Source organism: Dictyobacter kobayashii, assembly GCF_003967555.1.
Taxonomy (GTDB): Bacteria; Chloroflexota; Ktedonobacteria; order Ktedonobacterales; family Ktedonobacteraceae; genus Dictyobacter; species Dictyobacter kobayashii.
The window spans coordinates 980,412-1,038,082 of sequence record NZ_BIFS01000002.1 but is presented as its reverse complement, the minus strand read 5'-3'; the positions used below and the strand labels follow the sequence as shown (position 1 = coordinate 1,038,082).

Annotated in this window: 50 protein-coding genes, 1 pseudogene and 1 other annotated feature (2 of these 52 cut by a window edge); of the genes and pseudogenes, 21 read left to right on the top strand and 30 right to left on the bottom strand. The window is 49.2% G+C overall.

The genetic code is table 11. The features are described 5' to 3' along the window. On the bottom strand, nt 1-331 hold the 5' portion of the coding sequence (locus tag EL645_RS31225) for a sensor histidine kinase (RefSeq protein WP_161977843.1). 518 nt of this gene lie to the left of the window's left edge; 331 of the gene's 849 nt are visible here — the first part of the coding sequence; the start codon lies at nt 329-331; its stop codon lies off the left edge, out of view. Nucleotides 332-583: 252 nt separating this feature from the next. Here EL645_RS31225 and EL645_RS31220 point away from each other — a divergent pair, with 252 nt between their 5' ends. The 5 genes from EL645_RS31220 to EL645_RS31205 all read left to right on the top strand — a co-directional run bounded on the left by EL645_RS31220 (nt 584) and on the right by EL645_RS31205 (nt 5,934). Then, a complete protein-coding gene (locus EL645_RS31220; protein WP_161977842.1) occupies nt 584-2,467 on the top strand; it encodes a GAF domain-containing sensor histidine kinase in 1,884 nt (627 codons plus the stop codon). Between the two features lie 58 nt (nt 2,468-2,525). Further along, the gene (locus EL645_RS31215; protein WP_126556282.1) at nt 2,526-3,971 is read left to right on the top strand and encodes a carotenoid oxygenase family protein; all 1,446 of its coding nucleotides are present in this window, start codon (nt 2,526-2,528) and stop codon (nt 3,969-3,971) included. A 121-nt stretch (nt 3,972-4,092) separates the two neighbouring features. Then, complete coding sequence (locus tag EL645_RS41645; RefSeq protein WP_218032151.1) at nt 4,093-4,365, top strand: SRPBCC family protein; 273 nt, start codon at nt 4,093-4,095, stop codon at nt 4,363-4,365. A 41-nt stretch (nt 4,366-4,406) separates the two neighbouring features. Further along, nucleotides 4,407-4,559, top strand: a complete 153-nt coding sequence (locus EL645_RS41640) for an SRPBCC family protein (protein WP_218032150.1) — start codon at nt 4,407-4,409, stop codon at nt 4,557-4,559. Between the two features lie 160 nt (nt 4,560-4,719). Further along, on the top strand, nt 4,720-5,934 hold the full coding sequence (locus tag EL645_RS31205; RefSeq protein WP_126556279.1) for an MFS transporter: 1,215 nt from the start codon (nt 4,720-4,722) through the stop codon (nt 5,932-5,934). A gap of 403 nt (nt 5,935-6,337) precedes the next feature. Here the strand turns inward: EL645_RS31205 and EL645_RS31200 are convergent, their stop codons facing one another. From EL645_RS31200 to EL645_RS31185, 4 genes are all read right to left on the bottom strand, one after another. After that, nucleotides 6,338-6,778 (bottom strand): transglycosylase SLT domain-containing protein, encoded by a 441-nt coding sequence (locus EL645_RS31200; RefSeq protein WP_126556275.1) that lies wholly within the window; start codon nt 6,776-6,778, stop codon nt 6,338-6,340. Between the two features lie 114 nt (nt 6,779-6,892). Next, nucleotides 6,893-7,324, bottom strand: coding sequence for a transglycosylase SLT domain-containing protein (locus EL645_RS31195; protein WP_126556272.1), 432 nt, complete (start codon nt 7,322-7,324; stop codon nt 6,893-6,895). A gap of 1,210 nt (nt 7,325-8,534) precedes the next feature. Further along, nucleotides 8,535-8,723: a helix-turn-helix domain-containing protein gene (locus tag EL645_RS31190; RefSeq protein ID WP_126556269.1), complete on the bottom strand. Its 189-nt coding sequence runs from the start codon at nt 8,721-8,723 to the stop codon at nt 8,535-8,537. 445 nt (nt 8,724-9,168) lie between these two features. Then, nucleotides 9,169-10,926 carry a peptide ABC transporter substrate-binding protein gene (locus EL645_RS31185; protein ID WP_126556266.1) on the bottom strand — a complete coding sequence of 586 codons (1,758 nt, stop codon included), beginning with the start codon at nt 10,924-10,926 and terminating at the stop codon, nt 9,169-9,171. Between the two features lie 533 nt (nt 10,927-11,459). Between EL645_RS31185 and EL645_RS45945 the strand changes: the two are divergent. Then, nucleotides 11,460-12,391 (top strand): annotated as a pseudogene (locus EL645_RS45945) (threonine/serine dehydratase). A gap of 121 nt (nt 12,392-12,512) precedes the next feature. Here the strand turns inward: EL645_RS45945 and EL645_RS31175 are convergent. After that, on the bottom strand, nt 12,513-12,875 hold the full coding sequence (locus EL645_RS31175) for a winged helix-turn-helix transcriptional regulator (RefSeq protein ID WP_126556263.1): 363 nt from the start codon (nt 12,873-12,875) through the stop codon (nt 12,513-12,515). 168 nt (nt 12,876-13,043) lie between these two features. On the opposite strand from EL645_RS31175, the gene EL645_RS31170 reads away from it, so the two are divergent. Next, nucleotides 13,044-13,565 carry a DoxX family protein gene (locus EL645_RS31170; RefSeq protein ID WP_126556260.1) on the top strand — a complete coding sequence of 174 codons (522 nt, stop codon included), beginning with the start codon at nt 13,044-13,046 and terminating at the stop codon, nt 13,563-13,565. Between the two features lie 140 nt (nt 13,566-13,705). Here the strand turns inward: EL645_RS31170 and EL645_RS31165 are convergent, their stop codons facing one another. The 8 genes from EL645_RS31165 to EL645_RS31130 all read right to left on the bottom strand — a co-directional run bounded on the left by EL645_RS31165 (nt 13,706) and on the right by EL645_RS31130 (nt 24,603). Beyond that, nucleotides 13,706-15,508, bottom strand: coding sequence for a sensor histidine kinase (locus tag EL645_RS31165; protein ID WP_126556257.1), 1,803 nt, complete (start codon nt 15,506-15,508; stop codon nt 13,706-13,708). 286 nt (nt 15,509-15,794) lie between these two features. Beyond that, nucleotides 15,795-17,858 (bottom strand): serine/threonine-protein kinase, encoded by a 2,064-nt coding sequence (locus EL645_RS31160; protein WP_126556254.1) that lies wholly within the window; start codon nt 17,856-17,858, stop codon nt 15,795-15,797. Between the two features lie 25 nt (nt 17,859-17,883). Continuing rightward, nucleotides 17,884-18,327 (bottom strand): WD40 repeat domain-containing protein, encoded by a 444-nt coding sequence (locus tag EL645_RS31155; protein WP_126556251.1) that lies wholly within the window; start codon nt 18,325-18,327, stop codon nt 17,884-17,886. Next, nucleotides 18,315-19,877 (bottom strand): serine/threonine-protein kinase, encoded by a 1,563-nt coding sequence (locus EL645_RS31150; RefSeq protein WP_126556248.1) that lies wholly within the window; start codon nt 19,875-19,877, stop codon nt 18,315-18,317. Before EL645_RS31150 ends, EL645_RS31155 begins: the two co-directional genes overlap by 13 nt. 22 nt (nt 19,878-19,899) lie before the next feature. After that, on the bottom strand, nt 19,900-22,071 hold the full coding sequence (locus EL645_RS31145; protein ID WP_126556245.1) for a serine/threonine-protein kinase: 2,172 nt from the start codon (nt 22,069-22,071) through the stop codon (nt 19,900-19,902). Between the two features lie 150 nt (nt 22,072-22,221). After that, nucleotides 22,222-22,407: a hypothetical protein gene (locus EL645_RS31140; protein ID WP_126556242.1), complete on the bottom strand. Its 186-nt coding sequence runs from the start codon at nt 22,405-22,407 to the stop codon at nt 22,222-22,224. Nucleotides 22,408-22,449: 42 nt separating this feature from the next. Beyond that, complete coding sequence (locus EL645_RS31135) at nt 22,450-22,635, bottom strand: hypothetical protein (protein ID WP_126556239.1); 186 nt, start codon at nt 22,633-22,635, stop codon at nt 22,450-22,452. Nucleotides 22,636-23,601: 966 nt separating this feature from the next. Beyond that, nucleotides 23,602-24,603, bottom strand: coding sequence for a glycoside hydrolase family 76 protein (locus EL645_RS31130; protein ID WP_126556237.1), 1,002 nt, complete (start codon nt 24,601-24,603; stop codon nt 23,602-23,604). A gap of 756 nt (nt 24,604-25,359) precedes the next feature. Here EL645_RS31130 and EL645_RS31125 point away from each other — a divergent pair. Further along, complete coding sequence (locus tag EL645_RS31125) at nt 25,360-26,349, top strand: RIO1 family regulatory kinase/ATPase domain-containing protein (RefSeq protein ID WP_126556234.1); 990 nt, start codon at nt 25,360-25,362, stop codon at nt 26,347-26,349. Between the two features lie 86 nt (nt 26,350-26,435). On the opposite strand, the gene EL645_RS31120 is transcribed toward EL645_RS31125, so the two are convergent. The 5 genes from EL645_RS31120 to EL645_RS31100 form a co-directional block, all read right to left on the bottom strand. Continuing rightward, nucleotides 26,436-27,113 carry an HAD-IA family hydrolase gene (locus EL645_RS31120; RefSeq protein WP_126556231.1) on the bottom strand — a complete coding sequence of 226 codons (678 nt, stop codon included), beginning with the start codon at nt 27,111-27,113 and terminating at the stop codon, nt 26,436-26,438. A gap of 54 nt (nt 27,114-27,167) precedes the next feature. Beyond that, complete coding sequence (locus tag EL645_RS31115) at nt 27,168-28,232, bottom strand: alpha-hydroxy acid oxidase (RefSeq protein WP_126556228.1); 1,065 nt, start codon at nt 28,230-28,232, stop codon at nt 27,168-27,170. A gap of 236 nt (nt 28,233-28,468) precedes the next feature. Continuing rightward, the gene (locus EL645_RS31110; RefSeq protein ID WP_126556225.1) at nt 28,469-29,296 is read right to left on the bottom strand and encodes a GNAT family N-acetyltransferase; all 828 of its coding nucleotides are present in this window, start codon (nt 29,294-29,296) and stop codon (nt 28,469-28,471) included. A gap of 153 nt (nt 29,297-29,449) precedes the next feature. Beyond that, nucleotides 29,450-30,253, bottom strand: a complete 804-nt coding sequence (locus tag EL645_RS31105; protein WP_126556222.1) for an SDR family NAD(P)-dependent oxidoreductase — start codon at nt 30,251-30,253, stop codon at nt 29,450-29,452. Between the two features lie 24 nt (nt 30,254-30,277). Continuing rightward, nucleotides 30,278-30,721: an SgcJ/EcaC family oxidoreductase gene (locus EL645_RS31100; RefSeq protein WP_126556219.1), complete on the bottom strand. Its 444-nt coding sequence runs from the start codon at nt 30,719-30,721 to the stop codon at nt 30,278-30,280. 482 nt (nt 30,722-31,203) lie between these two features. On the opposite strand from EL645_RS31100, the gene EL645_RS31095 reads away from it, so the two are divergent. Beyond that, a complete protein-coding gene (locus EL645_RS31095; protein WP_126556216.1) occupies nt 31,204-32,889 on the top strand; it encodes a serine/threonine protein kinase in 1,686 nt (561 codons plus the stop codon). Nucleotides 32,890-33,029: 140 nt separating this feature from the next. On the opposite strand, the gene EL645_RS31090 is transcribed toward EL645_RS31095, so the two are convergent. Next, a complete protein-coding gene (locus EL645_RS31090; RefSeq protein WP_126556213.1) occupies nt 33,030-33,224 on the bottom strand; it encodes a helix-turn-helix domain-containing protein in 195 nt (64 codons plus the stop codon). 762 nt (nt 33,225-33,986) lie between these two features. On the opposite strand from EL645_RS31090, the gene EL645_RS31085 reads away from it, so the two are divergent. Next, nucleotides 33,987-35,672, top strand: coding sequence for an NRAMP family divalent metal transporter (locus EL645_RS31085; protein WP_161977841.1), 1,686 nt, complete (start codon nt 33,987-33,989; stop codon nt 35,670-35,672). Nucleotides 35,673-35,763: 91 nt separating this feature from the next. On the opposite strand, the gene EL645_RS31080 is transcribed toward EL645_RS31085, so the two are convergent. Further along, nucleotides 35,764-36,444, bottom strand: coding sequence for a DUF1345 domain-containing protein (locus EL645_RS31080; protein WP_126556207.1), 681 nt, complete (start codon nt 36,442-36,444; stop codon nt 35,764-35,766). Nucleotides 36,445-36,632: 188 nt separating this feature from the next. On the opposite strand from EL645_RS31080, the gene EL645_RS31075 reads away from it, so the two are divergent. Both EL645_RS31075 and EL645_RS31070 read left to right on the top strand, forming a co-directional pair. After that, the gene (locus tag EL645_RS31075; protein ID WP_126556204.1) at nt 36,633-37,184 is read left to right on the top strand and encodes a hypothetical protein; all 552 of its coding nucleotides are present in this window, start codon (nt 36,633-36,635) and stop codon (nt 37,182-37,184) included. 412 nt (nt 37,185-37,596) lie between these two features. Continuing rightward, nucleotides 37,597-38,172: a hypothetical protein gene (locus EL645_RS31070; RefSeq protein ID WP_126556201.1), complete on the top strand. Its 576-nt coding sequence runs from the start codon at nt 37,597-37,599 to the stop codon at nt 38,170-38,172. Between the two features lie 239 nt (nt 38,173-38,411). Here EL645_RS31070 and EL645_RS31065 read toward each other — a convergent pair whose 3' ends face one another. Further along, nucleotides 38,412-39,317: a LysR family transcriptional regulator gene (locus EL645_RS31065; protein ID WP_161977840.1), complete on the bottom strand. Its 906-nt coding sequence runs from the start codon at nt 39,315-39,317 to the stop codon at nt 38,412-38,414. A 196-nt stretch (nt 39,318-39,513) separates the two neighbouring features. On the opposite strand from EL645_RS31065, the gene leuC reads away from it, so the two are divergent. Together leuC and leuD are read left to right on the top strand one after the other, a co-directional pair. Further along, nucleotides 39,514-40,956 carry a 3-isopropylmalate dehydratase large subunit gene (gene leuC / locus EL645_RS31060; RefSeq protein ID WP_126556196.1) on the top strand — a complete coding sequence of 481 codons (1,443 nt, stop codon included), beginning with the start codon at nt 39,514-39,516 and terminating at the stop codon, nt 40,954-40,956. 22 nt (nt 40,957-40,978) lie between these two features. Continuing rightward, nucleotides 40,979-41,611 carry a 3-isopropylmalate dehydratase small subunit gene (gene leuD / locus EL645_RS31055; RefSeq protein ID WP_126556193.1) on the top strand — a complete coding sequence of 211 codons (633 nt, stop codon included), beginning with the start codon at nt 40,979-40,981 and terminating at the stop codon, nt 41,609-41,611. Nucleotides 41,612-41,672: 61 nt separating this feature from the next. Here the strand turns inward: leuD and EL645_RS31050 are convergent, their stop codons facing one another. Then, nucleotides 41,673-42,758 (bottom strand): SIS domain-containing protein, encoded by a 1,086-nt coding sequence (locus EL645_RS31050; RefSeq protein ID WP_246035639.1) that lies wholly within the window; start codon nt 42,756-42,758, stop codon nt 41,673-41,675. Between the two features lie 491 nt (nt 42,759-43,249). Further along, nucleotides 43,250-43,508: a binding site (T-box leader), on the top strand. A gap of 96 nt (nt 43,509-43,604) precedes the next feature. On the opposite strand from EL645_RS31050, the gene EL645_RS41630 reads away from it, so the two are divergent. The 4 genes from EL645_RS41630 to EL645_RS31035 all read left to right on the top strand — a co-directional run bounded on the left by EL645_RS41630 (nt 43,605) and on the right by EL645_RS31035 (nt 48,092). Further along, nucleotides 43,605-44,894 (top strand): class I tRNA ligase family protein, encoded by a 1,290-nt coding sequence (locus EL645_RS41630; RefSeq protein WP_218032148.1) that lies wholly within the window; start codon nt 43,605-43,607, stop codon nt 44,892-44,894. A 19-nt stretch (nt 44,895-44,913) separates the two neighbouring features. Continuing rightward, nucleotides 44,914-46,113 carry a class I tRNA ligase family protein gene (locus tag EL645_RS41625; protein WP_218032147.1) on the top strand — a complete coding sequence of 400 codons (1,200 nt, stop codon included), beginning with the start codon at nt 44,914-44,916 and terminating at the stop codon, nt 46,111-46,113. A 399-nt stretch (nt 46,114-46,512) separates the two neighbouring features. Beyond that, nucleotides 46,513-47,655 (top strand): serine/threonine-protein kinase, encoded by a 1,143-nt coding sequence (locus EL645_RS31040; RefSeq protein ID WP_126556190.1) that lies wholly within the window; start codon nt 46,513-46,515, stop codon nt 47,653-47,655. Nucleotides 47,656-47,663: 8 nt separating this feature from the next. After that, on the top strand, nt 47,664-48,092 hold the full coding sequence (locus tag EL645_RS31035) for a hypothetical protein (RefSeq protein WP_126556187.1): 429 nt from the start codon (nt 47,664-47,666) through the stop codon (nt 48,090-48,092). A gap of 214 nt (nt 48,093-48,306) precedes the next feature. On the opposite strand, the gene EL645_RS31030 is transcribed toward EL645_RS31035, so the two are convergent. Beyond that, nucleotides 48,307-50,160, bottom strand: coding sequence for an MraY family glycosyltransferase (locus EL645_RS31030; RefSeq protein WP_161977839.1), 1,854 nt, complete (start codon nt 50,158-50,160; stop codon nt 48,307-48,309). A 291-nt stretch (nt 50,161-50,451) separates the two neighbouring features. Between EL645_RS31030 and EL645_RS39700 the strand changes: the two genes are divergently transcribed. Beyond that, nucleotides 50,452-50,775: a hypothetical protein gene (locus EL645_RS39700; protein WP_161977838.1), complete on the top strand. Its 324-nt coding sequence runs from the start codon at nt 50,452-50,454 to the stop codon at nt 50,773-50,775. 47 nt (nt 50,776-50,822) lie between these two features. Here the strand turns inward: EL645_RS39700 and EL645_RS31020 are convergent, their stop codons facing one another. The 6 genes from EL645_RS31020 to EL645_RS30995 form a co-directional block, all read right to left on the bottom strand. After that, nucleotides 50,823-51,941, bottom strand: a complete 1,119-nt coding sequence (locus EL645_RS31020) for a glycosyltransferase family 9 protein (RefSeq protein ID WP_126556179.1) — start codon at nt 51,939-51,941, stop codon at nt 50,823-50,825. 306 nt (nt 51,942-52,247) lie between these two features. Beyond that, entirely contained in the window at nt 52,248-52,685 is a 438-nt protein-coding gene (locus EL645_RS31015; protein WP_126556176.1) for a Fur family transcriptional regulator, read from the bottom strand. Nucleotides 52,686-52,888: 203 nt separating this feature from the next. Beyond that, nucleotides 52,889-53,785, bottom strand: a complete 897-nt coding sequence (locus EL645_RS31010) for a metal ABC transporter permease (protein ID WP_126556173.1) — start codon at nt 53,783-53,785, stop codon at nt 52,889-52,891. A gap of 30 nt (nt 53,786-53,815) precedes the next feature. Beyond that, a complete protein-coding gene (locus EL645_RS31005) occupies nt 53,816-54,718 on the bottom strand; it encodes a metal ABC transporter permease (RefSeq protein WP_126556169.1) in 903 nt (300 codons plus the stop codon). Nucleotides 54,719-54,729: 11 nt separating this feature from the next. Beyond that, nucleotides 54,730-55,545 (bottom strand): metal ABC transporter ATP-binding protein, encoded by an 816-nt coding sequence (locus EL645_RS31000; protein ID WP_246035638.1) that lies wholly within the window; start codon nt 55,543-55,545, stop codon nt 54,730-54,732. Nucleotides 55,546-55,548: 3 nt separating this feature from the next. Continuing rightward, nucleotides 55,549-56,469, bottom strand: a complete 921-nt coding sequence (locus EL645_RS30995; protein WP_126556166.1) for a metal ABC transporter solute-binding protein, Zn/Mn family — start codon at nt 56,467-56,469, stop codon at nt 55,549-55,551. A 492-nt stretch (nt 56,470-56,961) separates the two neighbouring features. Between EL645_RS30995 and EL645_RS30990 the strand changes: the two genes are divergently transcribed. Next, nucleotides 56,962-57,351 (top strand): SCO5389 family protein, encoded by a 390-nt coding sequence (locus tag EL645_RS30990; protein WP_126556163.1) that lies wholly within the window; start codon nt 56,962-56,964, stop codon nt 57,349-57,351. Nucleotides 57,352-57,488: 137 nt separating this feature from the next. Further along, nucleotides 57,489-57,671, top strand: the 5' portion of a protein-coding gene (locus EL645_RS30985; RefSeq protein WP_126556160.1) for a hypothetical protein. Its footprint extends 219 nt past the window's final position; 183 of the gene's 402 nt are visible here — the first part of the coding sequence; the start codon lies at nt 57,489-57,491; the stop codon falls past the right edge of the window.

Genomic DNA, 57,671 nt, shown 5'->3' with positions numbered 1-57,671 from the left:
TGTGATGAATATATTGTAAAAGCTGCTGGGCTGCGTTTTTTCCATCTTCAATAACTTCACTGATAAGTTCACAAAGTTTTACCCGGCCATATTCAAGGGTCAGCGGTTTTAACTCTAGCTGTTGCACCTCTATGAGCTGATTAATAATAGTTTCGAGTCGCTCACTGGCCTGTTGAATGGCATGAAGAAATTCTAAGCGCTCCTGCTTCTTTAAATGCTGCTCATGACGTACCAGTGTTGCTGTGTAGCCTTTAATCGCTGTAAGCGGCGTTCTTAATTCATGGCTCAGGGTGGTGAGCATATCCATGGTAGGTTGATTCTGTGCCTCCATTAGCTTTCCCCCTTCCTGTATTTTGAGCATGCTGGATAGTTTGCTTGATTTAGTATATATGCTCCCACTCACAAAGAAAGCACAGTGCAAAGTGCCTTATCACAATGGTGTCACAAAAAAAGCAAAATATTTATATTGTTAAGCTTGCTTTAATAATGATTTATAATGTTACATATACGTTGGGTATATGCTGTAATGATGGGCTGTGCTTGAAGAGATACTGCTGCCCTCTTGATGCATGAGGTAAATGTCATGACTCCAGTTGCAACTGATAATTCTGGTTGGGATACGGAAGCGCCCAGGCGCCTCGCGGCTTTCTCCCGTATGAGTATGGCCTTGATGCGTGAGTTTAATGAGGGGCGGTTGATTGAAAATATAACCCATACCTGTTGTGAGGCGACCCATGCTGAGTTCGCAGCCTGCTCTTTGCGCTCGGTTGATCGGGAAGGAAAGCCTATCGGCCCATCAGATGGTAGTATCTTTCACATAGCTTGTGTGGTTGGAGTTACGGAAGAGCAGCGTATTTTTGCCGAAACTATTCCTCTAGGGGGGATTGGTTTTCTGCGGCCTATCTTTAATCACGGCCTACCTGTGCGCATAGATGATATTCTCTCTCCCAATTTAGCTTCTTATCGCTCTTATCTGCTGGATCACGAAGCTGGCGGCTTTATTTTTAGTCCTCATCTCCGAGAATATATTTTTGCCGAACCATTACATTCTGTGGGTTTGCCGCCCGGACATCCACCCGTGCGTAGCTTTCTTGGGGCCCCCCTGGTTAATTATGATGGTGAGGTCCTGGGCGGATTACTATTAGGGCATTCGCAACCTGGCCACTTCTCGGCTTATGACGAAGTATTGATTGTTGGCCTGGCCTCGGTTGCAGCGGTCGCGCTTGAAAATGTCCGTTTGTATCATATCTCGCAGTTGCGTGATATGGAATTGAAAGCGCACCAGGAGCTGGAGGCGCACACGGCCGCGCTACAGATGATCCTTGATGAAATGCCTGGTAGCGTCTATCTGGTGCATGGACCTGAGGCCCGGTTGGTACTTGTTAATCGTGCTGGTGCATCTTTATGGCGTGGTAGCTGGCAGCCAGAGCAGCCAATGAAAGAGTTTCTGCAACAGAGCCAGATCATGATCTTTGACGATAATGGAGTTCCAATTCCCTCCGAGCAATTGGCCACTATGCGTGCGGTCACGCAGGGTGAGACCACGCGTCAGCAGCAAGAGAAATTGCGCTATCCCGATGGTAGTTATCTGCCTATGATTGTCAGTACTTCTATTATTGATGTATCTCAGTGGCTAAGTCCGGCTATGCGGAGTGTACTTTCTATGAAAGAAAGGGAGCCGCTGGTTGTTGTGGTGCATCAAGATGTGACGGCCTTGATGGAAGCTGAGCGTTTGAAGGATGAATTTATTGGTATCGCTGCCCATGAGCTCAGGGCTCCCCTGGCCGTTTTGCGTGGTTTCTCTCAGACACTAATGATGCAGTCCGAGCGTGGCCATGGTCGTAAGCTGGCTGATTGGCAGTTGGAGGCTGTGGAGGGCATTGATCAGGCCACCACCAGGATGACCGAGCTCACAGATGATTTGTTAGATGTGACGCGCCTGCAGGCCGGTTGTTTAAGTATCCAGCTTGAACCTTGTGATCTGATCGCGTTGATACGGCGCGTCGTTAAGCGCCTGCAGATTACAACTACCCATCATCGCATCAATGTGCATACTGGATTGGATTATCTGGTAGCAATGATTGATATCAACCGCATCGAACAGATCCTGATCAATTTGCTTAATAATGCAATTAAGTATAGTCCAGCTGGTGGTGATATCGATCTGGATATTTCAGAAGGACATGAATCAGCGCAAGTGCGGGTTGCGGTTGTGAGTGTACGCGATTATGGTATTGGTATTCCGGCTGACCAGCAAGGCAAGATCTTTGACCGCTTTTGCCGTGCCGATAATGCTCGTGCCATTAGCGGTACCGGGCTTGGTCTGTATCTCTGCCGTGCCTTGATAGAGCAGCACTATGGTCAGATCTGGTTTGAATCTATTGAAAATGAAGGCACTACTTTCTACATTACATTGCCCGTCTATATGGAGGAGAAACCCATTACCTGTCCTTTAGAAAATTTATGATACCATTCTTGTAAGAACTTCCTTTTTTGTGGCGGATTGTAACGTGAGGAGCAAACCGATGGCGAACGGTATCAATGCTGGTTATCTCTCATTGAATGAAGAAATTGTATTAGATCGTTTGCCAATTAAGGGCACGTTGCCTGGCTGGCTGGCTGGATCATTGCTGCGCAATGGACCGGCGAAATTTGAGCTTGGACCCGATACCTTCCGCCACTGGTTCGATGGCTTTGCGATGTTGCATCGCTTTACTTTAAAAGATGGCCAGGTCTCCTATGCCAATAAATTTCTGCAGAGCGAGCAATACAAGATTTCTATGGAACAGGGACGTATTGTTTTTGGCCAGTTCGCGACCGATCCCTGTAAGGCTATCTTCAAAGGAACCATGACTGAAACAGATTCAGTCAATGCCAATGTAAGTATCAATAAGGTGGCCGGCGATTTTGTTGCGATGACTGAGACGCCTCTGCCGATTGCATTTAATCCCCATACCCTGGAGACATTGGGGGTAGTTCATTATGAGGATGCTTTGCAGGGACATCATGGTTCGGCCCATCCTCATTATGATTTTCAGCGCCACATGAGCGTGAGCTATATGACCGAGTTCAATATGCCCAGTATCTTTCATGTCTATGCTATTCCTGATCACGAGCATCGCCGGCAGGAGATTGGTCGCTATGCTTTAATGGAACCCTCTTATTTACATAGTTTTGGTCTCACTGAACAGTATATAGTGATTGTGGAATTTCCCTATCGTGTCAATCCCTTAAATTTGCTGAATAGTCATAAGCCATTTATCGAAAACTATGAATGGAGGCCACAGGAGCCGGCAACGTTTGTCATTATGCGTAAGAGTAATGGTGAAGTCGTTGGTAGATATGAGACCGAGGCCTTCTTTGCTTTTCACCATGTCAACGCTTTTGAGCAAGCTGGCGAGGTTGTTGTAGATATTTCTGCTTACGATTCGCCTGCAGTGATTCAATCGCTCTATCTGGATCAATTGCGGGACCGAGTGGAGCCGGCGACGCAATCATCCGCGCGCATTACTGGCGGCGAGCTACGTCGTTATCACGTACCCCTGGGGTCCGCGCCTGTACGTTATGAACTGCTCTCGCACGAAGCAGTTGAATTGCCGACGATCAATTATCGTCGCTATAATGCTGGCGATTATGCTGTCGTCTATGGTGTAAGTACCCCTGAGCAGCGGGTGGCGGCGTTTTCCAGCCAGCTGGTACGTGTCGATCTGCATGGGGCTCTGGGAAGCAATACTAAGATCTGGGGTGAGGAAGCATGCTATCCTGGTGAACCCATCTTTGCTGAAGCCCCTGATGCCCGATTCGAAGATGATGGAGTGATTCTCTCCGTAGTACTGGATGCCCGCGTAGGGCGATCATTCTTGCTGGTATTGAATGCCCACACCTTCGAAGAAATTGCCCGTGCTGAAGTGCCCCACCACATTCCCCTCGGCTTCCACGGAGAATTCTTCCCATCTATTGCTATATTATAACTTCTCTTGCTTAAAGTTATTGTGAAGCCTATAATATATAGAGAAGTGTTTTTTCTATTCATGCAAAATGACTGATTGTGATAGACAATAAACACTTCTGCCAGGAAGCATGGTGACTATAATGGCACTGATCCAGTTAGAGACTTTCATCCAGGCCCCGCTCGAACGCTGTTTTGATCTCTCTTTAAATGTTGATGCGCATAGCAAATCGGTTGCTAAAACCCATGAGCGTCCGGTGGCCGGAGTGATGTCTGGCATGATGAAATTGGGAGATACAGTGACCTGGGAGGCTGTCCATTTTGGTATCCGGCAGCACCTTACATCAGAGATTACCGTCTATAAGCGCCCTACTCGCTTTACTGATGAAATGATCAAAGGGCCTTTTACTCCATAAAGCATAGCCATGAGTTTGTGCCACAGTCAGCAGGAACACTTATGATTGATAAGTTTCGCTATCAAGCGCCTTTCGGTATCTTTGGCAAGCTAGCCGAAATGCTGTTTCTGACGCAGTATATGAAGAAACTGCTCTTAACCAGGAATGTATACCTGAAGCAGGCGGCCGAAGCCGGACAGATGAGCGCAATTTAAGGCGTTCCAGTTTTTCTTTAAGCTTGCCCTATAAAACTGATTGTAGTAGAATAAATATAAAGAGGGATGTCATTTATTGACATCCCCCATTTCTTTTTTATGTATTTTTTCCTGGTTTCCTGGTAGGAAGCTGGCTTAACCGGATTTTGGATGCTCTTTTATGTCTGGAACATTGATAGATACACACACACGTATTGCGCGGCTCTCTTTTCGTTTGCAGGTGGGACTGGCCTTCCTCATTTTTATTTTGATTGGTGCCAACGATGGTGCCGGTGGTGTACTGATCCCCAGTATGGGTATCCACTATTCGATCAATAAATCGACTGTGAGCCTGACCTTCTTTTTTAGTACGATTGGTTATTTGTTGGCATCCCTGAATAGTGGTGTGCTGATTCGTAGATTGGGTACACGTCGTTTCTTGTGGCTGGGCGCCATCATCTTTATGCTCAGCCTGTTTATGCTAAGTTTGACACCACCATTTCTGCTCTTTGCCTGTTGCCTGCTGCCGCTGGGTTTCGGTGTATCGATGCTGGATATCGGGTTAAATGCCTATGTGGCAAGCTTACCGCGCAGCACGGTACTCCTCAATTACCTGCACGCTTTTTACGGTTGTGGTGCCCTGCTTGGTCCCCTGGTCGCCTCATCTTTTCTGGCCTTGCAGCTACCATGGAACGGCGTTTACCTGGTGTGGGCGATCTTTTGCCTGCTTATCTTGCTGGGAATCATCGCTATCTTTAAAAATCAGCCCGCCTCGCCCCAGGAGCATCCTGAAGATGTCGGTAAAAATCTGCTCTGGTCGATTTTAAAATTACGCCTGACCTGGATTTTTGCCTTTTTCTTATTCTGCTATGTCGGCCTGGAAATCGTCGTGGGGACCTGGATCTATAGTTTCTTGACCGAGCAGCGCCATGTATTCACACTCTATGCGGGCTGGATGGCGAGTGGCTACTGGCTGGGACTTGCCGTAGGGCGCCTGGTACTGGGCTCTTTCGCCCAGCGCATTGGTGAGAAGCGAGCCATTCAACTCTGCGTGATTGGCGTGATGATTGGTCTGGCGCTGGTCTGGTTGCTGCCGATTGATACTATGGCTGCCTTTGGTCTCTTTCTAACCGGTTTCTGCCTGGGGCCTATCTTCCCCACCGCGATTGCCCTGACCTCGCAGGTCGTCTCCTCTAACCGCCTGGCTACCAGCATCGGCTTCGAAGTGAGCATGGGATGTGTGGGTGGAGCCTTCCTGCCCTGGATTGCTGGCAACATGGCACAATTCTTTGGCCTCTGGTCAATCCTCCCCTACACTATCTTCCTGGCCCTCTGCCTCCTATCCCTCTGGCTGATACTCCAATCCTGGCTACACAAAGACCACGCCCTGGCCTGAACATATATGGCACAGATCAATATGAAAAATCATAAAACGTCACATGCGACTTTCTCTTAAACATTTGTGTTTGTGGAACAGGTAAAGAGGCGGCCATAACCGCCTCTTTACCTGTTCCACAAACACAAATGTTATATATAGGATGCGGGAATTGCGCACGTACGCAATTCCCGCATCCTATATATAACAGATTGGGGGCGTCAGCGCCCCCAGGCCGGGCATAGTAATAAAAGCCGCATAAAGGAAATGGCCCGTCTGGGACATATATCCCGGACGAGCCATTTCCTTTGCGGGGGAAGGAGAAAGACCGTAAGGTAAGGAATAATCTTTTTTACCTATCTGGTTTTCATGACCCGTGAATTAGAGACACGGGTCCATACGTTTTTATCTTATAAAGGACTACTTAGGCTTTACACTGCCACTGAGTCCAACGGAAGCCATCACCTTTAAAGAGCTGGTAAGCAGCCTGGGCGTTTGCCTGTGGATCGAAGGGTGATTTACCGGCCTGTGCAGTACCGTTCCAGGTGCTCGGATACAGGATCTGGAAGAGGCCTGAAGCATAGCTGCCGCCGATCGCCATGGTGTTGCGTGCATTCGGATTCATCGTTGATTCACATTGAGCGATGCGGATAGCCTGGTCGGAATAAGGACCAAAGACATTGCGAATAATGCTGACCAGGTAGGTATTGTTGGTAGCCGCATGGGTGGTCTTGGTCTGCATACCCATGAAGGTTCCAGCCAGTGTTAAGGCAAACATGATAGCCAGGGCAATGCCCAGCATACGCTGTTTTAATGATTTGGTTTTCTGCGTTGTATTGATAGTTGTTTCCTGTGTATAGTTCATGGATTCTCCTGTTTTAAGGTTGTGTTTTTAATTTTTTTGTATGTATACTTTTTGGGTTGGCGCAGCGAGAATATCGCTCATCCTCGCCACCAACAATGTTTATCTATTTATTGTTTAGGCTTTACACTGCCACTGAGTCCAACGGAAGCCATCACCTTTAAAGAGCTGGTAAGCAGCCTGGGCGTTTGCCTGTGGATCGAAGGGTGATTTACCGGCCTGTGCAGTGCCGTTCCAGGTGCTCGGATACAGGATCTGGAAGAGGCCTGAAGCATAGCTGCCACCGATCGCCATGGTGTTGCGTGCATTCGGATTCATCGTTGATTCACATTGAGCGATGCGGATAGCCTGGTCGGAATAAGGACCAAAGACATTGCGAATGATACTGACCAGGTAGGTATTGTTGGTAGCCGCATGGGTGGTTTTGGTTTGTAGACCCATCATCGCGCCGAACATGGTTACGCCTAACAGCAATGCAAAGGCAATATTGATAATGTGGCGTTTGTGGCTGGCTGTTGAATGTGTAACGCTGGTGTTCTGCTGTGACATCAATGTGTACTCCTTATGACGAAATCGTTGCTACGATAATGCTTTAAGCTCTTGCTATGTCGCTATTGCCAGGTGTCTGGCTTACTATTGGGGTTCGGTCTCATTTATGCAGACCAGTTAACCTGTCAGGACGTGCATACATAAGCATGTACGTCTATGATTTTTATCTCCGCTAGACTGAAGGGCAAGTTCGCAGACACGACTAACCCGGGTCTATGACAAATTGGGAAAGGATTCCTATTTGTGGGTAAATAGGCAAATAAAATCCTATGGTTTTTTTCTGTCTGGGAGATTGTATTGGTACACCGGGGGGATGCCGGGATGTTTATTAGATCGAACTACTAACTGACTAACTTGCTACGCTTGTTCGTTGTTCTTATCTCGATTATAGGTATCGATATTTACAGTGGACGAAAACGTGTTGTTTTCTTGTGAATGTCTATACCCTATTATTGATCCGTCACATCCTATTGTCAAATCTTGTGGGTATATAGTACTAACTACTAGCTTTGCGTTTAACGGACTACTATCAGTATTGCCAATAATCTTTGTACTGTCAAATCTTGTAGGTACTTAGTACTTGTTACGTACCTTTGAGGAAGCTTGTATGTGCTCTCCTCCTGGAGAACTGTTAATAGTATGCAATCAGCGACTCATACAGTCAACTTTGATAGGTACTTAGTACTTGTTTACAGTTCTTTAAGATGTCTCTGTGCTCAGAAACGTCCGCGAACTATTAATAGTATGCAGTCGCAAAACCATACAGTCAATTTTGATAGGTACTTAGTACTTGTTTGAGCTCCTCTGAGATATTTCTGTGCTCAGAAACATCCGCGAGTCACTGTTAATAGTATGCAGTCGCAAAACCATACAGTCAAATCTTATAGGTACTTAGTACTTGTTTGCTGTTTCTTTCGTGCTGGCACGAGCTTAGAAACGCGTCTGCTACTTTGAAGGTACTATCCAATTGGATGAACTAGCTGCCATGTAGCAGCGTTCCCAATGGCTGTTAATAGTATGCCTGCGCTGATCCATACAGTCAAATCTCATAGGTACTTAGTACTTATAAGCATGAATTTAGGGGGGCCTGGCGTAAGCTAGAAATACGGTGATAACGCTAGCCAGGCAGGTCCAGTTCCCAAAAAAAAGAAGGGAGGCCATACTCTTTAGTATGCCTCTTCCTTCTATCTGTATCGTGCTGTGCTTAAGCTTACTGGAGTAAGCCCTGGCTGCCCAGTACTTTGTCCAGGGTCTCGCGTTTGATGCGATAAGCCTGGCGTGCATTGACGTGAGGAAGCACAACGGCTTCGAGTGCGCCCTGTTTGACCCAGCGGCGAACGGTGGTATCATCTACACGAAGAATTTGGGCTACTTCTGATACTGTTAAAAGATCACTCATTATATAAGACTCCCTTTTGGTTCTGTATATACGATCACTCATTTCTACTTATATGAATAGAAATAGTGCGTAACATTGTTGTAATTTGTTATTACGCAAACATTGTATAACAATGTTATGAAATTGTAAAGCAGTGATATCTTATGCTGAAGGTGCTTGCTACATCCTCATCCTTGTTACTTAGAAGTAAAACAAATAGTCTCATTAACATGTGACATGAATGGTCTTAAATTGGCTTTAAATGAACTATCTGGGCCACTTATATATATATTGTCAAAGCATTCTATCCTAGCTGAGTCACGGGTGTCGAGACTACTATCTGCTTCTTGTCATGTTCATGATATTTTTATGCTATCAGCTATGTAAAGCAAAAGAAGGATGCAGCATCTGCCGCATCCTTCTTTTTTATAAGGGTAGGTGTATACGTATACCTACTTAGCGCTTATTATTTGTACTGGTTTGAGCTGGCACAGGTTGCGTTATTTGAGATATAGATAGAGCCCCAATCGTCTGGTGGAGTTAGCCCTTGAGCATTGTCAACCATACCGACTACACAGGTTTTTCTTACCGAGCTTGTAATCTCTTGCGCGATTGGAATCCAGGCTACATCATTGATTAAGGCCTGTTCCGCGGTATTGTATTGTTGCATGCGCTCAGTAGTGTTGGCGTTGGCATCCGCCTTCACCATCAATGCCTGGTTCGCCTGCTGCTCAGCGGCATATGGATTTTTATTCTGGCCATAGTTCATACCATTTTTGCTGGCCCCATTTCCAAAGAGCAAGGTCAGCCAGTCCTGTGGATCTGGATAGTCAGCATACCAATCGGCATACCACATCTGAATACCCTTAGGATTATTGGCGGCCGCGTTAGCCTGGTCCAGCAGGGTATTAAAATCGGTATCGCGGATCTTGACATTGATTCCCAGTGCATTTTTCCACATCTGTTGCATGGCGCTGAAGGTATTGGCGGCGTCTGAGGACCCTTCGGTGGCGACTGTAAAGGTGACGGATGGGAAGTTAGCCGTTGTGTAGCCTTCTTCCTTCATACCTTGTTCAAACAGGGTTTTTGCCTGGGTCGGATCACCATTAGTATCTTTGACACCCATTGGTCCGGTCAGGTTCTGGTTATAGCCGGGCATACCCTGTGGCACAATATGGTTGGTGGCAATATTAGAATCTTTACCAACATCGTGGGCAATCGCATACTTGTTCAGTGCCAGGGCAAAGGCCTGGCGAATTTTGAGATTATCGAACGGCCTGGTCAGATAATTCAGCGCAATGAAGTCGATGGCCAGGATCGGTACCTGGTGATATTGTTTGTCGGGTAGCGTTTTGGCGCTAGCGATCAGCGATGAGGGCACACCCGAGGTATGGATCTGACCGTTCTGGTAGTCCTGATAGGCCGTCTGTACATCCTTGTAGAATGGCATCACGATTTTTTTCAGTTTGGGTTGTGCACCATAATAATTGGTATTTGGTACCAGCACAATATCTTTACCATGCTCAAATTTTTGAACCTTCCAGGGACCTGCGCCACCGCCTTCATCCAGGTGGTCAGTGAAGGTCTTGCCATACTTATCGATAAGCTTGCGCTCAACTACGAAGGATGTGTTATAGGTTAAGGCCTCCAGGAAATAGGCCGCCTTCTGGGAGGTCTTTAAAATAATCGTCTGGGCATCCGGGGTGAGAATACTATCATTGAGCAAGGTATTAAGCTTGCCAGCGCTACGCTTATCTGAATCTTTGATCAAGCCCAGGTAGGTGCTGGCAACGCCTGATGCTACCTGAGGGTCCAGGGCGCGGTCGATGCTGTAGGCGACATCTGTGGAGGTGAGAGGTGCGCCATCGCTGAATTTTAGATTGGGCTTCAATTTAAATGTCCAGGTCAAACCATCCGGACTTGCCTGGTAAGACTGGGCGAGCTGTTTCTGGACCTCTAGTTTATCATTGAGGGAGACCAGGCCGGTAAAGACCATGCTAATGGCGTTGATGGAGGGAATATCGCCTGCCAGCGCGGGATCAAAGGTCTTGAGGTCAGCGCGACCAGTAATTGGTTGGATGAGAATCTGTTTGTCGGCTGAGGCTGGGCCTGTGTTGGAGTTGGTTGTGGCCGGTGCTGTGCTGCCGCAGGCTGATAATAGCGCCGCCAGTATACACAGCAAAGCTGGAATCAAACGGCGACTGGCTGATGTGCTTGATTTCATGTGACGTCTCCTGGTTCTACGGGGTGGTAATTCCTGATTTTGTGCTTGTCTCTACGTATATGCACTCACGGACGAATAGTCACAGCTGTCTCTAGATGCAAGGACTCCTTCCTATCAGCTCAAAAGGAATTATCTTTATGTCTATGTGTAGATATTTACAAATCAAAATGCAAAACAATGCTGCTAACTGCTGTTTAAAGTTATCGAAGCGGACAGCAAATAGCTGAATCTAGATATATTCCTTCGCGAAAAAACTTTCTAATGTATACTACTACGCTATTGCACAACCAAACCTCTCACAGATGATAAGTATGTGTAGAAATATAGATAAAATTACTATAGCGCGTGATCAAAAAATGTAGCTATTTTCTACTTTATAATATGCTTAATCATTTTAAGTAGTGCAATGGAAAAGGTTAAGTATATTGTAATCATATCAAGTAATAGCGGTAAGCTGCGTAGGTATTACAGAAAGAATACGGCTCCCTGGCAAGTGCTATAATGATCCAAAAGATAGTAAGAAGGCGCAGATCATGATTACGCAAGAGGACATTGAGCGCGCTGCCCGGCGTATCGCTCCCCATGTACGGCATACTCCTGTGTTTGAGCTTGAAGCTGGTATCTGGAATTGCCCTGGCCATCTTTCACTGAAACTGGAAATGATGCAGCATTCTGGATCTTTCAAGGCACGTGGAGCTTTTAATCGTCTTTTATCACAGTCGGTTCCACCTGTAGAGGTGATTGCTGCATCGGGCGGCAATCATGGTGCGGCGGTTGCCTATGCGGCTCAGCAGCTGGGCTATCGGGCGGAAATATTTGTACCTGAGATTTCATCGCGCATCAAAGTTGAACGCCTGCGTTCTTATGGGCGGAGGTGCATATTGTTGGGGCGACCTATGCTGATGCCTGGTTGGCCAGCGAGTTGCGAGCGAAGGAGACGGGGGCCCTGGTTGTGCATGCCTATAATCAGTCTGAAGTGGTGGCCGGTCAGGGGACACTCGGTTATGAGCTGTCTCAGCAGCTACCCGAGCTGGATACGTTGCTGGTATCGGTGGGCGGCGGCGGTTTAATCAGTGGTATCGCGAGCTGGTTCCAGAATTCTGTACGTGTTATTGGGGTTGAGACTGAGGGGACGGCCAGTATGTATCGAGCTTTGCAGGCCGGGGCTCCGGTGGATGTTGAGATTAGCGGGCTGGCGGCAGATGCGCTGGGAGCCAGGCGCGTCGGTGACTTGCCTTTTTCAATCGCGCAACGCTATGTGGAGCGTGTGGTGCTGGTAAATGATGAAGCTATCGCGCAGGCGCAGCGTAGTTTATGGAATGAGCTGCGCCTGGTGGCTGAGCCCGCGGCGGTGGCTGGTATCGCCGCCCTACAAGCGGGTGTGTACCAGCCAGCCCCCAATGAACACGTTGGCATCCTTATCTGTGGTGGCAATGCTCAATTGGAGTCCTTGCTAAGCAAATAAGCTATGATAAAAGAAGCGCGCCAGCCCTCAATGTTCGAGGGCTGGCGCGCTTACAGCCAGGGAAAGCTCTCTCTACTGTCTTCAGGGGTAAGGTTCAAGACAGCCGCATTAATGTTCATCACTATACGATTTTCGGCAGTTTCTCGGGCTGGGGAGACTGCTCCTCGGGCAGGGGAAGCCACTCTGATCCCCAGCGCTCAATGGCTTCAACAACCTCATTGAGGGCTCTACCCTTTGCCGTCAATGTATACTCTATCCGTACAGGTATTTCAGCGAATACCTTCCTCTGAATGATCTCTTCTTCTTCCAGCTCTTTCAAACGAATGGACAATACACGGTCGCTGATATTGCCAACGCCGCGCGCGATCTCACTATAGTGTCTGGGCCTGACTAATAATACCCTGAGTATGAGTGGCGTCCAGCGTTTACTGATTAAGTTGGCCGCCTGTAGATAGCGTGTACACATGGGTTCTTCTTCGGCCATAGTTTTTGATCCCCCGCCTATTTAAATCATATTTATCCTGGATTTATACTAACATAAAATTAGTCACTTGACAAACATTAGTTACGGATGTATATTATTGACATCGCACTTGCTACTTATAAAAAGTTAGTAGCAAATCATTGGTTACCCTTGAAAGGAAATTGGATAATGTCTTTATCTATCGGTCTTCTTATTCTGCGTGTGGTTGTAGGTCTACTGCTGGCTGGACATGGCTCCCAAAAATTGTTTGGTTGGTTTGGCGGACACGGCTTTGCTGGAACCACGGGCTGGTTGAAATCCCAGGGATTTGCTCCTGCCTGGTTCTGGACTCTGTTGGGAACATTGGGTGAGTTTGTGGGTGGTCTGCTTTTGGTCTTAGGCTTGTTGACACCTCTGGCAGCGGTTGCCATTATTGCTAGCATGCTGATGGCGGTGGTACGCTTCCACTGGTCAAGTGGTTTATGGTCAACCCAGGGTGGTTATGAATATCCACTGGTTCTGATGTTCGTTGGACTGGCTGTGGCTCTGACTGGTCCTGGCGCGTATTCCATTGATGCACTTATTAATTTCACCTTGCCATCCCTGGCTTTCTGGCTTGTCCTACTGGTCGCCATTATCGTCGTTGCGATTGGCACTATTAGCAGTACTCGCCAGTCTGCTAAACAGGCCTCCGGCCAGAAAACTGCTTAATAGCAGCGCTCTAGTAGCTTGATTAATGGCTCTCTGTAGAGCAATATTGATTGGTTGGCTATCCCTCTCGATATATTGTCATATATCAAGGGGGATAGTTTTTTGTGCTTTATCCGACTCTTTGCAGAGTGTCAGACTGGTTATGGTAGCGGATGAGAGGCAAGAGGGAGGGTGAACCAGAAAGTCGAACCTTCATGCTGTTTACTGATGAGCCCAACCTGTCCATGGTGACGTTCAATAATGGTACTGCATAGATACAGGCCCAGCCCCAGGCCAGCTCCCGAACCATACTGCACCTCAATTCCCTTTGCCCGGTAGAAACGTTCCCAGATATGTTTTTGCTCCTCTATAGAGAGGCCGGGACCCTCATCGCGTACCTCGACGCAGGCCTGATCATCTTTTACTTCCAGATATACATCCACCGGCTTTTCAGGAGGCGAGTACTTGAGTGCATTTACGATATAGTTGTGTGTTACCTGCTGTATGCGGTCGGCATCGCCGCTAATAGGCACCTGACTCTCTTCAGGAAGATAAAGGCTAATCTGCCTATCGGTTATGACCTCTTGCAGGTCCTCAACTGTGGTGCGTACAATTTCTTTCAGATCGCATGGTTTCATTGAAACCACAAAATTATTGGCCCGAATCCGTGAAGCATCCAGCAGATCTCCAATCATGCGATCCAGGCTTATCGCGCGTCGCACGGTTTCTTCTAGCGGCTGTTGAATGCGCTCACCCTCTTTTAAGAGCGTCGTTTTTGCGATATCGGTCGCACATGCTTTGATCTTCTCGATACGGCGCAATGCCAGTTGCACGTTGCCACGAATACCGGTGAGTGGCGTTCTTAATTCATGGCTGGCAATGCTGAGGAAGGTATCGAAACGACGATTCGTCTCTTCCAGGGCTATCTCATTAGAGCGTGTCTGGGCCCATTCTCCTAACAGGCGCACCCGTTCGATGACCAGCGCGTTCAGCTTGGCGATCGCTTTGACTACGGCAATTTCCTCTTGCGTATAGGGACGATCCTCAGCCCTATCGATAAAGAAAATACCAATTAGCTGTGTCCCAATCATCATCGGCGCAACTAAGAGATTACTCATCCCAAACGCAGAGCGCTGCTCAAAAGGATGTTGTACGAGATTGCGCAATATTACTGTGTTGGTGTAAAGATCACTGATATCTTTATCTTCAAAGTAATCTGCCAGTGTAGATTTATCTACTTCTGCTCTGGCTGCTGCAATTTCTTCCTCTGGCAGACCACTGATACCGATTAGATTGAGATGTTGCGAGGGGGTTAAAGATGAGATACCAACCGTGTTGCTTTCAAGCACTTGATGGAGTATCTCGGCCAGGCGTTGAGCCGCCGAACCAATTGATGGCAGGGATATGCTAAATGTGTCGCTTAGCTTATCGATCCGTTCTGGAAAGCGGACCAATTCTTCGGCTACCACTAGCAAGGAGGCTAGCGTTTCCATCGCCTGGCGCGATTTTTGACGTTGCTCGGTGACATCACGGAAAACACACACGCCTCCGATAATTTTGCCTTTTTGGTCATGAATCGGTGAACCTGCTATATTGAGTTGGCATTCACATCCAGAGGGAAAGCGGATCATGATATCCTGTGCTTGATGCTGTTCGTTGCCACAGGATTCATCATCCTTGATATGACTCATCCACATCTGCTGGGCCTGTAGTTGCTTGCCATTCTCATCGTAGACCTGGTAACGGTCCATGAGCTGGAAACACTTTTGCCCGATCGCATCTTTTGCTGATTTACACCCAAAAAGGTAGATGGCTGCTGGATTTATATGGAGTATTGTGCCTCTCAGATCATAGACCAGAACAGCATCTGAGATGGCTTCAAACACAGCAATAAGTCGGTTGGCTACCGTAATTACATCCTGTTCTATCTCCTTATCAAAGGAGTCATATGATGTACTATTCATTGTATGTCTTTCCTTACCCGGCACGTGTGAAGAAAGTTCAAGTGGATTTGCGAATAATTGTTTTTGTATATATGACTGGGGATATAAGCCATTTCACTCTACTTCATATATAAGCGGCATAAAATAAAACTTTATTTTATGCTATTATTTTCTACTGCATCAGTAGAAATACAAAGTCTAATAATGAAGTTGTCCATACTTTGTATAAATATACCAATAAATAATATTCATGAATAAATAGGATGTCAAGCTTAACAGTGGAAGTAGGGCAGCCGCTGGCATGCTATCAATTTGTTTTCCATATTTCTATCAAGCCATTGATGCTGCCCGAGGCAATGAAATTTCCATTGGGAGACCAGGCCAGGGCTGTGACGTCAGATTGGGCGGTAATGCTATCTCCGGCCCGATGGCGTAGTATTGTGCGACCGCTGGCGACTTCCCAGATCTGAGGATCTGTGAATGTATTTAAGCCTGCGAAACTGTTGCCGGAGACGATATGTTTGCCATCAGGCGACCAGGCTAACGCGGACGGTGGCGCGTTATGACCATAGTAGATCTGGATTGGGGTGGCATCGTTGCTGCGCCAGACATGGATGGTATTGGCGTTTTTAGCTGCCGTGGCTGTACCTGCTGGTATATATCCACTGCCGGAGGCGATATATTTGCCGTCCGGTGACCAGGCCAGCGTTGGAATGTTGACAGCATCTTTGTGCCCTTGATATGTCTGCTTGATTGTTCCAGTGGTGGTGTCCCAGATGTTGACGACGTTATCATCGGCGGTGGCCAGTAATTGATCTGTTGGTGACCAGGCGACGACCGTTGTTTGTTTGGCCGCTTCCGGATACATTGTGACCTGCCTACCAGTTGCCGCATCCCAGATCACGATGCTCGTATGGGTGCCGTCGTTGAAATCTGAAGCTACTTGCAGGTTGTTGGGAGACCAGGTGATGGTATCAAGTCCAAAATTAGTTGGTAAGTGGCAGATGGCTGTGTCCTGGGCGTTCTGGGCATCCCAGATATGTACTTCTAATATTCCGGCATTCGATGACATGCTGGAGGCGATATATTGGTGGTTGGGTGACCATGCCATGGCATAGTCTGCACCTATCATATAGTTGTTGGGACCATACTGGAGGCGTTGTTGACCTGTGAAGGCGTTCCATATCTGCACGTTCTCGGCCGCTGATACTATCTCCTGGCTGTCTTGTGACCACGCGAGAGTCCGGATAATGACTCTGTGGCCGTGGTATGTATAGATTGTGGCGCCTGGTCCTGGCGTGGGGGTTGGTGTGGCACGGGGTCGACGTCTGATAATGGGTTTTGGCGTTGAGATAGGATGGAGCCAGGCCTGTACTTCGTGCTGTAAGGGCTGATATGCGAGGGCACCTGCGAGAATGGTTCCTGTCCCGGCGATCAAACCAAATGCCACATTACGTCGGGTGAAACGGCGTTGCGCGCTGACTGGCTGCTGGTCTTTAACTATCGGATGTGAATATTTGTCGCGATTTTGTGCCAGGATGGTTGTTGAGGCGTTCGGGACCTGACTGGCCTGTTCAAAGGCGGTCGCGAACGCTTTGATGCTGCGAAAGCGTTTCTCGGGCGTCTTGCTGAGGGCAATCATTACAACTTCTTCGATCTCTGCTGTAATATGTGATAGGCGTTTGCTGAGCGGCGGCGGCGCGGTTAGCGCGTGTTGAATCGCTATTTCTGTAAACGAGCCATAAAAAGGTGCCGCACCACTCAACCATTCATAGATGACGGCGGCTAATGCATACTGGTCGCTGGCAGGATTGGTTTCGCTCTTTAGTTGTTCGGGGGCCATATAAAGAATCGTGCCTACGATTTTTTGCTCTTTACTGCTTGCCTGTGCGTTTTGTATCACCTGTGCGATACCAAAGTCACTGAGCAACAGGTCCTTTTCGCCGCGTAGCAGCATATTTTCAGGCTTGATATCGCGATGGATAAGTCCTTGATCATGGGTATGTTGCAGGGCCGCCGCGACTTGCAACACATAAGGTGTAATGCTGCTGGCTGTTAAAGGTGTCCCCTTGGGATAATGCTGGCGTAAAGTGCCATGGGGCGCATATTCCATGACCAGATAAGGGACACCTTTTTCGATCCCAAATTCCAGCACGGTAATGATGTGAGGATGTTCTAAGCGGGCCACCAGACGGGCCTCTTGTAGGAAGTTGGCCTGCGCTTTTTCTCCCAGGTGGACATGGAGAACCTTGATGGCTGCGGGTGTTTTGAGGTAAACATGCTCTCCATAATAGACATCAGCAAAGCCACCGCGCCCTAATAAGCGTATCAGTCTATAATTGCCCAGGCGTTTTTCTGGTGTACTATTCATGATTGGTTGGCTCCTCCTCTCTGTTTTAGCGGGCGGCTTGCCAGATCTGAACGGTCGTATCCAGGCTGGCGCTGGCTATCTTTGTGCCGTCGGGAGACCAGGCTGCAAAGGAGACGGGACGTTGATGGCCTTGATAGACAAAGATATCCTGTCCTGTGGTGATGTCCCAGACATGGATGGTCGCGTCTTTGCCTGTGTCGACAAAGTTCGGGTCGGTGACGTATTTCGACAGGTAGTGTGAGCCCTCGTACGAGGCAATCAGCTTACTATCGGGTGACCAGATGGTCGTGATTGGTTTTTTGATTGACCCTTTGTAGCTGGTAAAGATTTTGCCGGTCAGGGCGTGAAAGATATCCCCGTTACTGGTTGCGAGATATACCCCATTGGGGGACCAGGCCAGCGCGGAGACACCATTATTTACCGGGTAGCTGGCTAGCTGCTTGTCGGTGGGTATGTCTATGATTTGCACCTCAGCTGGCTGATTGGGGTCCTGAAAGCTGTCAGGTCCAATGGCGAGTCGTTTACTATCGGGGCCCAGCTGATGGAACCAGGTGCATGTGTGAATAGCTCGGTTAGATTGGTCATGTTCCAGGCAATAACTTTATCGCTACTTGATGCGATGTAGTTTCCATCAGGGGACCACTGGAAGAATTCATTGGCCGGATCATCTGGTGGTCCGCCTGCTCCGGTCAGTATTGTTTCTCTGGCCAGCACTGGTTTGCTCGTACTGAGTTCCCATAGCTCAAAATAGCTCGCTCGCCCGGTGGCTAAGTAGCGCCAATCTGGCGACCAGGCCAGGACATTGACCACTTGATATTTTTTGATATCCTGGTGTGTGATCGCATTCCATATCCGCATGCTCTGATCGCGGCTCCAGGATGCGATCTGCTGGCCATCTTTTGACCAGGCGACCGCATAAACGGTATCGCTATGTTTGTTGTACGTAAAGAGATGCGTCCCGATGCGAGGTTGTGCTGGCGGGGGAAGCGATTTTTTGCGCTCTACAGGTTTAGCTGGTTGCTGTTGTGTTTGCCAGTATAGAAGACCTCCGCTGGCCGCCAGTGTCAGACCGCCTAATCCAAGCAAGCTAAGAGCCACGCGACGCCTTCCCAGGCGGCGTGTATCAGTCGCAGGTTCTACATTGCCCATGATCTTCTTATAGTTTTTGTTAAAGCTTTGCAGGGATTGGGTGATACTACCTTTTTCTAACATTTCAACAAAGATGCTGGCAGAAGGGAAGCGCTCTGCAGGATCTTTGGCGAGTGCTTTTAATAGTACCTGTTCGATGGCGGGGCTCAGTTCGGGCAGGCGGCTACTCAATGCGGGTGGTGGTTGCTTTATTTGCTGTTGGGCTAGTTCAATATAATCGTTACTCGAAAAGGGCAGTGTGCCGCATAGCCATTCATAGACGATCAGTGCCAGGGCATATTGATCGCTGGCCGGGCCCGCCTGGCCCTGGATCTGTTCAGGGGCCATGTACGCCACCGTTTGGAGCATGTCGGTAACACTTTGTGAATGCGAGTTGTGTGATAAAAGTGTGAGGCGAAAATTGCTGAGCAGTACATTTCCGTGGTGGTCCAGCCAGAAGTTGGTGGGCTGGATATCTCGGTGGAGTATCTGTTGTTGATGACTGTAGTCCAGGGCATCTGCGAGCGGCTTAATATAGCTCAGGATCATCGGCAAGGGGAGACGCGAGCCAGCGGGATGGCGCTGGCGTAAGGTGCCGGTCACTATATTAGGCATGACCAGAAATGGAGTGGTCTCTACTACTCCAAATTCCATGCTGCGCAGGATTGAGGGATGGCTTAGACGTGCGATAGCTGCCGCTTCGGTTATAAATTGTTCCTGGTCGGCCTTGGGGAGATGCACCTGGAAGTGTTTGATAATGGCCTGTGTGTTTAGATAAATGTGTTCCGCCAGGTAAAAAATAGCATCCTGGTTGGTTAATAATACTGTAAGTAAGCGATAGTTGCCGAATTGTATGGCCGGTGGTCTGACTGGTTCTATCTGCTCGGGCATTGGCTGGCACCCCTTTATACACTCATTGTGTCGCTTGCCATAACATTACATGTTTATCTGCTCCGCCTGAAACGATATGCTGATTATCTGGAGACCAGGCCAGGGCCATAACAGGAGCCCGGTGTTGGAGATACGTGAATAGATGTTGGCCTGTCGCGGCCTCCCAGATTTGCACCGTCTTGTCATCACTGGCTGAAGCGAGATATTTTCCATCGGGAGACCAGGCTACCGCGTTGACCGTAGCGCTATGCCCTTTATAGGTCAAGTAGGTCTGGCCACTGAGGGCATCCCATACCTGCACGGTTTTATCTGTACAACCAGAAGCGATACGCTTGCTATCGGGCGACCAGGCGAGTGCGGGAATGTCAAATTTAACTGAATCAAAATTATGCCCCTGATAACTGGTAATAGCGGTGACGTGTTCTACATCCCAGACAAGCGTATGTAAAACGCTGGAGACCAGGTATTGTCCATTGGGAGACCAGGCAATGGCATTGGTCGCTGGTGCTGCGCTCTGGGTTGGGTCGGGATATTCAATGATGCGTTCTCCCGTTGTGGCATCCCAGGCGCGTGCTTCCAGGTTATTACTGTTATTATTAGCCGCCAGGCGTTGACTATCTGGCGACCAGGCCAGCATGGTTGATGTTGCGCTGGTGTTGAGCGTGTTTGGTGTGGTGGGCCTGGACATGGTGTAGATGGTCCGACCATTTCCGTTGCCCGCTTCTTCAGGTGTTTGCCAGACCCGCGCTGTTTCGCTTTGACTGAGTGAGGCGATGCTCTTGCCATTGGGTGCCCACGCCACGGCATTCACAGGTTCCTTGTGTGCGTTGTAAATATAGCTGCGCAGAGCTGGCTCATTCAGTACTGACCAGACCTGGACCGTTTTATCATGACTTGAAGAAGCGATGAAATGATTGTCCGGCGACCAGCTCAGGCCGGTTACTATGTCAGTATGTCCTGTATAGGTGAGCAGCGTGCTACCCTGTGATCGGGTTGGTATGACGACTGGTGCCGCCGGTTTAGCGGGTTTGGGCGCATTAGACGGTGAATGTAGATACCAGATTAACCCTCCTCCGCCCAGTGTAGTAAGTCCGAGGAGTCCTGCCAGTCCGGCGGTCACGGTGCGGCGCGAGAGGTGGCTGGTAGGTTGTTTGGATCTGGTTGGTTTTAAATCTGGTAACTGTGATGGGGTTGTAATGGCTTGCGCCATGGCCAGTTCCATGGTGCTCTGGCTCGCGCCTGCGCCTGCAGCGGTTGAAAGCGCATTGGCTGGATCAAGATATGTGTTATATGTGATGGGTGTATCGTTTGTTGCAGTTGTTAAGTGTCGCGCAGCCAGCTCTGATCCTGTGTACTGTCTGCTGATCGTCGTTGTCCTCAGGTATGCATCTTCAAGCGCTGTCGCGAACTCGCTGATGGATGGATAGCGTTGGGCTGCTTCTTTGGCCAGCGTTTGCATGATGACCTGTTCTATGTGGGGTGAAATGATGGGCAATTTTTGGCTGAGGGGTGGCGGCTCTGCGGTTAAATGCTGCGCCACCATTTGCATCAAGTGGTCGGCTTTAAATGGATGTTCTCCACAGAGCCATTCATAGGCGACGATCCCCAGCGCATATTGATCACTGGCCGGTCGTGGGTGGCCATGAATCTGTTCGGGGGCCATATAAGAGACGGTCCCTGCTACCTCGTTGCCGCTGCGCGAAATAGTGCTGCGATCAACAGTCGCGATGCCGAAATCACTCAACAGGATCTCATTGTTACGTCCAATCAGCATATTCTCTGGTTTGACGTCGCGGTGGATCAGTTTTTGTTCATGGGCGTATTGCAACGCTGAGGCCATTTGCCTGACATACGCGACGACCGCCTCTAGTGGTACGCGACTCCCCTTGGGATGCCGCGTGCGTAATGTCCCGTTGGGAGCATAGGTCATCACCAGGAACGGGGTCTGTGTCTCTTCATCAATACCAAACTCTTGTACGCGCACCATTTGAGGATGGTGTAAGTGGGCGATAAGTTGCGCCTCGCGCAGAAATCTCTCTAAATCTTTCTCGGATAGATATGTTAACAATACTTTGATGGCCGCGGTTTTTTGCAGATAGATATGCTCGCCACGATATACCTGGGCAAAGCCACCTTCACCTAGTAGATCCTGTATATAATAGTTGCCCAGTTGCTTGCCTGTATAATTAAGCATATGCGACCCTTCTGTAAACCTGTCTCTTCAGTAGATAAACGTAGCTTGCTATGATTTATTGCAGAAAATTATTGTAGATAGATAGAACCCCGTATCACATGAGCGATACGGGGTTCTATCTATCTACTTTTATTTTATCCTACAGCAGGTTTAGCACCACTCTTTGGTGGCTACACCAACCATCATACCTTTTTTGAACATACGACCGCGGGTCTCCTGTGGCTGCTGCATGCGTGTGGTAAGTACGACACGTTGCTGAGCAGCCTGACCCAACTTCAGATCGGCGTCTTGCTCGATCTGCTTAAAGATCATCATACCCTTTTTGAACTGTACCATACTTTCACCTCTCAGCCTGAATGATTGTTGAACGACGCGCTTCTAGCACAATCCCTTGACGGTTGAACCGACCATCATACCCTTCTTGAACATACGACCATTGTTCTGCTGGGCCTGCTGTACTCGTGTGGTCAATACAACACGCTGCTGAGCAATCTGACCCAACTTCAGATCTGTTGTCTGCTCAACCTGATTGAAGACCATCATACCCTTCTTGAACTGTATCATATATTCACCTCATTCTCACTTGTGGCATCATGCCGCTCAACATATCAGCGCGACATTTTCTTGTCTGGCGGGGCGGTCGCAGCTCTTACGACTTCGTTGCTCTTTAATTTCTCGACTTCACTGTTCTACTAATCTATTCCGAATCGCCAGCTCAAAAGCGGTAATTTTTCGAGCATTTCTCGCATATTCATCGTCATTTTCCTCCCCCGTGACCCTTTTTTGCATGCGGGGGTAAGCATGTCAAAATGAGCACAAAAAGCCAGCTACATACACTTATAGTGCATATAAAGTGCAAAAATTGCATACGATTATTGATTTATGCTATGGCTCTAATGCAGCACAAAACAGCTATCAATGTACGATCATAACTGCGTGCTCAGCAGCGAGCGCTGTAGCGTTTAAATTTGTTACTGAAAAACGAAAAAAGGGAAAAATTGCTTCAGGCCTCATTCAGGCCGTCACACGAAGCAAAGACACGAGAGATTGGCGCTGGTCACCTTCTTATAGATCTGGTTGATACTTATAGGTTCGGCTGATACGCGCCACTTTGATAGATGCCTTTACCACTCAGGTCTGCCAGACATCTTTCAGTAAAGAGGTATAAGTGATGGGATATCAAGACAGACGTGGTGCGACAGTCAAAAAGCATTGATGCCTTCATGTGGTCCCTCCGTCTCTTTCTATCTTGATAATCAAAAGTAGCAGAATCATCTTTGTCGATGTTTTACAATACAAAGATAGCATAAAGCAGGACCATTGTCAAGCTGATTACGGACAAATATTACAAATATTACAAAAATGGAACAAAATGTCGTTACATTCATTTACATAAGTGATTTTCTGTTTGCGGTCATACATGGAAGAATGGGAGCAAACGCTGAAAGATGTTGTTACTGGCTTAGCAGGCCATGGTTGGCGTTGGCTGGATAACGTGAAAAAACGGCCAGCGCTGGCGTTAATCATATTTTAAAGGCTTTCCACGCTTTCCACTGACATGGCCGCTAGCAGGGCATCCAGGGCTGAACATTGGCGTGCCGCATCGCTATTGTCTACGGGCTCTGACCATTTGAGGCCAAATTGATAGTTGCCAGCTGGATTGTTCGCGACGATGGCCCGGGCATTGTTTAGCATAAATTGCTGGTAGGCTGGTTTGGGTAGCACTTCGTAGAGTGTGGCCAGATTGCGTATAAAGATGCCTTTAAATTGCGGCCCGTCCGCTCCGCAATCACCTGACTCGCACGGCTCCTGTAAAATACCATAGCGATCAACCAGCGTGCTAATGGCTGCATCCGCGATCAATTCAGCCATATCGCGATAAGCCTCGTCTCGGGTGATGCGATACATCTCTGTTAAGCCACCCAGGATCACGCCTTGATTATATGTCCAGGTGACGCCGCCGTTATTCTGGCAAAATTCATTTAAGCCATCATTGACCAGGTTATAGCGATTGATCATTCCGCTGTGCCAGAACCAGATCCAGCCTTGATAGGCACGCTCAAAGTAATAGGCGCGCTCATCTTCATGGGTAACCCGTTGGTGCAGGTGGGCAGCAATGGTAAAGTAAAGCTCGTTGGCGATCGCATTTTTGTAGCTACGTTCCTTGGACCACCAGATCCCGCCTCCACAGTGGTTATCCCAGCCGCCTTCCATGTCCAGGAAGATGGTACGGGCCATATTCAAGTACTGAATCTGTCCCGTCAGATCATATGCTTTGATCCAGGCCAGGGCCCACCAGCCCTCATCATCATAGTAGTCATTAATAAAATTTCCACCACTATGCTTCTGAAAGATTTCCTGGATCGTATTTGCATACAACGTGCTGTTGGTACGGGCCTGGTAGTCAGAGATCGCCCACAGGATATTGGCGGCATTCCACCAACCTGTGCTATCCCAGAGGCACTGGTCGGGATTGTACCATTGCTGCAATGTCTGCAGTCCACCCTCTACATGCGCGCGATAATTATACATTGTGTCCCTGCTTTCTGCATCTAACTCAACTTTATAATGCTATGCCTGTCTTCTTTTCACGCTATAGTGTCTCACTGGTTTCATTGTGATGCACAGGATAGCGATTCCTTTGGATTTTTCTCGTTATGTTGATCGCGTAGCTATTTAGCTTGACACAGTAAAAAGAGAATGGTACACTCCTGACTATATCAATGCACTCAAAGGAGGTAAAAATGACACTTTTTAATACTACAACTACACCCTCCGCTCGTTTCGGGCTTGCATTTCTGGCCGTGGGGCTGGAACTTGCCCGGAGGTAAGTGCATCTTATCACCATCATTCATCCATTTCCCCTTGAGATGACGCGGAGATAGGGACGTTTTGTGCCTTGCGCAGATGTTTGCTATCTTACTGTGTCACATATACGCTACTTGATGGACCACTGGCGCACTTACCACCTGTGGTTTTTTCGTGAGCAGTAGACCACAGGTACAGCTTCTCTGGTGTGTGCCGTGGCTTTGCTGTCTTTGTGGCAACTCCATTCCCCCGGCCTTGCATGACAAATGTTTACTTTTTTGCGCCTGAACTGGCGCTGAAAATCATCGTCATGGCACATCAATCTGCTCCTGGTTCGATTATTCACCTGCCTGATAGGTATAGAGGATAAACAATGCATGTTTTTTGTGGGCGCACGCTCTCTCTGCGCTCAGCCGCCGCCGTCTGCTGTTATGAAGTTGCTGTCAATGTGTTTCTGGTCAGGGAAAAGGAGTATGGGTTATGGTAAAAAAGATTTCAAAAAATGACTATCAGGATGATCTAGATAGAGAGGAAGCGGAGAGGCCGGTGCGCTGGGAGCCTATACGCCGCCCCGAGGTGCGGGTTAAGCAGGCTAAGAAGACCAGCTATGAGAGCAATGCTGATGTTCAGCGCTGGCTTAAAGAGCAGGGTGTCGAGGTTAGCCAACCGGCTGCCTTTAATCCCACTTTCCTCTCTTCACAGCGGGATGCGCCCTGGATTCTGTCTTCGTTGACTCCTCTGTACGATCAGGAGTTGATCCTGGATATTCTACATGTGGTTAAGAGTGGTAAGGAAGCGACCGTCTTCTGTTGCTCGGCCCATCCCGATACCGGTTTAGATTACCTGGCCGTGAAGGTCTATCGCCCGCGTATGTTCCGCAGCCTTAAAAATGATGCCGACTATCGCAATAATCGTACCCAACGCGATGAGCAGGGGCGTGTGGTGCATGGGGATAATCGATTGCGTGGTGTGGCTCGTAAAACAGCCCGTGGTCATGCGGCCCGTGTGACTTCATGGATTGAGTATGAGTTTGATACGCAGCGCAAGCTTTTTCAGGCCGGTGTCCATGTCCCGCGCCCACTGGCTTATGTCGGTAACGCGGTCCTGATGGAATATGTTGGCACCGAGGGTAATGCCGCGCCACTATTGCGCGATGTAAAGCTCGATGCGGCTGAGGTTGAGCCCTTGTTTGAATGTTTGTTGGCTGACATCGAATTGAGCCTGGTCAACGGTCGTATCCATGGCGACCTCTCGGAATACAATATCCTATACTGGCAGGGGGCGGTCACTATTATTGACTTTGCCCAGGCAGTGGATACCTCACACGATGAGGTGTTTCCGATTTTTGCCCGCGATATTGAGCGTGTGTGCCAGTACTTTGAGCGCTATGGTCTGGAGCGCGATGCCCACCAGCTAGCGGCTGAACTATGGACGCGCCATATGGGGGGCCGTACTGAGGATATCGTCTGATAGCTTGAATACAACGAAGACAGGTTACTCAAAGTATACAAAGCATACTTTGAGTAACCTGTCTTCCAGCTGATGAATAACGCCTGTTATTCTGAGACTGCCAGGGCAATCTCATCATCCTCTTCTGTGTCGATGATACTCAGCAATTTGAGGGAGGGTATCCATAGTTCCGCGTTTTTTAGCTCGTTGCGTGGATGGGTGGTGCCTACGGCGATGGCTGGTATGTGGGCTGCGTGCGCGGCCTCGATCCCAGGCAATGAATCTTCGATTACCAGGCATTCTTCTGGCTCTGCTTGCATCAGCTCTGCCCCTTTGAGATAGCCTTCGGGATGAGGTTTGCCTTGCTTGACGTCGTTGCCTGAAATCAGCAGGCGTGGCATGGGTAACCCCGCGGCCTTCAGACGTGCCCTGGCCAGGGTGGCTGGCCCTGAGGTTACGACTGCCCATTGCTCGGGTGCGAGTTGTGCCAGTAGCTCTGCTGCCCCCGCTGTGGCGGCCACCTCTTTGGTATCCAGGGTCTGGATATCGTCCAGGTAGCGTGCTTCTATTTCGGCTGGTAATTTTGGTGCCACCTGGCGAATAGTATCGATTGTGCGGCGCCCATGAATCGTACCCAGCACCTGCTGAACATCCAACTGGTGTCGCTTGGCCCAATCACTCCAATGGCGTTCTACATTAGCAATTGAATCTACCAGGACACCATCCAAATCAAATAGGAGTATGCGACAGATTAGAACCTTGCTATAATCTTTTTTCTTTGTCATAAGTAAATGTACTTAGGAAATCCTTTCTATGTCTGGGCTATTTTTGGTGTTTATTTATGTCCATTGAATAAGTGAACGTGAGATTTGTTTGATTGAGGGACAACCTGCCAGGATCATAGCAGATTGAAGTTCTTTTTGTAAGATCTCCAGTATATGTCTTACCCCTTCGGAACCTTGAACTGTGAGCCCCCATAAAATTGGTCTTCCGATCAGGACGGCCTGTGCTCCCAGGGCCAGTGCCTTCAAAATATCGGTTCCGCGCCTGATACCACCGTCGAGATAGATTTCACAATGTTGCGCGGCCACGGCGACGATCTCTGGTAAGGCTTCGATGGGAGCGATCGTCCCATCCAGCTGCCTTCCGCCATGATTTGAGACTACAATACCGGCCACCTGATGTTGGACCGCCAGCGTGGCATCTTCAGCGGTTAAGATGCCTTTGAGTATAATTGGCAGGCTGGTATGCGTGCGCATCCAGGCTATTGTATCCCAGGTCAGCGTATGGCCTGCATACGCTGCTCGTTCGCTATTGTCCAGGCTACCGTTTATTGTATGCCGGGCGTTGCCAGAAAATGCTCCTGGATAATATTTTTTCTGGAAATTTCCCATCGCGTTGCGTTTATCGCGCTCGCGGTTGGATAGAAGCGGTGTATCTACGGTCAGGACAATGGCCTGGTAACCGGCTGCCTCCGCACGCTTGATCAGTTGCTGCGCCTCATTCAGGGTATGGATATAGAGCTGATACCAGCGTAATCCCTGGCTGGCCCTGGCAATCTCCTCCATGCTAAATGAAGCATCGTTGCTGACAATCATACCACTACCTGCCGCATCTGCACCACGTATGGTGGCGCACTCGCCATCTGAATGGGCCATGCTATGTGCGGCGGTTGGTGCGACCAGAATTGGCATGTCAATCTCTGTGTTTAGTACGGATGTCTTAAGGTTACTGTTGCTGACATCAACCAGAACGCGTGGGCGCAGGCGTAGTTGGGCAAAGGCTGTGCGATTGGTGCGGAGCGAGATTTCATCCTCGCTTCCTCCCTGATAATAATCCCAGATAGGTCGGGCCAGTTGCGTCTGGGCGAGTACTTCATAATCATGCACATTGATTGGTTGCATCCTACACTCCTGTATGCTTGAACGCTCTGACCAGCAATATATATTTTCTTATACTATGCCGTTCAATCGTATGAGCGCAGCTGCCTGGCAAGCGCTCCCATTTCCTCATAACTGCTCAAGTTGAATGGTTGAGTCAGTGGCAGCGGAGCTAGCCGCGTCCAAGCGGCGTTTACGATTGCTTTTTAATACTATACTATGGTTGTTTCGGCTTTCGGCTCGTTACATCAGAACACCAATTATTGTGGGGACCAGAGATAGGTCTGGATCTGGCAACATTCGCGAAAACCAATCCTACTATAAACGCTGTAGCCAGCGGGTGATGCTTGCAATACACCAATATTGTATCCTAAAGCCCGGGCAACTGATAGAGGGGCCATTGAAATAGCAGTGCCAATGCCGCGCCCTCGCACTTCTGGTAGGGTCCCAACGGAAAATAGTCCCGCGATCCCTGCGCCAAGAAAAATTGAGGAGGTCGCGACCGCCTTGCCATCAAGCCGTCCAAGGAAACGTCGGCTGGGAAGATCTTTTCCCCAGCCCAGGCATTGTTCAAAGCGGACATATTCTGGATCGATGCTGGCTGCCGCGCCTCCAAAGGCTATGGCTGAGACATGTATCCATTCTTCTAACGCGGCGGCGCTCTCAACTTCTTCAATGCTGAAGCCCTCGATTTGAGGGAGGGCCGCTGGTAAGTGGGAGAGCTCCAGCGCCATCCCGGGCTCTGACCCATTGTATTGCAATCCGCTTTTTTTTAAGTATTGGCCCAGATTGGCCGGCCGGGTGCCTGGAAAAATCCACCACAGCATTGGCACTTGCCGTACTTTGAATGGCGTCATGACCTCTTGTATTCTGGCTAGAATTGTTTGCTCGTCCATCTGTGTGCGCATGACAACATTGAGGGATGGCTGTGGTATTCCGGTGATGGCGGCAATATGATCGCTGCTGTGATAGGCTTGTGCGCCAGGGATACAACTACAATACATAATAAATTCAACCAGGTTGTTTTCCATGGCCGTAATGATCCCGGGATAAGATGTCTGGCGGAGGATATTACTGCTAATGCTCATCTAGCTGTCCTTTAGATTAGGCTCTTTATATTATGGGCAATGTGATGTGTATTTCTGTTCATCCTACCATGCTGTTTTCTGTACTAGCAAGGGTGGCCACATTTTTTCGCGGCGTAGCATCTGTTAAACCTGAGAATGTGGCAAGGCTATACATCAGGTCAGTAAATAGCCTCCATCTACGAGGAGCAGGCTGCCAGTCATATAATCAGCGGCACTACTGGCGAGGAAGAGGGCGACTTTGGCGATATCATCGGGTTCGCCCAGGCGTCCCAGTGGAATTTGTTGCAGAAAGGCATTGCTATTCATGTCGGTGACGCCAGCTGTCTCTAGCGTAGCGGTGGAGACTGAGGAGGTGCCCGGCGTAACGATTTCTCCAGGCGCGATGGTGTTGACTGTAATGTTGTGAGGACCTAACTCGAGGGCTAGCGCTTTGGTGAGGGCGATGATACCACTCTTGGATGCACCATAATGGCTTAAGTATCTGGTCGGGGTTAGCCCATCGATCGATGATATGTTGATGATGCGACCACCATGCCCTGCTTGTAACATATGCCTGGCCGCCTTCTGGGCATAGAAAAAAGTTCCTTTGAGATTAATGTCAAACACTTGATCCCAGGTTGCTTCGGTGGTCTCTAATGCCGAGGAAAAAGGATAAATCCCGACGTTATTGACCAGGATATCCAGGCTGCCAAAGGTTTTTAGCGTTGTGTGGAGTATGCCATCGATGGTCTCTATCTCGCTTACATTGCCATAAATGGCCTCTGCCTGACCAGAGCGCGCTTTAATCTCTTGCGCGGTTGCCTGAGCGGCTGCCAGATTAATATCGACCAGCATAATGGCCGCACCGGCTTCCGCGAGCCGGCGGGCAATAGCCTGGCCAATGCCAAGCGCGCCTCCCGTAACCAGCGCGGTTTTTCCATGTAGATCAAACAGGCTGGCGATACTTTGTTGCTCCAATAATATATCCCTTTAGACGTTTTATCAGGATTTCACGGACTCGCCCCGGCGATAGGTAGCCGTGAAATCAAAACTGTGCCCGACCGCGATCAACCATTGGTCGTCTTGCTGGACCAGGATGAGATTCATCAAGCCACTTCTTGGTGGCAATGGCTGCTCGCTTGCTGTCTGATGTCCGGTCGTGGTCCAATTAATATCTACCGACGCGATCCCAGGTGTAATCCAGGTCGTGCGTACCTCTTTTATGCTAAGGATGGCATGCTTTAACGTTGTTGTAAAGGGGATCTGGTGTAGGCGCTCTATTTCAGTTCTGCCAGCCATCAGTTGGCCTGTCACATCGGTAAATTCTCCATTCTCACGAAAGAGCTCTGCCAGTTCCTCTTCGTTGTGTCTGTTCCATGCACTTGTAAGTTTCTCAACCACTTGTTTAACTATAGCTGTATCTGCATTGGCTTGATTTACCATCATGTGCCCTCCCCGCAAGCGCGGCTGTATTGCAGGTCATTCAGAAAATGTGTGTTCATAGATATATAGAAACAGTATACTCAATATCTATCGTCTACACTAGTTAAAAAAGATAGGCTTTACACCCTTGAATGTCTACATTAACATATGTTAATGTATTAACACTTAGGCATGATGTAAAGGTCCAGGAACGCTTTTCTGCCATCGACCTTATCACCAGGAATGTATGATATTGGTCTTATAAAAAGACATTTCTTTTTATAATAAATTTGAAGTATCTATTAATAGGGCGTTTTGCTCTGTTTTATGGTGTACCATGTAGCTTAGGAATACTATACGTATTTTCCATGCAATGTGCTTTTCACGTTATACGCTTGAAGTTGTTCGTTATATAAGGTATAAAGGGGCATGTCTTCTTAGCGCGATCGTGTTGTATTTTTTTCAGCACTAGACGCCTTTTAAGGGTGTAAAATAGGAAATTGTCTATGGCCAATACTGTAATGCATGAAATCGCGTTTTCTTTTGATCAACCGGATCAAGTTTTGAATTCTTTCCTCAAGCTCTTGCAGCAAAGGCTAAGACAGCCTCTAGCGACGAAAACATCAAGGGAGATTGTTGTTCGCAACGCTCTGACTGTATTAATTATTGATGCATACCAGGAGCGTGCTCAATATATAGGTGGCTTGCTGACGGCTGTTGGATATCGGCCTGTTATCATGTTTAATGAGCTGGACGCTTTTACGGCCTTCCTGCGTGGTAGTTGTTTGCCCCTGGCCATTGTCCTTGGACAAGATGATGGATCAAATCGTTTATTTGTGAATCGCCTGGTGCAGCAGTTGATGCAGCGCTATGATTGGGAGCCTTTGATGATCCGTTTGCAGGATTCACGCCCGGCTGCTTTCGGTTCTTCTGGCTCTGGCGAGTTTCTCCCTTCGTCCAGCGGAAATCTTCCATCATCTCGCCCCTCTTTTGCCAATACCACCAGGCCTTTGAATAATCGAGCGGGCGAGCAAAAAGGGACCGGTAGTCAGCCTACCTGGCCTAATGCTGGCGATATTTCTTCTTCCCCGGTATCTCCATATCAGAGTGGCCCATTGCCTGGCAACCCGGCTTTTCCTCAGGGACGTGGCCCCGTCTCGCGCGTTTCCAATCCTGCTGGCGAATTTTCGGCTGCAACCAGACCACAGAACGAGCAGGCTATTTCTAACTCGGGCTCGAATTTTCCTTCTATGCATTCTGTACATACGGAACCACCTGTTTCTAAAGAGCTTAAACTTGAGCCTCAGCTCGAAAAAGTTGAAGCGCCGAAGAAAGAAAAGGTGTATCTGGATGGGCAGAGCCTGGGTCGCTATCAGGTACGTGCTCGTTTAGGTAGTAGCGTGTATAGTGAGGTGTATCGTACCTATGATCGTTTACGTGAGCAGGAAAGCGCTCTGAAAGCAATTCAGGTGGATATGGTGCCGTTTTATGTGATGAAGGATTCTGTCGAGGAGGTTACTGTTTTTCAACAGGAGGCAGAGCTGCTGGGGCCTTTGCAACATCCTCATATTTTACCTGTGATGAATTGTGGTAAGTCGTATATTAGTGGCACTAATTTTATCTATAAAAACATGCCCTTTTGCGCTGAGGGTTCGCTGGCCAATTGGATACGCCGCAACGGAGGCGGTAGCCCTTTTGCGTTGAAGGATATTTTACCTGTGATCCTCCAACTGGCTGATGCACTACAGTTCGCCCATAACTATCAAGTAACCTACCAGAATTTTAAGTTAACAAATATCCTCGTCCTCAATCAGAATAAGCGCATGGCTAAGTTAGAGGTGGCCCTGGCGGATTTTTCTGTCGTCCAGGATGGATCATACTTTTCAAAGCTACCTGAAGGATTTCCCTACATGGCCCCGGAACGTTGGGATGGCGCTGTCTATCCAGCCTCAGATCAGTATGGGCTTGCCGCCATTACTTATGAGTTGTTGACCGGACGTCCTCCGTTTCAAGGCACAACCGAGCACGTGATGAAGATCTTGCATACCACAAAAAATCCTCAGCCAGTCACAACGCTGAATCCTAAAGTGCCTGCTTCTGTCAACGCGGTCCTTGCGGCGGCCCTGGCAAAAAAACCAGCTGACCGCTTTGGCTCGGTGGCCCTGTTTGCGCAGACGCTGCAGCGCTGCTAAGTCTTTGTTTGTATGTTTACTTGAGGCTACCATTACTACTTCAAGTCATAAAGAAATGAGCGAATCCCCCGACGGGGAGTCCGCTCATTTCTTTATACGTACGCATGAATCGTTGACCATACGTACGTACCTTGTGCAAACTAGGCATGTGTGAGTTCAGACTCACCGGTCAGCAGCTTGTTCAGGGTCTCGCGTTTGATGCGATAGGCCTGCCGCTCATTCACGTGGGGCAGAATGATTGCTTCCAGGGCACCCTGTTTCACCCAGCGACGAACGGTAGTGTCGTCTACCCTTAGAATATTTGCAACTTCCGATACAGTTAATAGCTCGCTCATGTGGTGTTTCTCCTTTTTTAATTCTATTATTTGGATACCGTCTCAAAACGGTGCTTTATTCATTAACAGAATGAGTTATAAAAATGCCTGCCAATGAATAAACTGTGTTGTATTTGTCATTATATTGTATATCAAGTAATGACATTTGTAAAGACCTATCTATGGAAATATATTTCTTAGCGTTTCTATGTTACAGAATTTTTGTTTTGCAATATTCTGAACAATAACGGCACCGCTGATAAAATTTCTTTTGTCCGTCATTAAGACTAATAGTTTACAGGCTTGTGTATATACATATATGTATACGTGTGACTTGGGAAATAAGTGACGCGCGCCATACTATCAGGCTATTCTTGTTTGGCGGCTAGGAGCAATAAAAACGAAATGAGTTTATGTAGAATGCGTCAGCCAGGGGAATATTATTTATAAAATTACTCTATCAAATAAATTATTTTTATTGCAATAGTGGATAAAATATTATTTTTATCTTGCTTATATCTGTTTGCTTGCTTTTCATGATGACTGCAATAAATTTGTTTCAAATACAATTGTTGAGTCCCTATTTATTATAAATACGTGCTAAAGGTAACATAAATGTGCGTGCATTTGTGCATAATGTTATACCTTTTAATTGGAACTATGCTGGATGCGCGGATTTAAACAACCAGGATGCGGCTTACTGTAGGGGATATGTGTTCTGTTCTCTATTCGGGCTACTTTATGCTGCTGTTTAAATCAAGATTGTGGTTGAGGGATTATTATATGTCACGAGGAAAACATAAGAAGCCGCAGCGAATTGAAAAGGGCATGCTGGTAGAGACAAATGATAAGGATTTAGGGGAAGAGGATATCAGCCAGCCATATGTTCAGGATGTGATAAGAGATGGGCAGGGGCATACTACAAAGCTTATCATTCAAAAAGGTGCTGTGTTTAAAAAGCAGTTGGAGGTGCCTGTCGATCGGGTGCAGGAGATTGTGCCTGCCCGGAACAGTGCTAGTGGATCGGGACATGTGCTGCTGGATATTGATGAGCGTGAGGCTGAAACATTAAATGCCCGTGGTCTGGAGGAGGTGGCGAGTGAGGAGGAACATCAGGAGACGCTGCTAGGGGAGGTTGAGAAGGATCTTCCTACAGTTGAAGGTGTGCGGGCCATGGAGGTCCAGCGCGAGATTGGTAATGATCAGGTGGATGCTCAGCCTCTTTCTCCTGGCACTCAAGCGCGCCCTTCTTTCTGGTTGCGCCTATTGGGCCCTGGTTTTCTGGCTGGCATGGCTGGCAATGATTCGTCCGCGGTGGCTTCATATTCTGTTGATGGTGCGCAGGTGGGCTTTGGCCACCTCTGGCTGATGTTGCTCTCGACTCCCCTGTATCAGGCGGTACAGTACGCTTGCGCGCAAGTAGGCCGCTTGACGCAAAAAGGCTTTTCAGAGGTGCTGCGTGAGCATTATGGTCGTCCCAGTGCTGTTGTCGCTTCGCTGGCTTTGATTATTGCTAATATCGCTTTGATAACGGCTGATCTGGTGGCGATTGGTAGTGGCTTTCAGCTATTGACCAATATTAATTGGGTCTGGTTTGTGGTCCCCATTGCCCTGGTCCTCTGGTATCTAACTGTGTTTAACAATTTTGAGACGCTCAAAAAGATCTTCATTCTTATGAGTCTGGGCTTTGTTGTCTATATTATTACTGATATTATGGCCCGTCCTGATTGGGGCGCTATTCTTAGTAACACTTTTATACCGCATATCGATTTCAACTTTGCGAGCATTAGTAGTGCGGTTGCTCTGTTGGGAGCAACGATCTCACCTTATAACATTTACTGGCAGGTGCAAGGAGAGAAAGAGGAGCGTCGACCTGGCACTATGCAGCAAAAATTACGCCTGGCTTTCTGGGATATCGGTATCGGGGTGGTGAGTGGAAATCTGATTGCATATTGTATTATCATTTGTACCGCGACTACGCTGTTTACTTACCATAAGACGATTGCGACGGCGGCCGATGCTGCTTTAGCCCTCGTTTCTATTATGGGGCCAGCGGCTAAATATCTGTTTGCCATTGGCTTAATTGGTGCCGGGCTGGTTGCGATTCCTGTTTTGCTTGCCAGTACTTCTTATGCTGTTACTGGTACTTTTGGCTGGCCAGCAGGTTTGTCAAAGAAACCATGGCAGAGCGAGGGTTTCTACCTCATTCTTACCGGTGCCCTGATACTTAGCCTGGTGCTTGCCCTCTGTCATCTGGACCCCATTCAACTCATTTTATGGGCTAATATCATCTCTGGTGTGCTGGCTCCGGTGCTGGTGGTGTTTCTCTTGCTGGTTGGTAATAATCGCCAGATTATGCAGCAGCGCACGTTTGGTTGGATCTCCAATCTATTATTGGTGTTGACCGTTTTGATTATGGCTGCTGCAGCTATTATACTTTTCTATGGACTTTTGACAGGTCAACAATAAAGAGGTTTCTCTAACAAAAAAACTAAAAATTTAGAAGCGGGCCTTCGCGCCCGCTTCTAAATTTGATGTATGGCATAGCGCTGTTAGAATACTAGAAGATGTTGGCGACGCGACTGATTAAAACGGCCACAATCAGGAAGGAGATCAGTCCTTCCAGCATCATCAGTATCTTGGCCGGGCGGCTGAGTGGATAGGTATCGGTTGGACTGAAGGCGGTGGCTCCGGTAAAGGCCACGAAGAGGTAATCGAAGAAATGTGCTTCCCAGGGCGTCCCGTTGACTTGCTGCGGAAACATAAAGTCGCTGGCCTGGTGATTATTTATATGCCGCTTACGAGGACCTCCACCATCTATGTTCCAATACCATAATGCAAACACCATTATATTGCTTATCCATAGTAGTGCCGCAGAACTTAGTAGCTTAAAACCGCTACTAAAGGTGGAGATTTTTGTAATAAGCAGAGCCATTTCGATGATGAGTGCAATAGTGACAAGGCCTAGCAGTGTCAGGCTGAGTGGCCGTGCGACGCGATGTGGTATCGCCCGTCCTGTTACCCAGAATTGCCACAGCGGTATCAGCAGGATAACTTCAATGGCCAGCACCGTCCAGCCCGGACCAATTCTTAATTGATCTGGTAGGAAGAAATAACATACACCTATTAATAGAGCACATAATGAGACCAGTAACCTGGGGACTTGCCCTATCAGTTGCTGTTCGGCTGATAGGTGCTTATGTGCTGGCGGTAACTTTTGCTCTGTCTGCTGTTGTTCCATGGTTCTATGTTGACCTTTTCCCTACGCTATAACGTTCTTGCTTGAGATATTATAATTGTGTCATGCTCGAAAAGCAATTATGAATTTTGCTCGGTTGGTGTTAGTTTCGCTCAGGCGATTGAAGAGCCCGCCTGTATACAGTCAGGCGAGCTATCTCTTTTTTTGAGAAAGTAGATTATTACCATCATATGCAACAGAATATAGATGAGCAACAATATTATGACAAGCAGAAAAAGCGGCTCTCTATTAGTAGAGCTTACATGCTTCAGCGCTGGGTTTTTCGGCTCTATATCTGTATCGTTCTTTTACTGTTGTTCATCCTTGTGGTAGGCGCGCTTGCCAGTAAGACGGCATGGGGTGCCTTTATTGTTAGTAGCGCTATGCCATGGCAATTGATCTTGCCTGGCGCCCTGGTGGTTGGTTTTCTGTTTATCTTTACAGATACATTCATTCAAAGCCGTGAAGAGGAATGGTTTCGCTACTATGGGAGCCAGATCATTGCTACCGTGGTGGCCTTTGATGAAGTGTATATCTGGCGCTGGGCGCGCCGTTTTTTTAGTGTTAATGAATACCGTCTAAAATTGGAATGGACCTCTCCTCAATCGGGACAGGTCTATCATTTCTCGCGCCGCGTGCGGGATAGTAAACTGCCCACCCAGGGAGCCCAGATACCTGTGTTGATTGATCCTGCTGATCCAACCTATTACCTGCAAGAGGATTTTAAGCGTTCCTATGATTGATCGTTACCATTAAATAATTTTTCTAAGAATGTGACTCATCTTCATGATCACCGCGCTCTTCACGCCTGAGTTTGAGCGCCAAAGGCGCTCAAGAAGTATCCTTGTGTGGTGCAAAATGTGCGCCGAGCGCACATTTTGCACCACACAAGAAAAAAAGGTCGGGCGCGCCAGCGCACGTCCGTATAAGAGTGGCACGCTTCTCATGATGATGGGCGTAAGACATATTCTTAGCATTTCTTGTTGAGAGTGTGGAGCGGATAGGTGATTGCAGCCACCTATCCGCTCCACACTCTCTTTCCTGCGATTTTTTTTTGTTTCAGACGTTATTTACTACAGAACCTTGTTTTATGGCGGGTTCTTTGTCGTGATGATCAGGTGTGTGTATGTTATGTAGAAAGTTGAGCATTCAATCATGACACGTGCAAAAAGTGCCTCTGTTTGGGCTTTAATTGGTATTGCTCTGGCGCTCTGTCTGTTACCGATGAGTAGCGCGGCTGCTTCAAATACTAAGGCCACTGTGGTCTCCCATTTTTTTCCTGTTGGCATTCGTACTACCTCTACTTCAACTGCTGACTGCTGGGAAACCTCTCTGGCAGCTCCGCGCAAGGATACCTGGCGTTGTGCTGTAGTCAATACCATTTACGATCCTTGCTTCAGTTCCCCTACTCAGCACAATTATGTGATCTGCGATGCCAGTCCAACTGGCGATGTACGGGGCTTGAAGGTCACCCTGGCTGGTGCTTTGCCGGTTACTACCGCTACTAGTTCAGATGCACAACCCTGGGTATTGCTACTCCCTGATGGTGTCTCCTGTACCTTTTTAACTGGCGCTACTTCTGTGATTAATAACGAACGTGTCAATTATGGCTGCACCAACAATGCAACTATCGTCGGCCTACCTACACAGGGAACCGTTTGGACCGTGAAAGAGGTATTGGATGGCCAGACTCAACCAGTGGTAACCACTGTCGTCCATGTCTGGTTCTAATGTGTTCCATGTATCTCTTATATTTGTGCGCGTGTTCTAAGAATGTGTCTTATCTTCATGATTTCTGCGATCTTCACGCCTGCGTTTGAACGCCTTTGGCGCTCAGAAGTCTTCTTATGTGGTGCAAAATGTGCGCTGGGCGCACATTTTGCACCACATAAGAAAAAAAGCTCGGGCGCGTCAGCGCACGTCCGTACAAGGACGGAACACTTCCCATGCTGATGGGAGTAAGACACATTCTAGACGTTATCGGTTGCTAGCAGATCCATGATTGTGTTGATAAATTGGCGGGCCGGCTGAGAAATATGGCGGAAACGGTGATAGACGAGGGCAAAGACAAATTCTTCCACCATGCCTGCGATGGGCAGGAGTACCACGTCGCGGTTAATCTCAGTTGTGTAGAGCAGGGCAGGGAGCATGAAGGTGACTCCTCTGCCCTGCCTGACCAGCTCTTTGAGGCCTGCCAGGGATTCAATTTCCACCACTGGCTGTATGCTAATATCCTGGGCCGCGAAGGCTCGTTCGACGGCACGCCGTAAACGTGAGGTCTCTCCTAGTAAGAAGAGTGGCTCCTGGAGGATCTGCGAGAATGTCACTGGCTGTGTTTTATGCTGGGCCAGAGGATGATCAGCCGCTACCATGATCTGTAGCGGTTGGCGGAAGAGTTCCTTCACTACTACGACTTCTGGATGTACATTGGGATTAAAGATGAGCCCGAGATCTAATTCGCCGTGTTCGATGAGCTTGAGTAGTTCGTCGGTACGACCGACACGTACTTTGAGCTGGATATTTGGATAGCGCTGGTGAAAGATGGGGAAGATGGTTGGTAAGAATGCCGTGGTCAGTGGTTCGATGCTGCCAATGTGGATGGTACCGTGCTCGCCGTCTTGCAGCCGGGCCATGGCCTGTTGCCCCTGCTGTAATTGATCCAATGCTCCTCGTACATAGGTGGCAAACTCCTGTCCCGCCGCTGTTAAAACTACACGCTGCTTGATCCGGCGAAACAATTCTACACCCAACTCTGCTTCGAGGGCTGCGATCTGGCGACTTAAGGCTGGCTGGGCCACCAGACAAATATCTGCAGCTTTACGGAAATTTTGTGTCTGGGCGGCCGTCAAAAAATAAGTAAGCTGACGTAGTTCCAACTTCTTCTCCTTTAATTGATAACCTGTAGGCATCAAGCATAATTAAAATAAGTATTAGACATATCAATTCTGTGTTATTATACTTCACATAATAATTGCCTCGCATACGATTGAACGGCATGATTTATGCGGTTGGCATGGCCCTTGTGGCCCTTATTTTGCTAGAGGACATTGATAATCAAGAGAAGAGGTGTATATGGTTGCGGACAAGCAAGCTGTGGATGGTCAGGCTCGGCATCCACGAACCCTGTTTGACAAAATCTGGGAATCCCATGTGGTAAAAGATCAGCCTGGTGAGGCCACTCTTATCTATATCGATCGTCATCTTGTGCATGAGGTGACTTCTCCTCAGGCTTTTGCTGGCTTACGGGCTGCTGGATTGCCTGTACGCCGTCCTGATGCCACGATTGCAGTGCTGGATCATAATATTCCAACGACTCAGGGGCGCCGTAAGCTGGATATTGTGGATACGGCGATTACGACCACGATTGCGACGCTGGAACAAAATACACGCGACTTTGGGTTGACTCTTTTTGATATGCAGGATGCTCGCCAGGGTATTGTGCATATTATCGGTCCAGAGCAGGGGATTACGTTGCCGGGTATGACTATTGTATGTGGTGACTCCCATACTTCGACCCACGGCGCCTTCGGCTCGCTGGCCTTTGGTATTGGTACCAGCGAGGTTGAGCATGTGCTGGCTACGCAGTGTCTCTGGCAGGAGAAGCCTAAGACGATGAATATTCGTGTTGAGGGTAAGCTTTCAAGTGGCGTGACGGCTAAGGATCTGGCTCTGGCCATTATCGGCAAGTTGGGCACTGGTGTGGGAACCGGTTATGTGATTGAGTTTAGCGGCTCTGCCATTCGGACGCTGTCGATGGAAGGGCGGATGACGCTCTGTAATATGGCTATCGAGGCTGGTGCACGTATGGGTATGGTCGCTCCCGATGAAACAACTTTTGCCTATATCAAGGACCGTCCGTATGCCCCGAAGGGTGAACTGTTCGAGCAGGCGGTTGCTGCCTGGCGTCAGTTGGTCAGTGATCCTGATGCGGCCTTTGATGCCGTCCATGAGATTAATGTGGATGGTCTGGGCCCTCAAGTTACCTGGGGCATTAATCCTGGTATGGTGACCGATATTGGTGCCAGTGTGCCAGATCCCGCCTCACAGGCCGATCCTCAGGCTCGCCAGAGCTATGAGCGGGCTTTGCAGTATATGGGCCTGACTGCGGGCCAGAAAATTACTGATATCCAGGTGGATACGGTCTTTATTGGTTCATGTACGAATTCGCGTTTGGATGATCTGCGCCTGGCGGCCCAATATGTCAAGGGCAAGCATGTGGCTCCAAATGTGCGTGCGCTGGTGGTTCCTGGTTCAACAAATGTGCGCCGTGTCGCCGAGGAAGAGGGCCTGGCCGATATCTTCCGCGAGGCCGGTTTTGAGTGGCGCGAGGCTGGTTGTAGCATGTGTATTGCTATGAATGGTGACCGTTTGAATGAGGGCGAGCGCTGTGCTTCAACCAGTAATCGCAACTTTGAGGGCCGCCAGGGACGTGGTGGACGTACTCACCTGGTCAGTCCGGCTATGGCCGCAGCCGCAGCGATCGCCGGCCATTTTGTTGATATCCGCGAATGGTAATCAAGAGGAGCTCATAAGACATATGCAACCATTTACCACACATACCGGGCTGGTTTTACCTTTGGACCGTGTCAATGTTAATACTGATGAGATCTTGCCAGCTCGCTTCTTAAAAACGATTAAGCGGACCGGCCTGGGTGAGGCGCTGTTTGCTAACTGGCGCTATCTTGATGAGGCGCAAACCCCGAATCCTGACTTTGTCTTGAATGCACCGCGCTATCAAGGGGTCAGTATCCTGGTGGCGGGTGATAACTTTGGCTGTGGCTCATCGCGCGAACATGCTCCCTGGGCCCTGGCCGAATATGGTTTCCGCGCCATTATCACCCCCAGCTTTGCCGATATCTTCTACAATAACTGTTTCAGCAATAGTATTCTCCCGATCGCTATTCCTGAAGAGACCGTCAATGCTTTGTTGGCAGAGATTGAGGCTACCCCTGGCTATCAACTGGCCATTGACCTGGCCGCTCAGACGGTCACACGCCCCAACCAGGATGTGATCCATTTTGAGATCGATGCCTTCCGCAAAGAACGCCTGTTGAAGGGTCTGGATATGGTGGGCTGGACCTTGCAGATGAGCGATGATATTGCCCGTTATGAACAAAAGCGGCAGCAAGAAGCTCCCTGGTATTTCTCCAACTCGCTGATCGCTCGCTAATAAACAGAGCAAAAGGCCTGGTGATATTTAGCGTCACCAGGCTTTTGCTCTGTTTTTTCTCTTAAAGTGTCAGGGTAATTTTATTCAGGCCGCGTGGGGTATCTGGTTGCAGGCGCTTGGTCAGCGTCAAGTGCAGCCCAAAGAGCTGTCCGGGAATAATGGCGGTAATTGGACTCAACCACTCGGGCACGCCAGTTGGGATCGTGAAAGGTGTCTGGGCCAGTTTGAGGGCCTCTTCAGCATCAGAAATAATGAGTAGTTCGGCCTGGCGTTTCTGGAGCTCTTTGGCCAGTTCGATCATGTCGGGGAAGGCCGCGCCGCCTGGCATGGTCAGGATCGTTGGTAGCCCTTCCTCGATGGTGGCGATGGGACCGTGCCGGAAGTCAGCGGATGAGTAGGCTGTAGCCATCACATAGGTCAGTTCTTTTAATTTGAGGGCCAGCTCGAATGAGGTGGCGTAGTTGTAGCCACGCCCTACTACCACACACTGGTTCATGTAGCGGTAGCGCTCTGTTCGCTGGGCAATCTCGGATGCACTCAGCAGTGCCTGGTTGATTGCCTCCGGTATCTGATTGAGTTCGCCCAGGCGCTGCTGATCGCCACTCCAGCTGGCCGCGAAGAGCATCATTACTGCCAGCTGGGCTGTATATGTTTTAGTCGCGGCGACGCTGCGTTCCTGACCGGCGTGTAGCTCTACCACATGATCAGCCGCCTTAGCCAGTGCGGAGTTGCTGTCATTGGTAATCGCGATGGTTGGACGTCCCTGGCGTTTGCCTTCTTCTAGCACCGCCACAATGTCCGGCGATTGCCCGGATTGTGAGATGCCAACTACCAGGGCATTATTCATACGGGGAGGGGTGTCATACAGCGTTTGTAAGGATGGGGCGGCCAGAGCAACGGGATAGCGGGCCATTGTTGCCCAGGCGTATTTTGCATACGTGGCGGCGTGATCTGATGAGCCACGTGCGGCGATCAGGATGTAGTCAAAGCCGGGCAGCTGTGCCACAATCTGCTGAATATGCTGTGTCTCTTTGTCCAATAATCGTGCAATAACGTCGGGTTGACTATAAATCTCTTGCTCCAGTAATGATGGCATATCTCCTCCAGTGACCTGCTTATGGGTAAAGAGTATTTGTGATAATTCCATGTCCTCTCTTACTATACCATATTTTCTGGTATAGTGGTCTAGATGACTTGAGCACTTTTTACCCTAACCCCATATTTGCCTTCTTACCACTACTTGTTCAGAGCTTTTTCATGTTTGCGGGAGATCACGAGCATATCTTCTTTCCTGTGTAGAGTGTGTGGTGGGCGGCCGCAGCCACCTCTCTCCTGCAAACATGGAGATGACGAGCAAGCGAGACGATGCCCATTCTTTCAGGTGTGGAGCATGTGGTGGGCGGCCGCAGCCACCTCTCTCCTGTAAATATGGAGATGACGAGCAAGCGAGACGATGCCCATTCTTTCAGGTGCGGAGCATGTGGTGGGCGGCCGCAGCCGCCCACCACATGCTCCACACTCCCAACCCGCCGCCGAAGGCGGCAAAAAAGACTTTTTAAAAGCCCTGCTACCTGTTTTTGTATACTTGACAAATCGCATCATATCAGGTACTTTAAGTGTGAATAGAAGAATAATAAGTATATGGCCTTGAACAAGGAAAGTAGGATTGGCTGAGATTTCAGAGAGCCGACGTGCGGTGCGAGTCGGTACCTGAGACAATCTGAAGCTCCCTTGTGAGCCGTGCCGGTGAAATATCTTACGCGATGGAAGTAGCTGGCTCCGGGTACTCCCGTTATAGGGTTCGGGTGTGTTGGCACCCAAAAGGCCGTCGTCGCGAGGCGATGGTGAACAAGGTGGTACCGCGAAAGTGGGTCTATGCGCACTTTTCGCCCTTGCCAGGGCGGAGGGCGCTTTTTTCTTGCCCGTTAGTGCTCGATAATGGATCATGTCCTCCGCAACAGTGTTTATGTATCTGGTTTATAAGGAGGATCTTGTGTCTGAAGCGAGATTTCCCGCTGCCGTTACTGGCGCGGCACCATCTTCTGAGTCAACGGCTGAGCAGGCCGTGAAGAGTATTCGCGCCCCCAGGTATGATTTTGCCCGTTTTGAGGCCCGCTGGAGAGAACGTTGGGAGGAGCAGAAGATCTATCAGGTAGATCTGCAGCATGCCCAACGCCCTTACTACAATCTGATGATGTTCCCCTATCCATCTGCAGAAGGATTGCATGTCGGTAATTTCTATTCTTATGTTGGTTCGGATATCCATGGTCGTTTGAAGTCGATGCAGGGCTACTCGGTGTTTGAGCCGATGGGCTTTGATGCCTTTGGTATCCATAGCGAAAATTTTGCTATCAAGCGTGGCATCCATCCGCGCATCCTGACTGCCCGTAATGTGGAGCATTTTCGTGAGCAACAGTTGAAGCGTATGGGTAATCGCTTTGACTGGTCGCACGAAGTAAATACGACCGATCCCGACTATTATCGCTGGACACAATGGATCTTTTTGCAATTGTTCAAAGGTGGCCTGGCTGAGCGCAAGGCCGCCCCTGTCAATTGGTGTCCCAAAGATAAGACCGTCTTAGCTGATGAGCAGGTTATTAATGGCCATTGTGAGCGCTGCGATTCAATTGTTGAGCGGCGCTGGTTGGAGCAGTGGTTCTTAAAACTGACCAATTATGCCCAGCAGTTATTGGATAATCTGGATCAATTGGATTGGACTGAGCGCGTGAAGTCTATCCAGCGCAACTGGATTGGTCGCTCGGAGGGTCTGGAGTTTCGGATGGAGATTGCCGGACAGGCTGGCAAGTCTGTCCAGGTATATACGACGCGTCCGGATACTATCTTCGGAATGACTTTTGTGGCTCTGGCCCCTCATCATTCACTGGTGGCCGAGATTACCGCGCCAGCTTATCGCGAGACGGTTGCGGCCTACCAGGAGACGGTGAATAGTCTGCGCACCGGGCAGGAGCAGACCATGACCGGGACCTTTACCGGTGCCTATGCCATTCATCCTTTTTCGGGTCAGCCTGTTCCGATCTGGGTCGCTGATTTTGTGCTGGAAGGCTATGGCGCAGGCGCTATCATGGGCGTGCCAGCGCACGATGAGCGCGATCTGGCCTTTGCTCAGCAGATGCAATTGTCGGTGCTGGTGGTGGTCCAGCCTTCTTCAGAGCAGCCGTTGGAGGCCAGTACCCTGACCGAAGCATTTACGCAGCCCGGTATGCTGGTCATCGAGTGTATATTCAGGTCTGTCATCTGCGCAGGCCCATCGCGCCATTTGTGATTGGTTTGAGGCGCAGCAATTGGGGAAGCGCAGCGTCAAGTATCGTTTGCGTGACTGGTTGATTAGCCGCCAGCGTTACTGGGGACCGCCAATTCCTATCATTTACTGTCCTGAACATGGCGCGGTCCCTGTACCTGAGGATCAGTTGCCGGTGCTGTTGCCAGAAGTCGAGCAATGGATGCCGACGGGTACTGGTGTTTCGCCCCTGGCCGCCATCGAGAGCTTCGTGAACACAACCTGTCCGGTCTGTGGTCAGCCAGCGCGCCGCGAGACCGATGTGAGCGACAATTTTCTGGATTCCGCCTGGTATTACTTGCGCTATCCATCTCATGCTGATCAAGACCATGCCTGGGACCCAGACATCACGCGGCGCTGGCTGCCTGTGGATATGTGCATTGGGGGAGCGGATCATAGCGTTTTGCATCTGATGTATGTACGCTTTATCGCCATGGCCCTGCATGACCTGGGTCAGCTGGAATTCAATGAGCCATTCCAGCATTTTCGCGCTAACGGCACCATCACTCTGGCTGGCTCCAAGATCTCGAAGTCACGGGGCAATGTGATTAATCCTGATCACTACATTGAACATCTGGGTGCCGATGCCTTCCGCATGTACCTGATGTTCATGGGACCCTATGAAGCGGACGGCGATTTTAGTGATCGCAACATTGGTGGGGTGGTCCGTTTTCTGGATCGTGTCTGGCAACTGGTGATGCAGCATCAGTTATCGGCCGACCCCGCTCAATCCCTGCGCCGCGAGAAGCAGCGTTTATTGCACCTGACAATCAAGCGTGTCACCGAAGACCTGCAGAGCTTTAAATATAACACGGCTATCGCGGCCCTGATGGAATATATCAACACGCTGGCACCTAAAACAAATATTGCTGATCAGGAGATCGAGACCTTATTGATCTTGCTGGCACCCATGGCCCCCTACATTACCGAGGAATTATGGGCGCATCTGGGACATTCCATCTCCATCCATACAGTCTCCTGGCCTACTTATAATCCAGATGTGATCCAGCAAGATACATTCTTGTTGCCCATCCAGGTTGATGGCCGTGTCCGAGATCGTATAGAGGTGGCTGTCGACACCCCTGAAGCCGCGATCAAGCAGCAAGCAACCACCACCGCCCGGATCCAAAGTTTCATCGCTGATCGTTCCATCCAAAATATCATCTACGTTCCCGGCCGCCTGATCAATATCGTCACCCATTAATCCTTTCATTTTATACGTTATAGAAAAGGTTGGGCCTGTGCCCAACCTTTTCTATAACGTATAAAATAGCCTCTAAAATCGGACTATAAATTCTGCAGGGCTATTTAATGTTCGTCCAGAGAATGTACATCTTTCAGGTGTGGAGTGTGTGGCGGGCGCTTGCGGCCGCCCGCCACACACTCCACACCCCCAACCCGGCGCCGTAGGCGCCAAAGAGAAACATTAAATAGCCCTACAAATTCTGCTTCCCCCCTCGTTTTATTAGGAAGTACTTATTTGTTTATTTACTATGCTCTTTGTCTTATTATGTGTTATATTGATGATAGTGTTTTCATTAGAGGCAGTGGTGAACTCTCGTATTCTGCGCGTTGGCCCTCTGATGGTTTCTAGGAGAATGGTATGTCATTAGATGGGATGTATCTTGGCCGTTATCACTTGCTGCACGTGCTGGGAAGTGGCGGAATGGGCGAGGTATATTTGGCGGATGATACGCGTATCAAGAGGCGTGTGGCGGTAAAGGTGGTGCGGAACGATGCGCCGATATATCGCGCTAAGGAAAACGTTCAGAAGTCGACCCAGCTTTTCGAACGGGAAATGCATGCCATTGCCGCCCTGGATCATCCTGCTATTTTGCCACTTTTTGATTATGGTGAGCAGGAAGTAAACGGGGATACGCTGACGTATATGGTAATGCCCTATCGACCTGAGGGCTCGCTCTATCAGTGGCTACGGGCACGCGATGAAGATGATCCTTTGTCCGTCGAGGATGTGTCCCGCTTTATTTCTCAGGCGGCCGAAGCTTTGCAGCATGCACATAACAAAGGGATTGTGCATCAGGATGTGAAGCCGGATAATTTTCTGCTGCGTATCAGGCCAGAGCAGCCAATGTTGCCCGATCTGTTGCTGGCGGATTTTGGTGTGGCCCGTTCCTTGTTTGTGACCTCTCATACCAGCCAGACTATTCGTGGCACATTAACATACATGGCTCCCGAACAATGGGATGGACATCCTGTGTTTGCCACCGATCAATATGCGCTGGCGATTATGGCCTATGAGCTATTGGTTGGTCAGCCGCCTTTTGATGGCGCGCCGGGGCAGATTATGTATAAGCATATGACCTTGCCGCCTGAGCCACCATCACGTTTGAATTCCTCTATTCCTCCAGGTATTGATGCCGTTTTGTTGCGCGCGCTGGCCAAACAGCCCGAGGCACGTTTCCCTTCCGTGGCAGCTTTTTCTCAGGCGTTCCAGCAGGCCTGGCAAGCCAGCTCTTCAGGCAAACTACCCTGGCTGGTATCTTCCGCCCATCTGTCCGAGGATGATAGCCTGGCACCGGTGCATCTGGCACTCATGGAGCATAGTGCTCCTACCATTGCTATAAAAGGTGATCGTACTCCTTTGCCAAAGGATGCTGTAACCCCTTTGCCTTATCAGCGTTTCCAGCCCGCGCTCGATTTTTCTACGCGTAAGATGACGTTGATTTTTTTATTCGTGCTGGTCTTGTTAGTGGGGGCGCTGGCTGGGCGTATGCGTTTACCTTGAGTCACCCATTGAGCAATCTGCATCTTTTTGATCCTGTAAATACTTCGGCGACCCAGACGGCGGTGGTCAAATCTTTGAATGTGATCAGCGCGACCCAGACGGCTGTGGCCAGACGGGACGCTACCGGTACGGCGGTGGCCCAGTCGCATCTCAACGCGACTGCTACGGCTGTGGCACAGCAAAATGTGGCCGCTACTGGCACTGCGGTGGCTATTTCTCAGTCATTACAGGCAGATCGAACCTCGTTTCAAAATCTGGATGGTTGCTCAAGCCTGGGCTTTGCCTTAGCGAGCTGTCCAATCACCCTGACTAATCGTAGCGATAATGATGTGCATTGGACGGCGACTTCTAATCTTCCCTCTTACCTGGGGCGATTGATTCTCAGGATGGCAATGAAAATCAAGGCACTATTGCGGCCCAGGATTCCGAGATGGTGAATGCCACGGTATCCCTACGTTGTGGTCAGGCGAACTTTGGTACCTCGGCCACTAAGAGCGCTCAATTCACTATTCAGGGCCCGCAAAATAGCATCCAGGTGACGATTACCTGGCAATGCCAATAATATCTCGTAACCTTTCGCCGTATGTTATCAACAGCATACATAAAAAGGGTTAACCACTTCGGTTAACCCTTTTTATGTATGCTGTTGATTTATGATTGATTGCTGGGGGTTTTGTTGTCGGGTACCAGGGCCTTCCATGGACCACCTGTATTTCCTGTGCTCATCTCCTCTTCGCTGATTGGCTCATAAGGATTTGGCATGTCCGCAGGTGGTAGATTGCCGGTGAGGATTGGTTGTTTGTGCTCTTCAATTTTCGCGCGCAACTTGTCGCGCAGTATGGGCTGGGTCTCATGTTTCTCTAGTGCCAGGCGATTATCAACCTCCGCCAGCAGGATGGCGATCTCGGGCCGCAAACGCCGGTTGCGTTCGGGAATACGATTCCATTGGGCCATGGCGGCTGGATAGTAGCCAGCTCGATAGCAATAGAGTCCTAACATGGCACGTGCGTCAAAAATGGTCATGCGTTGCCAGAGCGCTAGTTCTTCCGCTGGCGTCTCGATCACATCTTCACTGGCTTCAATACTCTCTACATGATGGAAGAGATTAATGCCCATGATGTTCAAGGGATAGCCATAGTAGAGGGCCAGGCGCCGGTGCCGTGTCCGACCTCCCGTAGCTTGCTTGCCTACAAAGTAACACTTTGACCATGTGCCACTGGACCAGATTGCCGCCATCAGGACAAAAGCCAGAAAACGAGCCAGGTAGCGTTGCCAGCTGATCGTATCCACTGATATGAGTACACTGAGGCCTGCAAAGATCGCTCCGAGCGTCCAGGCGCAATATACCAGGCGTTTTCTGTTCCATCCTAATAAATCGAAGTGGTGGTGTAGCGGTGCCGCTAAGAACGGTAACGGAAATTCGGTATGCGGTACGAATTCTTCTTTTCCAACGAAGCGCAGAATCTTTAAGCGCTTGCGATAGAATGGCGTCAGGATGCGGGTCGAGACAATAACGGAGAGCGCTTCTAGCACGAAGACGCCTCCGATGGTGGTCAGCAGTAGAATCTCGTTACGTGAGAAGAGGGCGATCATGGCCAGCAAGCCACCCAGCGCCAGGGCGCCGCTATCCCCCATATAGATTCTGGCGCGCCGCTTAACGATCCCACTGCGTCTCGCCGCCCAGGCTGATGGCCAGTTCCAGGGCAAGAAGCCCAGGACCGCGCCCGCGCAGATCAAGGCCAGTACTTCGAGGACCAGCCCTTCGGGATGGGTTCCGATATCTGTTAGACGACCAGTGATGGCCAGGGCCAGGGCGATCGCTGCACTGACAACCAGGCCGCCAGCCAGTCCATCAAAGCCATCGCTAAAGTCAACTGATACGGCGGTCGCTGTTCCAGTGAAACCTATCAGGAGCACCAGGAAAATAAACCAGCCGAAGTAAGCAGTCTGTGGAAATATGACTCGGCAGGGCTGATCTCCTACAACTGGATTATTACAGATCAATTGTCCCAGGACCGGCAGGTCTTTCCAGATACTATATGATTCTTGACCGGCTGAAAATAAAAAGAAATAGCAGACGGCAGCAGCGACTGAGACGAGAAAGACCCCAGAAAATTTGGCCGACTCGGACAGACCCTTATTCCTGTAGACTTTGCGCCAATCGTCCAAAAAGCCAACAATGGCGTAACCCAGCGTTGCTCCCAATCCGATCAAAAGAAGATTCCATTGATTTTGATTTAAATTTAAAAGATACCCTGCACTGATGCCAGTGCCAATAATCGCGATAGTGAAAGCCGGTCCCCCCACCAGAGGTAGCTCGACCGTTTTAATCTCCCGTCCGCTGGTTGTGGGCATATCCATGCGGTGCGTGCCTGGTTTATGTTCACCGCTACGAAATGTCGGAAAAAGCTTGCGGGCAAGACCACATAAGAACAGGCTTCCTACAAAGCAGATGCCAAATGCGACGAAGAGCCAGCAGACCTGTTCGAATTGTATTGAGTTCATTGTTTGGTCAACTCTCATGACGGATTTGCGGAATTAAAATATTTTTACTATCGATTCGACGGTTGGTTTTATATGCATGTAACTATATCGTTACGCTACTAGGAGAAATGGACGCATGGCTTGATCAATTTCCATCGCACTCCCTCCCACTTGATAATTACTATTGCACGCTATATTCTATGCTATTAGAACGTCCACCACCCCCGAAATTACGACCTGTTCTTTTGGAACCCCAACACCAATAAACGCAAAAATAACAACGATCTGCGCAAAAATAAAAAAGAATTGTACGTGCGGGGATTGCCCCAATACCGTTTAGATAAGAAGAATTTGAGCTCAAACATGGGATTGGAGCCTGCTCCCCCTTTTCCCTTCCTGTACGAAAAAGTGACAAGAAAGACGATGCTCATAGGTTCGGGCCTCAGCCCGATTGCCCCACCGGTAGTGGGGCCCGGTCTCCTCGCCGCTCGGTCTCTCGTCACCGCTACCTCGACCCACGCGGTGCCCAAACGCATGGTCCGTGTTTGGGCACCGCGTGAAGGAAGGGCAAATACCACGGGGTGCTTGAGTGCTAGGATACCGGGCCGCCCTACCGGGGCGGCAATCGGCCGCTGAGGCCCGAACCTATGCTATGCGCATCGTTGTTCTTGTTGCCTGGTTGCTCAATGAAAGGTATTAGGGCTTGTCCTCACTTTAAGTAGCTCTTTGGCGCAGGTAAGTACATCGTCGCTGCTGATATCCGCGACCAGGGAGTCTGGATGTCCGCATTTTCTGTAGAGCTGGTTATGGCCACAGGTAGGACAATTGAGTTGCCATGAGATAAAGGGATGCTGCCGCTGGCGGTTGAGTGGATTGGTGCTGAGCATGTTGATACACCAGTAGATGCCGATGGTGGTTGTGCCGGTGGCATTGGCCAGGTGGTATGCTACGCTGTCGTTGGCAATAACAAGGCGGCAGCGCGAGAACAGGCCGCAGAGGCCGGAGGCGGTGAGTTGCCCTCCTAGCTCTAATGCGGGCGCTTGCATCTCTCGGACAACCTGAGCGGTGAGCTCGCTTTCTTGTGCTGTACCGGTAATCACTATGTGCGCTCCTTCACGCGCCAGAGCATCACCTATCCTGGCAAATTTGTCGCCTGGCCAGCGGTAGCGTGAAGTGTTGCCACCCGGATAAAGCGCGACCAGTGGCTGTGTATCTTCTGGTACCACCTGCAATGATTCTTCGAGGTCGCTGTCAGTAACGACAAGTTGGAGTTGCATATATGAGTCCTTTGGTACTCCTACCAGGCTGACTATTTCCTGGCAACGTAGCATTTCATGCTGGAAAATCGTGTATGGGTGACTGCGATCTAAGGCAGGAGCATCAGGGATGCTCAGTCCGGCGGTAACGCGGGCCTTGAGCTTGAGCAGAAATTCGTTTGCTTGTTTGCCTCCACTTTGCATCTGTAGTGCCAGGTCGAAGTGTTCTGCTTGCATGCGCGAAAAGAATTGTGCTTGTTCTTCAGCGCTCACTTCGCTATTGGATGCTGCATTGATGCCTTTGTATGCCGGTACAATGATTACTCTATCGATTGGCGAGGGTCGCCCATGGAGAAATGTGGCGTGCCAGCTCTGTCCGAGCAGCACGATCTCTGCGTCTGGATAGGTATGATGTAGTGCCTCCATGGCGGGTAGCATAAAGATGAAGTCTCCAGCGGCGTTGGCCCGTAGTACCGCTATCTTTTTGATATCAGCTAGACGCTCCATTGGTTTGGCTGCCTGGCCTGGCCTGTCGTGGTACTTCATACTTGTTGCATTCCTTTCCTTGAGGCGGTACCTTTGCTTGCACAAACAGGCAAGCGGTTTTTTGGTCAACTGATTATGCTGTTTTACACACCTGGAATAATGCTTTTTGGGGATTTTGTGTAGAGTGGCCCATATCCGAATTGAGCCCTTATTAATTGTTACGCATAAAAATAACAAATGAGGACTCAACTATTGCTTAGTTCTGCTAGCCAGGCTGGGGGGTCGGGCGCCCGGCCTGTATCTGCCAGGTCTGGCGCTAATTTCTATTGTATTTGTATATATTCACCTTTGGGATTGCCCATCACATTAAGAGCGGCAGGTCTCACAGCGTCCAAAGAGTGAGAGGGAGTGACCCTCAATTTTAAAGTGGGTTTGATTCCCGATCGCGTTTAGTTGCTCGGTTGGTAGGCAGAGATCAACCTCAACTACGCGGTGACATTGTGTGCAGGTCAGGTGGTGGTGATGAGTCCCGCCACAGACACGGTAGTGGTGTGTGCCGTCGGCGAACTCGATGCGATCAAGCAAGCCTTTATCTACCAGTTTTTCTATGGACCGGAAGACGGTGGCGCGCCCAATTTTTGGGTCGAGCGATCTAAGTTCTTGCCAGAGATCATCTGTGGTAAAGTCATGACCAGAGTTTGCCAGTTGGATAAGCCGCTCGGCAATGAGTCGGCGTGGACGGGTACTGCGTTGACTCATTTCATCAAACGCCGTATAGATTTTATCCGTTATCTCCTTTGACATTGCTATTCTCCATTTGTTAAGTGCATATGCTTTGTTGCTGGATTAATTGTTTCTCTATCAGCCTCTATTTATCTTCTGGCTGATGAATAGTTAATATCTTTGTGATTAATATAGTCTACCACAACGGACACAATCTAACTACTTTTCGTTGCTATTCTCGATTGTATTTGAGTTTTGCCCGTCTGGCTCTATGTCTTGCCAGGTTAGTAGGTTGGCTGGGTCTGTTCTTTACAATCTGTACAACGAGCAAATTTTTCTGTGTGGCGTGGGGTCTGAATAAGCCCCAGGCGATTAATGATGACCGAGATAAAGTAGAGTGTGGCGGCTATGGCTGAGATATAGAAACCTACCGGTAGGTGTTTGCCGAAGCTACCTGTGAAAGCCAGGGTGAGTCCACTCCAGGTGCAGGCCAGACTGAGGATAATGGCTAAGGTCAGCGAGCTGCTCGGTCGATGGGTCAGGCGCAGGGCGGTGGCCGCAGGGGCGATCAGGAGCGCAATGATCAGCAGAACTCCAACTACCAGGATCGAGACTGAGATGGTGATCGAGAGCATAAGCAAAAAGATGACTGAGAGGGCGCGTACTGGCACGCCGCGTGTCTGGGCAACCTCTGGATCAATAGATGCAAAGAGCAGCGGGCGGTAAAGTATTGCCAGTAGAATAAGTAGCAGGATACCACAGCCCAGCGCTGTAAATACATCCGCACGCTTGACGCTCAGTATAGAACCAAAGAGAATGCCTACGCCTGAATTGGCGTTGGCGCTGCCTGTCTGGGTGTAGATGGTCAGAAAGAGTACACCCAGTCCCAGGGCAAAAGAGAGCACCATCCCAATCTCGACATCGCGGCCACGGATGCGCTCTCCCAGGACTCCCATGCCGAGTGCGGATAGCATGGAGAAGATGAGCATGCCGATCAGTGAGCTAAAACCGAAGACAATGGCCCCTGTCGCCCCGGCAAAGCCGATATCTGATAGTGCTTCGCTGGCAAATGTTTGTGAGCGGAGCACCACAAAATAGCCCATACAGGCGGCGATAATCGCTACAATCGTACCGGCGATAAATGCGTTTTGCGCAATTTCGTGACTAAATAATTCTATCATGACTTATGATCCGTGTGCCCTTATTTTTGTTTAATGAATATGAACATGCTCGACTGTTGTCTGTACACTGTCGCTTTCCTGCCCTACCACTGGCTGGCTCTCATGGCGGCCGCGATTCCTGATCCAGTATGGAGAGAGAATACGTACAGGCAGGTAGACGACAAAAGAGATGGTCGCGATATAAAAACTGGCTGGCCAGAGGCCGTTCGCGATTGAGAGTAAAATGCCAATCCACATATAGCTCAAACCCAGGCCGATCGCGATCAATATCGCCCATAATGGGCGTTGGGCAATCCGTATGGCGGTTGCCGCTGGCCCGACCAGCATGGTGAATACCAGTAATGCTCCCACGATCTGAATGGATATCGAGACCGCCATGGCTACCAAAATTAAGAAGATAATGGCCAGGCCACGAATCGGAACTCCACGGGCCTGAGCGACCATAGGATCAAAGGAGCTAAATAATAGAGGACGATACAACAGGACAATGGATCCGATGGTTAGCAGACAGGTGATCATCATAGTCTGTACATCGGTGCTACTGATGCCTAGAATAGTTCCAAATAGTACGCTATATACGCGTTCCGCGTAGCCTGAGTAGAGCGAGAGGAACATCAGCCCCAGCCCAAGTGCACTGGTCATGATGATGCCGATGGCGATATCTCGTTCACGCACTTCTTTACCGAGCAGACCTATGATAACGCCTGCTCCAATGGTGAAGGCAAATAGCCCATATACCGGGCTAACCCCTATCAAGACTGCCCCGGCTGCTCCGGCAAAGCCGATGTTTGGTAAGGCATGACCAGCAAAGGTGAGTCCTCGTGCAATCAAAAAGTAGCCTACAATGGCAGCTACGATCGCGATACATGAGCCGGCGAGCAGAGCGTTGCGCACAAATTCGTATTGCAGTGAGTCCAGGATTGAATTTAACATCGCAGCCCTCTTTATATCTCTGCCCCAACAACAAACATGCGTCCCAGTGCTTTGACGACTTCGACCGGCGAGCCATAGAGCCGTGTCAGGGTCTCGGTGGTAATTACCTCGTCGGGTGTGCCAATTGTGCACTGGCCGTTGGCTACATAAATTACTTTATCTACCACGTTCAGTAACGGATTAATGTCATGGGCGACGAGCATGACGGCAACGTTGCGGGCCCGGCAGAGATTATTCACCAGGGTGACAATTTCTTGACCACGCGTAATATCCAGGTTAGAGAGTGGCTCGTCAAGTAATAAGAGCCGTGGATTGGTCAGGAGGGCCTGGGCAATTAAGAGTCTCTGTTGCTCTCCTCCTGATAGCTGCCCCACTGGCGCATTGGCAAAACGTAAGGCATCCACCTCTTGCAGGGCCTTTTCAATAATTGCATCACGTTTGCGACTGGGCCAGCCAGGACCCCAGCGGTGACCGTCGAGGCCAAAGCCTACCACGTCGCGTGCCCGTAATGCCAGGTCCGCTTCAAGCACACGATGCTGCGGAGCATATCCAATATCCGTGTTCCCACGGCGTGGTGCACGCCCCATGACATTAACCGTGCCGGCGCTGGGCTTTAGCAAGCCTAGCAGCAGCTTGAGGAGCGTACTTTTCCCTGCCCCATTTGGACCCAGGATGGCGATGAACTCGCCCTCATTGACTGTCAGGTTGATATTTTCCTGGATTGTGCGGCTCCCGAGTCGGATACGCACGTTCTCTAGCGAGATTATCGGCGCTCCCTTTTCCACAACATCATTTTTCACGTTCATTTTACCTGTTTTTGTGATCATACTCTACTTATTCTGGCTTAAGGCCTGTTCCAGCATTGCTAATTGACCTAGCATCCAGCTTTGATACGTTTTATTGGCTGGCATTGTTTCGGTCACTGGCACCACTGGAATATTTTGTGCGTTGGCATCGCTCTGTAATTTGCTGGTGATCGCCGATTGTGTCTGCTTGTTATAGATAAGTACTTTGATTTGACGATTGTTGATCTGGTTCTCAGCTGTAACAACGGTATTGGCTGGAGGATCGTTGCCTTCGGCCATCGCTTTTTGAAAGTCTTGTGGCGTCAAGACGTTTAGATTCATCGGACCTGTTTGATACAGAAAGATGGTTTCGGTCAAACCAACCGGTGTTTGGGCGTATCTGGACTTGATGGCGGCCAGCTTTTGGTCTATTTTCCCCACTTCATTCTGGAAGTTCTGGAGATTTTTGTCATATTCGCTGGCGTGACTGGCATCAATCGCTTTCAGGTTGCTGGCAATGGTTGCCGCGATCGTTCTGGCGTTTTCTGGGCTGTACCAGACATGCTCGTTATCCGGCAATTTAACTTTGGCCACATCAAAGCCCTTGATTACTTTACGTGTACTATCTGGAGTGCTGGCCAGCAGCTTGTCCATCCAATCATCGTAACCTCCACCATTGGCAATCACCAGCCTGGCCTTAGCTACGGCTTTTACCTGGTTGACATTGCTCTCATATGTGTGCGGATCGACATTGGGGTCCGATAGTATGCTTGTCACGCTCACATGTTTGCCGCCAATCTGGCTGATCATATCCCCATAGAAATTCTCGGCTGCCACTACCGGAATTGTGCTATCACTGGATTGGCCTGTCCCATTGCTGATGCTTATATTACCACAGGCACTCAGTAGAAATAGCGCTATAAAAGCTAAGATAAATCCTGTGAGTCTGGTATGTCTTTTTGACATGAAAAGTTGCTCCTGAAAATATTTTTGTACGCTGCTTAAAAGCCTGTCGTGTGATTTTTTGTTTGTGGTTATGAGTCATCCCGGATTTTTCAAAAATCCGGGATGACTCATAACCACAAACAAAAAATCTAATCTCTTGCCATCGGGCATCAAATTATTAATGAGACTTAATATCTATATGGAAGAATAACATAGTTGGGGATTTTTTGTCAATGAGATATATTCTCATTAGTGTTTATTAGCTGATTACTTCCTTTTTCATTTTTATAAAACAGGACAACATTGCCCTTTATTCCTGTTTTTGGTTGCATTGTTACAATTAATACATAGTCTCATTAGTCATGTTGTATTGGATTAATTCCTTTTTAATCATAGTGTGACTAATTAAAGCTATAGCTGTTATTGTATTTTTTGGGGCTTGCATTAATGACTGTATGTCGCTTATGCAAGTCTGGGTACGTATGATTGACTTGCAAATGAAAGGATCAAGTTATGTCGCTTAATGTGCCGGCCGCCCTTCTTGAGCAGGCAGAGGCTGGTGATATCCGCACCAGCGATTTTCTACAGTGCATCCGGGAATCGCTTCCCTATGCCTGGGAGCTAGTTGAGCAACTGGCTACGCGCTTAAAACAAGGCCACGCTGCTTTTGTCGATAACCAGGTTCCACCTCCCAATGAGCAGGCGCGTGGCCAACTCTTGCGTATGCTGGCCAGTGATTCTATGCGCAATGCTATCGAGCAATATTATGGTGTCAGGCTCGCGTTTCAAAATTGCCATCGTGTCGCGCTTTTCCCTCGGGAGTCATTAGGAGCGGAATACGCTGAATTTATCACGCCACGTAGCCAGCTCCTCAATCAGAGCCCCGAATTACGTGATTGCTAAGCTCCTTTTTCCTTTGGAAGCCGAAAAAATATTTTTTCGGCTTCTTGTTTTTGTTTGTACAAGCGGCTTTGTCTTCTTGCTCCGATAAGGATACGTGTAAGTAAAGAGTGACGCATCAAATGAAAGGATAAAGTGTGATGTCTGAGGGAACATTATTTGCTAGCACTAATCCAGGCCGTTATGCAATTGGTTCAGCTCTGGGTCCAGATCTTGTTGATGGCCAGGCCCTGGAAGTATTCCTGGGTAGTCATTGGATAGCGGGCCGCATAAGGCATAGCCGTAATGCTACTGAAGCTTCGAGTTTGGGCGAACAGCAGATT

Excerpts from the sequence above, each read along its gene's own strand:
- EL645_RS31175 (WP_126556263.1), bottom strand. The coding sequence starts at position 12,875 with ATGGCCGAAGAAGAACCCATGTGTACACGCTATCTACAGGCGGCCAAC.
- EL645_RS31195 (WP_126556272.1), bottom strand. The coding sequence starts at position 7,324 with ATGTCACAGCAGAACACCAGCGTTACACATTCAACAGCCAGCCACAAA.
- EL645_RS31145 (WP_126556245.1), bottom strand. The coding sequence starts at position 22,071 with ATGCTTAATTATACAGGCAAGCAACTGGGCAACTATTATATACAGGAT.
- EL645_RS31010 (WP_126556173.1), bottom strand. The coding sequence starts at position 53,785 with ATGATAGAATTATTTAGTCACGAAATTGCGCAAAACGCATTTATCGCC.
- EL645_RS31040 (WP_126556190.1), top strand. The coding sequence starts at position 46,513 with ATGTCATTAGATGGGATGTATCTTGGCCGTTATCACTTGCTGCACGTG.
- EL645_RS31140 (WP_126556242.1), bottom strand. The coding sequence starts at position 22,407 with ATGGTACAGTTCAAAAAGGGTATGATGATCTTTAAGCAGATCGAGCAA.
- EL645_RS31075 (WP_126556204.1), top strand. The coding sequence starts at position 36,633 with ATGCAACAGAATATAGATGAGCAACAATATTATGACAAGCAGAAAAAG.
- EL645_RS31080 (WP_126556207.1), bottom strand. The coding sequence starts at position 36,444 with ATGGAACAACAGCAGACAGAGCAAAAGTTACCGCCAGCACATAAGCAC.
- EL645_RS31185 (WP_126556266.1), bottom strand. The coding sequence starts at position 10,926 with ATGAAATCAAGCACATCAGCCAGTCGCCGTTTGATTCCAGCTTTGCTG.
- EL645_RS31085 (WP_161977841.1), top strand. The coding sequence starts at position 33,987 with ATGTCACGAGGAAAACATAAGAAGCCGCAGCGAATTGAAAAGGGCATG.
- EL645_RS31100 (WP_126556219.1), bottom strand. The coding sequence starts at position 30,721 with ATGATGGTAAATCAAGCCAATGCAGATACAGCTATAGTTAAACAAGTG.
- EL645_RS31125 (WP_126556234.1), top strand. The coding sequence starts at position 25,360 with ATGGTAAAAAAGATTTCAAAAAATGACTATCAGGATGATCTAGATAGA.
- EL645_RS31135 (WP_126556239.1), bottom strand. The coding sequence starts at position 22,635 with ATGATACAGTTCAAGAAGGGTATGATGGTCTTCAATCAGGTTGAGCAG.
- EL645_RS31110 (WP_126556225.1), bottom strand. The coding sequence starts at position 29,296 with ATGAGCATTAGCAGTAATATCCTCCGCCAGACATCTTATCCCGGGATC.
- EL645_RS31160 (WP_126556254.1), bottom strand. The coding sequence starts at position 17,858 with ATGAATAGTACACCAGAAAAACGCCTGGGCAATTATAGACTGATACGC.
- EL645_RS30990 (WP_126556163.1), top strand. The coding sequence starts at position 56,962 with ATGTCGCTTAATGTGCCGGCCGCCCTTCTTGAGCAGGCAGAGGCTGGT.
- EL645_RS31165 (WP_126556257.1), bottom strand. The coding sequence starts at position 15,508 with ATGAATAGTACATCATATGACTCCTTTGATAAGGAGATAGAACAGGAT.
- EL645_RS31020 (WP_126556179.1), bottom strand. The coding sequence starts at position 51,941 with ATGAAGTACCACGACAGGCCAGGCCAGGCAGCCAAACCAATGGAGCGT.
- EL645_RS31215 (WP_126556282.1), top strand. The coding sequence starts at position 2,526 with ATGGCGAACGGTATCAATGCTGGTTATCTCTCATTGAATGAAGAAATT.
- EL645_RS41640 (WP_218032150.1), top strand. The coding sequence starts at position 4,407 with ATGATTGATAAGTTTCGCTATCAAGCGCCTTTCGGTATCTTTGGCAAG.
- EL645_RS31205 (WP_126556279.1), top strand. The coding sequence starts at position 4,720 with ATGTCTGGAACATTGATAGATACACACACACGTATTGCGCGGCTCTCT.
- EL645_RS31015 (WP_126556176.1), bottom strand. The coding sequence starts at position 52,685 with ATGTCAAAGGAGATAACGGATAAAATCTATACGGCGTTTGATGAAATG.
- EL645_RS31170 (WP_126556260.1), top strand. The coding sequence starts at position 13,044 with ATGTCTTTATCTATCGGTCTTCTTATTCTGCGTGTGGTTGTAGGTCTA.
- EL645_RS41645 (WP_218032151.1), top strand. The coding sequence starts at position 4,093 with ATGGCACTGATCCAGTTAGAGACTTTCATCCAGGCCCCGCTCGAACGC.
- EL645_RS31150 (WP_126556248.1), bottom strand. The coding sequence starts at position 19,877 with ATGCCCGAGCAGATAGAACCAGTCAGACCACCGGCCATACAATTCGGC.
- EL645_RS31000 (WP_246035638.1), bottom strand. The coding sequence starts at position 55,545 with ATGATCACAAAAACAGGTAAAATGAACGTGAAAAATGATGTTGTGGAA.
- leuD (WP_126556193.1), top strand. The coding sequence starts at position 40,979 with ATGCAACCATTTACCACACATACCGGGCTGGTTTTACCTTTGGACCGT.
- EL645_RS31130 (WP_126556237.1), bottom strand. The coding sequence starts at position 24,603 with ATGTATAATTATCGCGCGCATGTAGAGGGTGGACTGCAGACATTGCAG.
- EL645_RS31070 (WP_126556201.1), top strand. The coding sequence starts at position 37,597 with ATGACACGTGCAAAAAGTGCCTCTGTTTGGGCTTTAATTGGTATTGCT.
- EL645_RS31005 (WP_126556169.1), bottom strand. The coding sequence starts at position 54,718 with ATGTTAAATTCAATCCTGGACTCACTGCAATACGAATTTGTGCGCAAC.
- leuC (WP_126556196.1), top strand. The coding sequence starts at position 39,514 with ATGGTTGCGGACAAGCAAGCTGTGGATGGTCAGGCTCGGCATCCACGA.
- EL645_RS31190 (WP_126556269.1), bottom strand. The coding sequence starts at position 8,723 with ATGAGTGATCTTTTAACAGTATCAGAAGTAGCCCAAATTCTTCGTGTA.
- EL645_RS31030 (WP_161977839.1), bottom strand. The coding sequence starts at position 50,160 with ATGAACTCAATACAATTCGAACAGGTCTGCTGGCTCTTCGTCGCATTT.
- EL645_RS31200 (WP_126556275.1), bottom strand. The coding sequence starts at position 6,778 with ATGAACTATACACAGGAAACAACTATCAATACAACGCAGAAAACCAAA.
- EL645_RS31220 (WP_161977842.1), top strand. The coding sequence starts at position 584 with ATGACTCCAGTTGCAACTGATAATTCTGGTTGGGATACGGAAGCGCCC.
- EL645_RS31095 (WP_126556216.1), top strand. The coding sequence starts at position 31,204 with ATGGCCAATACTGTAATGCATGAAATCGCGTTTTCTTTTGATCAACCG.
- EL645_RS31115 (WP_126556228.1), bottom strand. The coding sequence starts at position 28,232 with ATGCAACCAATCAATGTGCATGATTATGAAGTACTCGCCCAGACGCAA.
- EL645_RS31050 (WP_246035639.1), bottom strand. The coding sequence starts at position 42,758 with ATGGAATTATCACAAATACTCTTTACCCATAAGCAGGTCACTGGAGGA.
- EL645_RS31090 (WP_126556213.1), bottom strand. The coding sequence starts at position 33,224 with ATGAGCGAGCTATTAACTGTATCGGAAGTTGCAAATATTCTAAGGGTA.
- EL645_RS31120 (WP_126556231.1), bottom strand. The coding sequence starts at position 27,113 with ATGACAAAGAAAAAAGATTATAGCAAGGTTCTAATCTGTCGCATACTC.
- EL645_RS30995 (WP_126556166.1), bottom strand. The coding sequence starts at position 56,469 with ATGTCAAAAAGACATACCAGACTCACAGGATTTATCTTAGCTTTTATA.